This is a genomic window from Pseudomonas sp. RIT-PI-r, assembly GCF_001297015.1.
GTDB lineage: Bacteria > Pseudomonadota > Gammaproteobacteria > Pseudomonadales > Pseudomonadaceae > Aquipseudomonas.
This window is the reverse complement of the sequence record NZ_LIGE01000037.1, coordinates 1-57,671: the sequence shown is the minus strand read 5'-3', so window position 1 is coordinate 57,671 and position 57,671 is coordinate 1. Positions and strand designations below refer to the sequence as shown.

Annotated in this window: 48 protein-coding genes and 2 pseudogenes; 25 read left to right on the top strand and 25 right to left on the bottom strand. The window is 59.5% G+C overall.

The annotated features are described in order from the left end of the window. Positions 1 to 34 precede the first annotated feature (34 nt). The 9 genes from AK821_RS22430 to arcD (AK821_RS22390) all read right to left on the bottom strand — a co-directional run bounded on the left by AK821_RS22430 (position 35) and on the right by arcD (AK821_RS22390) (position 12,364). Complete coding sequence (locus AK821_RS22430; RefSeq protein ID WP_064391759.1) at positions 35 to 1,411, bottom strand: L-serine ammonia-lyase; 1,377 nt, start codon at positions 1,409 to 1,411, stop codon at positions 35 to 37. A 205-nt stretch (positions 1,412 to 1,616) separates the two neighbouring features. Then, entirely contained in the window at positions 1,617 to 4,469 is a 2,853-nt protein-coding gene (gene gcvP, locus AK821_RS22425; RefSeq protein ID WP_064391756.1) for an aminomethyl-transferring glycine dehydrogenase, read from the bottom strand. Positions 4,470 to 4,480: 11 nt separating this feature from the next. Further along, positions 4,481 to 4,864, bottom strand: a complete 384-nt coding sequence (gcvH, locus tag AK821_RS22420; protein WP_064391754.1) for a glycine cleavage system protein GcvH — start codon at positions 4,862 to 4,864, stop codon at positions 4,481 to 4,483. A 435-nt stretch (positions 4,865 to 5,299) separates the two neighbouring features. Continuing rightward, positions 5,300 to 6,808: a sigma-54-dependent transcriptional regulator gene (locus AK821_RS22415; RefSeq protein WP_064391753.1), complete on the bottom strand. Its 1,509-nt coding sequence runs from the start codon at positions 6,806 to 6,808 to the stop codon at positions 5,300 to 5,302. Between the two features lie 262 nt (positions 6,809 to 7,070). Next, entirely contained in the window at positions 7,071 to 7,433 is a 363-nt protein-coding gene (locus AK821_RS22410; protein ID WP_064391750.1) for a DUF5064 family protein, read from the bottom strand. Between the two features lie 62 nt (positions 7,434 to 7,495). After that, the gene (gene arcC, locus AK821_RS22405) at positions 7,496 to 8,425 is read right to left on the bottom strand and encodes a carbamate kinase (protein ID WP_034153407.1); all 930 of its coding nucleotides are present in this window, start codon (positions 8,423 to 8,425) and stop codon (positions 7,496 to 7,498) included. Between the two features lie 141 nt (positions 8,426 to 8,566). Continuing rightward, positions 8,567 to 9,577, bottom strand: a complete 1,011-nt coding sequence (locus AK821_RS22400) for an ornithine carbamoyltransferase (protein ID WP_008086805.1) — start codon at positions 9,575 to 9,577, stop codon at positions 8,567 to 8,569. A gap of 69 nt (positions 9,578 to 9,646) precedes the next feature. Beyond that, complete coding sequence (gene arcA / locus AK821_RS22395) at positions 9,647 to 10,903, bottom strand: arginine deiminase (protein WP_038366599.1); 1,257 nt, start codon at positions 10,901 to 10,903, stop codon at positions 9,647 to 9,649. Between the two features lie 33 nt (positions 10,904 to 10,936). Next, positions 10,937 to 12,364, bottom strand: a complete 1,428-nt coding sequence (gene arcD / locus AK821_RS22390) for an arginine-ornithine antiporter (protein ID WP_007908042.1) — start codon at positions 12,362 to 12,364, stop codon at positions 10,937 to 10,939. Between the two features lie 437 nt (positions 12,365 to 12,801). Between arcD (AK821_RS22390) and arcD (AK821_RS22385) the strand changes: the two genes are divergently transcribed. Both arcD (AK821_RS22385) and AK821_RS22380 read left to right on the top strand, forming a co-directional pair. Further along, positions 12,802 to 14,229 (top strand): arginine-ornithine antiporter, encoded by a 1,428-nt coding sequence (gene arcD / locus AK821_RS22385; protein WP_064391748.1) that lies wholly within the window; start codon positions 12,802 to 12,804, stop codon positions 14,227 to 14,229. After that, on the top strand, positions 14,226 to 14,669 hold the full coding sequence (locus tag AK821_RS22380) for an AlkA N-terminal domain-containing protein (RefSeq protein ID WP_064391746.1): 444 nt from the start codon (positions 14,226 to 14,228) through the stop codon (positions 14,667 to 14,669). Before arcD (AK821_RS22385) ends, AK821_RS22380 begins: the two co-directional genes overlap by 4 nt. A gap of 125 nt (positions 14,670 to 14,794) precedes the next feature. Here the strand turns inward: AK821_RS22380 and AK821_RS22375 are convergent, their stop codons facing one another. The 9 genes and pseudogenes from AK821_RS22375 to gap all read right to left on the bottom strand — a co-directional run bounded on the left by AK821_RS22375 (position 14,795) and on the right by gap (position 25,492). Further along, a complete protein-coding gene (locus AK821_RS22375) occupies positions 14,795 to 16,141 on the bottom strand; it encodes a CoA transferase (RefSeq protein WP_064391744.1) in 1,347 nt (448 codons plus the stop codon). A gap of 205 nt (positions 16,142 to 16,346) precedes the next feature. Then, positions 16,347 to 16,877: pseudogene (locus AK821_RS31450) on the bottom strand (methyl-accepting chemotaxis protein); the annotation flags it as partial. Positions 16,878 to 17,204: 327 nt separating this feature from the next. Continuing rightward, positions 17,205 to 18,212 (bottom strand): annotated as a pseudogene (locus AK821_RS31445) (PDC sensor domain-containing protein); the annotation flags it as partial. A gap of 515 nt (positions 18,213 to 18,727) precedes the next feature. Next, positions 18,728 to 19,123 carry a YbaN family protein gene (locus tag AK821_RS22365; protein WP_064391741.1) on the bottom strand — a complete coding sequence of 132 codons (396 nt, stop codon included), beginning with the start codon at positions 19,121 to 19,123 and terminating at the stop codon, positions 18,728 to 18,730. 167 nt (positions 19,124 to 19,290) lie between these two features. Next, entirely contained in the window at positions 19,291 to 19,887 is a 597-nt protein-coding gene (locus tag AK821_RS22360; RefSeq protein WP_064391739.1) for a biliverdin-producing heme oxygenase, read from the bottom strand. A gap of 111 nt (positions 19,888 to 19,998) precedes the next feature. Beyond that, positions 19,999 to 22,584: a TonB-dependent receptor gene (locus AK821_RS22355; protein ID WP_064391737.1), complete on the bottom strand. Its 2,586-nt coding sequence runs from the start codon at positions 22,582 to 22,584 to the stop codon at positions 19,999 to 20,001. A 122-nt stretch (positions 22,585 to 22,706) separates the two neighbouring features. Then, positions 22,707 to 23,672 carry a FecR family protein gene (locus tag AK821_RS22350; RefSeq protein ID WP_064391736.1) on the bottom strand — a complete coding sequence of 322 codons (966 nt, stop codon included), beginning with the start codon at positions 23,670 to 23,672 and terminating at the stop codon, positions 22,707 to 22,709. Positions 23,673 to 23,773: 101 nt separating this feature from the next. Continuing rightward, on the bottom strand, positions 23,774 to 24,301 hold the full coding sequence (locus tag AK821_RS22345; protein ID WP_064391734.1) for an RNA polymerase sigma factor: 528 nt from the start codon (positions 24,299 to 24,301) through the stop codon (positions 23,774 to 23,776). A 189-nt stretch (positions 24,302 to 24,490) separates the two neighbouring features. After that, entirely contained in the window at positions 24,491 to 25,492 is a 1,002-nt protein-coding gene (gene gap / locus AK821_RS22340) for a type I glyceraldehyde-3-phosphate dehydrogenase (protein ID WP_064391732.1), read from the bottom strand. A gap of 220 nt (positions 25,493 to 25,712) precedes the next feature. Between gap and edd the strand changes: the two genes are divergently transcribed. The 11 genes from edd (at position 25,713) to AK821_RS22285 (ending at position 39,411) form a co-directional block, all read left to right on the top strand. Next, on the top strand, positions 25,713 to 27,539 hold the full coding sequence (gene edd, locus AK821_RS22335; RefSeq protein WP_007917882.1) for a phosphogluconate dehydratase: 1,827 nt from the start codon (positions 25,713 to 25,715) through the stop codon (positions 27,537 to 27,539). Further along, positions 27,536 to 28,495 carry a glucokinase gene (locus tag AK821_RS22330; protein WP_064391730.1) on the top strand — a complete coding sequence of 320 codons (960 nt, stop codon included), beginning with the start codon at positions 27,536 to 27,538 and terminating at the stop codon, positions 28,493 to 28,495. Before edd ends, AK821_RS22330 begins: the two co-directional genes overlap by 4 nt. A gap of 179 nt (positions 28,496 to 28,674) precedes the next feature. Then, the gene (locus AK821_RS22325; protein ID WP_064391728.1) at positions 28,675 to 29,406 is read left to right on the top strand and encodes a response regulator; all 732 of its coding nucleotides are present in this window, start codon (positions 28,675 to 28,677) and stop codon (positions 29,404 to 29,406) included. Then, positions 29,396 to 30,865 (top strand): ATP-binding protein, encoded by a 1,470-nt coding sequence (locus tag AK821_RS22320; RefSeq protein WP_064391726.1) that lies wholly within the window; start codon positions 29,396 to 29,398, stop codon positions 30,863 to 30,865. The genes AK821_RS22325 and AK821_RS22320 overlap by 11 nt, the downstream gene beginning before the upstream one ends. A 295-nt stretch (positions 30,866 to 31,160) precedes the next feature. After that, positions 31,161 to 32,420, top strand: coding sequence for a D-mannose isomerase (locus AK821_RS22315; RefSeq protein WP_064391724.1), 1,260 nt, complete (start codon positions 31,161 to 31,163; stop codon positions 32,418 to 32,420). Positions 32,421 to 32,538: 118 nt separating this feature from the next. Next, positions 32,539 to 33,840: an ABC transporter substrate-binding protein gene (locus AK821_RS22310; RefSeq protein ID WP_064391723.1), complete on the top strand. Its 1,302-nt coding sequence runs from the start codon at positions 32,539 to 32,541 to the stop codon at positions 33,838 to 33,840. A 150-nt stretch (positions 33,841 to 33,990) separates the two neighbouring features. Further along, entirely contained in the window at positions 33,991 to 34,899 is a 909-nt protein-coding gene (locus AK821_RS22305) for a carbohydrate ABC transporter permease (protein WP_007917874.1), read from the top strand. Further along, positions 34,892 to 35,737 (top strand): carbohydrate ABC transporter permease, encoded by an 846-nt coding sequence (locus tag AK821_RS22300; protein WP_064391721.1) that lies wholly within the window; start codon positions 34,892 to 34,894, stop codon positions 35,735 to 35,737. Before AK821_RS22305 ends, AK821_RS22300 begins: the two co-directional genes overlap by 8 nt. 2 nt (positions 35,738 to 35,739) lie before the next feature. Beyond that, positions 35,740 to 36,900 (top strand): ABC transporter ATP-binding protein, encoded by a 1,161-nt coding sequence (locus AK821_RS22295; protein WP_064391719.1) that lies wholly within the window; start codon positions 35,740 to 35,742, stop codon positions 36,898 to 36,900. 193 nt (positions 36,901 to 37,093) lie between these two features. Further along, positions 37,094 to 38,443 (top strand): carbohydrate porin, encoded by a 1,350-nt coding sequence (locus AK821_RS22290; RefSeq protein ID WP_064391717.1) that lies wholly within the window; start codon positions 37,094 to 37,096, stop codon positions 38,441 to 38,443. Positions 38,444 to 38,556: 113 nt separating this feature from the next. Beyond that, on the top strand, positions 38,557 to 39,411 hold the full coding sequence (locus AK821_RS22285; protein ID WP_064391715.1) for a D-hexose-6-phosphate mutarotase: 855 nt from the start codon (positions 38,557 to 38,559) through the stop codon (positions 39,409 to 39,411). 339 nt (positions 39,412 to 39,750) lie between these two features. Here the strand turns inward: AK821_RS22285 and AK821_RS22280 are convergent, their stop codons facing one another. Further along, positions 39,751 to 40,611: a MurR/RpiR family transcriptional regulator gene (locus AK821_RS22280; protein WP_171057240.1), complete on the bottom strand. Its 861-nt coding sequence runs from the start codon at positions 40,609 to 40,611 to the stop codon at positions 39,751 to 39,753. A 226-nt stretch (positions 40,612 to 40,837) separates the two neighbouring features. Between AK821_RS22280 and zwf the strand changes: the two genes are divergently transcribed. The 4 genes from zwf (at position 40,838) to AK821_RS22260 (ending at position 44,620) form a co-directional block, all read left to right on the top strand. Then, entirely contained in the window at positions 40,838 to 42,304 is a 1,467-nt protein-coding gene (gene zwf, locus AK821_RS22275) for a glucose-6-phosphate dehydrogenase (protein ID WP_064391713.1), read from the top strand. Beyond that, entirely contained in the window at positions 42,291 to 43,004 is a 714-nt protein-coding gene (gene pgl, locus AK821_RS22270) for a 6-phosphogluconolactonase (protein ID WP_064391711.1), read from the top strand. The genes zwf and pgl overlap by 14 nt, the downstream gene beginning before the upstream one ends. Before the next feature lie 17 nt (positions 43,005 to 43,021). Continuing rightward, a complete protein-coding gene (locus tag AK821_RS22265) occupies positions 43,022 to 43,687 on the top strand; it encodes a bifunctional 4-hydroxy-2-oxoglutarate aldolase/2-dehydro-3-deoxy-phosphogluconate aldolase (RefSeq protein WP_008082815.1) in 666 nt (221 codons plus the stop codon). Between the two features lie 207 nt (positions 43,688 to 43,894). Beyond that, on the top strand, positions 43,895 to 44,620 hold the full coding sequence (locus AK821_RS22260) for an intradiol ring-cleavage dioxygenase (RefSeq protein ID WP_064391709.1): 726 nt from the start codon (positions 43,895 to 43,897) through the stop codon (positions 44,618 to 44,620). A 4-nt stretch (positions 44,621 to 44,624) separates the two neighbouring features. Here AK821_RS22260 and AK821_RS22255 read toward each other — a convergent pair whose 3' ends face one another. Together AK821_RS22255 and AK821_RS22250 are read right to left on the bottom strand one after the other, a co-directional pair. After that, positions 44,625 to 45,806, bottom strand: a complete 1,182-nt coding sequence (locus AK821_RS22255; protein WP_064391708.1) for an aminotransferase class V-fold PLP-dependent enzyme — start codon at positions 45,804 to 45,806, stop codon at positions 44,625 to 44,627. 28 nt (positions 45,807 to 45,834) lie between these two features. Beyond that, the gene (locus tag AK821_RS22250; protein ID WP_003227425.1) at positions 45,835 to 46,071 is read right to left on the bottom strand and encodes a DUF3820 family protein; all 237 of its coding nucleotides are present in this window, start codon (positions 46,069 to 46,071) and stop codon (positions 45,835 to 45,837) included. 205 nt (positions 46,072 to 46,276) lie between these two features. Between AK821_RS22250 and AK821_RS22245 the strand changes: the two genes are divergently transcribed. Next, positions 46,277 to 46,744, top strand: a complete 468-nt coding sequence (locus AK821_RS22245; protein ID WP_064391705.1) for a ferritin-like domain-containing protein — start codon at positions 46,277 to 46,279, stop codon at positions 46,742 to 46,744. A gap of 140 nt (positions 46,745 to 46,884) precedes the next feature. Here AK821_RS22245 and AK821_RS22240 read toward each other — a convergent pair whose 3' ends face one another. Both AK821_RS22240 and AK821_RS22235 read right to left on the bottom strand, forming a co-directional pair. Then, a complete protein-coding gene (locus AK821_RS22240; RefSeq protein ID WP_003227420.1) occupies positions 46,885 to 47,355 on the bottom strand; it encodes a MaoC family dehydratase in 471 nt (156 codons plus the stop codon). A gap of 42 nt (positions 47,356 to 47,397) precedes the next feature. Continuing rightward, entirely contained in the window at positions 47,398 to 48,342 is a 945-nt protein-coding gene (locus tag AK821_RS22235; RefSeq protein WP_064392138.1) for an alpha/beta hydrolase, read from the bottom strand. 201 nt (positions 48,343 to 48,543) lie between these two features. Here AK821_RS22235 and fadD2 point away from each other — a divergent pair, with 201 nt between their 5' ends. Together fadD2 and fadD1 are read left to right on the top strand one after the other, a co-directional pair. Then, the gene (gene fadD2 / locus AK821_RS22230; protein WP_064391704.1) at positions 48,544 to 50,232 is read left to right on the top strand and encodes a long-chain-fatty-acid--CoA ligase FadD2; all 1,689 of its coding nucleotides are present in this window, start codon (positions 48,544 to 48,546) and stop codon (positions 50,230 to 50,232) included. Between the two features lie 347 nt (positions 50,233 to 50,579). Continuing rightward, positions 50,580 to 52,277: a long-chain-fatty-acid--CoA ligase FadD1 gene (gene fadD1, locus AK821_RS22225; protein ID WP_064391702.1), complete on the top strand. Its 1,698-nt coding sequence runs from the start codon at positions 50,580 to 50,582 to the stop codon at positions 52,275 to 52,277. A 178-nt stretch (positions 52,278 to 52,455) separates the two neighbouring features. Here fadD1 and AK821_RS22220 read toward each other — a convergent pair whose 3' ends face one another. Then, positions 52,456 to 52,833: a hypothetical protein gene (locus AK821_RS22220; protein WP_064391701.1), complete on the bottom strand. Its 378-nt coding sequence runs from the start codon at positions 52,831 to 52,833 to the stop codon at positions 52,456 to 52,458. Positions 52,834 to 53,030: 197 nt separating this feature from the next. On the opposite strand from AK821_RS22220, the gene AK821_RS22215 reads away from it, so the two are divergent. The 3 genes from AK821_RS22215 (at position 53,031) to def (ending at position 54,879) form a co-directional block, all read left to right on the top strand. Continuing rightward, positions 53,031 to 53,222 carry a CsbD family protein gene (locus AK821_RS22215; RefSeq protein ID WP_007917841.1) on the top strand — a complete coding sequence of 64 codons (192 nt, stop codon included), beginning with the start codon at positions 53,031 to 53,033 and terminating at the stop codon, positions 53,220 to 53,222. Positions 53,223 to 53,386: 164 nt separating this feature from the next. Continuing rightward, positions 53,387 to 54,337: a YihY/virulence factor BrkB family protein gene (locus AK821_RS22210; protein WP_064391698.1), complete on the top strand. Its 951-nt coding sequence runs from the start codon at positions 53,387 to 53,389 to the stop codon at positions 54,335 to 54,337. A gap of 2 nt (positions 54,338 to 54,339) precedes the next feature. Next, positions 54,340 to 54,879, top strand: a complete 540-nt coding sequence (gene def / locus AK821_RS22205) for a peptide deformylase (RefSeq protein WP_016983685.1) — start codon at positions 54,340 to 54,342, stop codon at positions 54,877 to 54,879. Between the two features lie 124 nt (positions 54,880 to 55,003). Here def and AK821_RS22200 read toward each other — a convergent pair whose 3' ends face one another. Beyond that, positions 55,004 to 55,420 (bottom strand): GNAT family N-acetyltransferase, encoded by a 417-nt coding sequence (locus tag AK821_RS22200; RefSeq protein ID WP_064391697.1) that lies wholly within the window; start codon positions 55,418 to 55,420, stop codon positions 55,004 to 55,006. A 325-nt stretch (positions 55,421 to 55,745) separates the two neighbouring features. On the opposite strand from AK821_RS22200, the gene AK821_RS22195 reads away from it, so the two are divergent. Next, positions 55,746 to 56,687 carry a fatty acid desaturase gene (locus tag AK821_RS22195; protein WP_064391694.1) on the top strand — a complete coding sequence of 314 codons (942 nt, stop codon included), beginning with the start codon at positions 55,746 to 55,748 and terminating at the stop codon, positions 56,685 to 56,687. Between the two features lie 139 nt (positions 56,688 to 56,826). Further along, on the top strand, positions 56,827 to 57,618 hold the full coding sequence (locus AK821_RS22190; protein ID WP_064391693.1) for a phosphate/phosphite/phosphonate ABC transporter substrate-binding protein: 792 nt from the start codon (positions 56,827 to 56,829) through the stop codon (positions 57,616 to 57,618). Positions 57,619 to 57,671 lie beyond the last annotated feature (53 nt).

Genomic DNA, 57,671 nt, shown 5'->3' with positions numbered 1-57,671 from the left:
TTTCTCCCTGAGGAAGAGGTGGTCAATTTCGCGATCAGCATTCGATAATGTTGACCGCCAGACCGCCGCGGGCGGTCTCTTTGTATTTGCTTTTCATGTCGGCGCCGGTCTGGCGCATGGTGCGGATGACTTTGTCGAGGGAGACGAAATGCTGGCCGTCGCCGCGCATGGCCATGCGCACCGCGTTGATGGCTTTCACCGAACCCATCGCATTGCGCTCGATGCACGGCACCTGCACCAGCCCGCCAATCGGATCGCAGGTCAGGCCGAGGTTGTGTTCCATGCCGATTTCCGCCGCGTTCTCGACTTGCTGAACACTGCCGCCGAGCACCTCACATAACGCGCCGGCCGCCATCGAACAGGCAACGCCAACTTCACCCTGGCAGCCGACTTCGGCGCCTGAGATCGAGGCGTTCTCCTTGTAGAGAATGCCGATGGCCGCAGCGGTCAGCAGAAACCGCACGACGCCGTCGTCATTCGCGCCGGGGATAAAGCGCATGTAGTAATGCAGCACTGCCGGAATGATCCCGGCCGCGCCGTTGGTTGGCGCGGTGACCACGCGGCCACCGTTGGCGTTTTCTTCATTCACTGCCAAGGCGTACAGGTTGACCCAGTCGAGCACCGACAACGGATCGCGCAATGCTGATTCCGGGTTCTTGCACAACTGCCGGTGCAATGCCGCCGCGCGGCGTTTGACCTTCAAGCCACCGGGCAGAATGCCTTCGTTACGACAACCCGCAGCGACGCAATCCTGCATCACTTGCCAGATGTTCAGCAGGCCAGCGCGGGTTTCCGCCTCAGGGCGCCAGGCGCTTTCGTTGGTCAGCATCACTTGACTGATCGACAGGCCATAAGTGGCGCAGTGACCGAGCAAGTCCTTGGCACTTTTGAACGGGAAGGTCAGCGGTGTGGCGTCTTCGACGATGCGATCGGCACCGGCCGCGTCCTCGTCGACAACAAAGCCACCGCCGACCGAGTAGTACTCGCGGCTGCGGATTTGTATTCCCGCCGCATCAAAGGCGCGAAAGATCATGCCGTTGGGGTGATAGGCCAACGGCTTGCGGATCATTGCCAGATGTTCTTTCTCGTTGAACGCAATGCTGTGTTCACCGAGCAGGTTCAAGCGGCCGTTGCCGCGAATTTCTTGCAGGCGTGCAGCGACGGTTTCGGTATCGACGGTGTCCGGATGTTCGCCTTCGAGGCCGAGCAGCACGGCTTTGTCGCTGCCGTGACCTTTACCGGTGGCACCGAGGGAACCGTAGAGCTCGACGCGAACGCTGGCGGTGGCCGTTAGCAGATTTTCACGGCGTAAACCTTCGGCGAAACGCGCAGCAGCGCGCATCGGGCCGACGGTATGGGAACTGGAAGGGCCGATGCCAATCTTGAACAGGTCGAACACGCTTAACGACATGAGTGGTTCTCCGGTTTCTTGTTATGGGAATTGGCGGAAGTCCGAAATCGGTCGCAGATCCCTTGTGGGAGCGAGCCTGCTCGCGAAAGCGCTGGGTCAGACAACCTTTCATTAACTGACACTACGCTTTCGCGAGCAGGCTCGCTCCCACAGGGGGATCTGTGGTGTTGCAGAAATCGGGGCGATTAAAACGCCCCTCATTCGTTTAAGCGTAGCTTTCGATCGACGGGCAGGCGCACACCAGGTTGCGATCACCGAAGACGTTGTCGACGCGACCGACCGGTGGCCAGTATTTGCCTTCGATCAGCGACGCTACCGGGTAAACGGCCTGCTCGCGGCTGTACGGGTGAGTCCACTCGCCAACCAGTTCCGCCGCAGTATGCGGAGCGTTTTTCAGTGGGTTGTCGTCCTTGTCCAGCGTGCCGTTTTCCACCGCGCGGATTTCTTCGCGGATGCGGATCATGGCGTCGCAGAAGCGATCCAGTTCTTCTTTGGATTCACTTTCGGTCGGCTCGATCATCAGCGTGCCGGCGACCGGGAACGACATGGTCGGGGCGTGGAAGCCGAAGTCGATCAGGCGCTTGGCGACGTCATCAACGCTGATGCCGCTGCTGTCTTTCAACGGACGCAGATCGAGGATGCACTCGTGCGCCACCAGGCCGTTGCTGCCGGTGTACAGCACTGGGTAGTGCTCTTCGAGGCGACGGGAAATGTAGTTGGCATTGAGGATCGCCAGCTGCGAAGCGCGCTTCAAACCGGCGCCGCCCATCATGCGAATGTACATCCAGGTGATCGGCAGAATGCTCGCGCTGCCGAACGGTGCCGCGCAGACCGCGCCTTCCTTGCGTTGCATCTGGCCGTGGCCAGGCAGGAACGGCGTCAGGTGCGACTTGACGCCAATCGGGCCGACGCCCGGGCCGCCACCGCCGTGCGGGATGCAGAACGTTTTGTGCAGGTTCAGGTGGGAGACATCGCCGCCGAACTTGCCCGGTGCGCAGAGGCCGACCATCGCGTTCATGTTGGCGCCGTCGATGTACACCTGGCCGCCGTTGTCATGAATGATCCCGCAGATTTCGCGGATGCCTTCTTCGAACACGCCGTGGGTCGACGGATAAGTGATCATCAGCGCGGCGAGGTGTTCGCGGTGCTCGATGGCTTTGGCGCGCAGGTCTTCGATGTCGACGTTGCCGCGGGCATCGCACGCAGTCACGACAACGCGCATGCCAGCCATGTTGGCGGTGGCCGGGTTGGTGCCGTGGGCGGACGACGGGATCAGGCAGATGTCGCGGCGTTCATCGCCACGGCTCTGGTGATAAGCACGAATCGCCAGCAGGCCAGCGTATTCACCTTGCGAACCGGCGTTCGGTTGCAGCGAGATCGCGTCGTAACCGGTGGCGGCGCAGAGCATCGCTTCCAGTTCGTCGGTCAGTTGCTGATAACCGGCGCTCTGTGCGGCCGGGGCGAACGGGTGCAAAGCGCCGAATTCAGCCCAGGTCACCGGGATCATTTCGCTGGCGGCGTTGAGTTTCATGGTGCACGAGCCCAGCGGGATCATGGTGCGATCCAGCGCCAGATCCTTGTCGGCCAGTTTGCGCAGGTAGCGCATCAGCTCGGTTTCCGAGTGATAACGGTTGAACACCGGGTGGCTGAGGATTGGCGACTGGCGTACCAGCGAAGCAGGGATAGTGCTTTGAACCGAAGCGGCGAGGGCGGCGAAGTCCGGCAGGGTCTTGCCGTCGGCGAACAGGCCCCACAGGGTTTCGATGTCCGCCTGGGTGGTGGTTTCATCGACCGACAGGCCCAGGCGCTGAGCGTCGATCACGCGCAGGTTGATCTGCGCAGCGTGCGCCTTGTCGTGCAGCGCGGCAGTTTGCGCGCCGGTGGCCACGGTCAGGGTGTCGAAGAAGCTGGCTTGTTCGACGCTAGCGCCCAGCGCGGTCAGGCCCTTGGCCAGAATCGCGGTCAGGTGATGCACGCGGTTGGCGATCTGCGTCAGGCCTTTCGGGCCGTGGTAGACGGCGTACATGCTGGCGATGTTGGCCAGCAGCACCTGCGCGGTGCAGATGTTCGACGTGGCCTTCTCGCGGCGGATGTGTTGCTCGCGGGTCTGCATCGCCAGACGCAGGGCCGGCTTGCCGAAACGGTCAACCGACACGCCGACCAGACGGCCCGGCATGTCGCGCTTGAACGCATCTTTGGTGGAGAAGTAAGCGGCGTGCGGGCCACCGAAGCCCAGCGGCACGCCGAAGCGTTGTGCCGAACCGATGGCGACGTCCGCACCGAACTCGCCCGGCGCGGTCAGCAAGGTCAGGGCCAGCAGGTCAGCGGCGACGGCGACCAAGGCGTTGGCGGCGTGGAAGCGTTCGGTCAGTTCGCGGTAGTCGAACACGTCACCGTTCGCTGCCGGGTATTGCAGCAGCGCGCCGAAGAACGGCGTCACGTCGGTAAGTTCACGCTCGTCGCCGACGACCACGTCAATGCCCAGCGGCTCGGCACGGGTGCGCAGCACGTCGAGGGTTTGCGGGTGGCTGTGGATCGAGGCGAAGAATTGGTGGCTGCCCTTGTTCTTGCTCAGGCGTTTGCAGAAGGTCATGGCTTCGGCAGCGGCGGTGGCTTCGTCGAGCAAGGATGCGTTGGCGATCGGCAGGCCGGTGAGGTCGCTGATCAGGGTCTGGAAGTTCAGCAGCGCTTCGAGACGGCCCTGGGAAATTTCTGGCTGATACGGGGTGTAAGCGGTGTACCAGGCCGGGTTTTCCAGCAGGTTGCGCAGGATCGGCGACGGCGTGTGGCAGTTGTAGTAGCCCTGGCCGATGTAGGTCTTGAACAGCTGATTTTTGCCGGCGATGGATTTGATCATCGCCAGGGCATCGGCTTCGCTGAGGCCGTCATCCAGGCCGAGCACGCTGGTGCCCTTGATGCTTTCCGGGATGACGCTGGCGCTCAGGGCTTCGAGGGAATCGAAGCCGAGGCTGTTGAGCATGGCTTGCTCGTCACCGGCGCGCGGGCCGATGTGACGGGCGATGAATTCGTTGGCGGTGCCGAGGTTGATTTGGCTCATGTCGGTATTCCTCAGGCTTCGGCTTGGGCTTTGATCAGACGGTCGTACGCGTCCTGATCGAGCAATTTGCCGACAGCGGCGGCGTCGCTTGGCTGGAAGCGGAAGAACCAGCCTTCGCCCAGCGGATCTTCGTTGACCAGTTCCGGGGCATCTTCCAGCGCCGGGTTGACGGCCAGCACTTCGCCGTCGAGGGGCATGTACACGCCGCTGGCGGCTTTTACCGATTCCACGGTGGCGGCTTCTGCGCCTTTTTCGTAAGCCTGCAGCTCAGGCAGTTGCACGAACACCACGTCGCCCAGGGCGTTCTGCGCGAAAGCGGTGATGCCGACAGTAACGCTGCCGTCAGCTTCGGTGCGCAGCCATTCGTGATCTTCAGTAAAACGCAACTCGCTCATGGAAACTCCTCAGGGGGCCAGACTCGTCTGGTGGACGCGGTGGAAGGCTTGGGCAGGGAAGCCCTTCTTTTATGAGGGGTTGATTAGCAAGAACGCGGCCAAGGTTAATTTATCTTTATAAATCAATAGCTTGGATATTTATGAAGTCGAGAAGGCAGGCATCTCTGTAGCGAAATCGCTACAGCATGGAGCGAGGATAAAAGCTGAACGGGATCAAAGCCTTGCACAGCGGTGACCGGAGGAGGGTGTAGCGGTATCGTTCCGCTGTAGCGCTTTCAGTACAGGTGGAGGTCGTTTTCGAGCAGATTTTGAATCCGCCACAAATAAATGTAGGAGTGAGCCTGCTCGCGATAGCGGTGTGTCAGACGTCGCAAATGTTGAATGTCAGACCGCTATCGCGAGCAGGCTCACTCCTACAGGGGATTTGCGGTGTGTTCAGGGTTTGTTGGGAATGCCGTACTTGCGCAGGCGATGGGCGATCGCGGTGTGCGAAGTCTGCAGGCGGCTGGCCAGTTGGCGGGTCGAGGGGTAGCTGACGTAGAGTTTTTCCAGCAGCGATCGCTCGAAGGCTTCGACCGCTTGTTCGAGGCTGTCGACGTCGCTGTCGGTCTGCCGTGCGACGGAGGTGCCGGCAATATCGAGATCGCCGATATCGACCAGACTGCTCTCGCAAATCGCCGCCGCGCGGAAGATCACGTTCTGCAATTGCCGTACGTTGCCCGGCCAGCGGTTGCCGAGCAGCGCCGGATAAGTCCCCGGTGCGAGGCGGCAGACCGGGCGCTGAATCTGCGCGCAAGCCTGCTGCATGAAATAGCGTGCCAACAGCAGAATGTCCTGCCCGCGTTCACGCAGTGGCGGAACTTCAACGTTGAGCACGTTGAGGCGATAGAACAGGTCTTCGCGGAACAAGCCTTCGCTGACCATTTTTTCCAGATCGCGGTGGGTCGCGCTGAGGATGCGCACGTTGACCTTCACTTCGCGATCACCGCCGACGCGGCGGAAGCTGCCGTCGTTCAAGAAACGCAGCAACTTGGCCTGCAAATACGGCGACATCTCGCCGATCTCATCGAGAAACACCGTGCCCTGGTTGGCCAGTTCCATCAGCCCCGGTTTGCCGCCGCGCGCTGCTCCCGTGAAGGCGCCGGGGGCGTAGCCGAACAGTTCGCTTTCGGCGAGGTTCTCCGGCAGCGCGGCGCAGTTCAGGGCGAGAAACGGTGCACTGTGCCGAGTGCTGATCGCGTGGCAGGCACGGGCAACCAGTTCTTTACCGGTGCCGGTTTCGCCTTGAATCAGCAGCGGTGCATCGAGGGCTGCTACACGCTGCGCGCGGGCCTTGAGGGTGCGGATCGCCGGGGATTCGCCAAGCAGTGCATCGAAGCCTTCGGCATGGTCGTGGTGCAGTGCCGAGAGTTGTTCGCCGATGCGGTTCGGTTGATACAAGGTCAATAGCGCGCCAGCGTCGGTGATCGGCGTGGCGTCGAGCAACAAGGTCTGACCGTTGACGGTGATTTCGCGCAGCGGCAAACGGAAGCCGTGTTCGAGCAAGGTGTCGAGCAGGGCCGGATCGTTGAACAGTTCAGCGACGCTTTCACCCGCCGGCTCGCGACCGTAAAGCGCGATCAACGCCGGGTTGGCCAGCAACACTTTGCCGGCGCTGTCGAGGGCCAACACCGGGTCGGTCATCGCCGCCAGTAACGCGTCGAGCTGCAAGTGCCGACGCTGGCCGGGGAGGATGTCGACCACCGTCACTGCTACAACGCCGAGCACACGGAACAGGGCATCTTTCAGTTCTTCGAGCACTTGCGGGCTCAGGGTCGGCGCGTCGATGTAGACGTTCGGCGGGATCATCTCCACCGCATCCAGATTGAGGTTGCGCCCACCGAGGATAGCCAGGACTTCCTGGGTGATGCCGACGCGGTCGATGAAGCTGACGTGGATACGCATGGGGCGATTCAGTGATCTGCAGAGCGGAGGGTGGCAAGTATGCCTTGGGCTTGGAGAGAGGTGAAAGCAAAAGCACCCTCACCCCAGCCCTCTCCCGGAGGGAGAGGGGGCCGAGCGAGGTGTCTGGCGCTACACGTCGACCTGAAAAATCGAGGCGATTATGGATTCAGTGATGCAGGATCAAGTCGGCGTAACTCTGAAGCATCCCCCGATCAGTCCCCTCTCCCTCCGGGAGAGGGCTAGGGTGAGGGGCTTTTGCGGTTTACTCGAAATGCTCGGGATTGACCGGATCCCCGGATTGCATATTCAACTTCTGCCGAATGTCTTCAAACATCAAATCGTAATGCTTGTGCACCGAACCGATCTGGCTGTGAGCCTTGGGAATCCCGTACTTCTCGGCGATGCGGGTCACGTCGCGGGCGAAGTTGTAAGCCTCTTCCTTGGGCAGGAAAAACACTTCCTTCATGTCCTTGCCCTGCATGCTGCCATGCAGCGTGAACTGTATCCCTTTGCCTTTCTGCGGATCGGTGAACACTTCATAGTCGAGATGCACGTTGTAATTGACGTCATCGTCGGTCAACGCATGTCGCTCGATGTGCAAATGACCGGGTTCAAACTGGGCCATGGTTTTCTCCTTTCAAGGCATGGGAGAAGGGCAGACCCTCGGTCTGCCCCCGGAGTTTCTAATTATCGGTAAGTGATGCCCGGCTTCGCGGTGGTCACACGCGTACCGGCAGTGCCCTGGACGATGGCTTCAATGTCCGCCAGCGAACCGATCACCGCAACCTTGCCAGTATGGCGGGCGAATTCGCAGGCGGCCTGCACCTTCGGCCCCATGGAACCGGCGGCGAAGCCGAGGCGTTCGAGTTCATCCGGGTGCGCTTCGGCAATGGCTTTCTGCGTCGGTTTGCCGTAATCGATGAACGCCGCGTTGACGTCCGTGGCGATCACCAGCAGGTCGGCTTCCAGTTGCTCGGCGAGCAGCGACGAGCACAGGTCCTTGTCGATCACCGCCTCGATACCCTTGAGATTACGGTTCTCGTCGTACATGGTCGGAATCCCGCCGCCACCGGCGCAAATCACGATGCTGCCCTTGTCCAGCAGCCACTTGATCGGGCGGATTTCGAAGATGCGTTTTGGTCGTGGGCTGGCGACCACGCGGCGGAACTTGTCGCCGTCCGGGGCAATCGCCCAGCCTTTTTCAGCGGCGAGTTTTTCTGCTTCGGCCTTGTCGTAGACCGGGCCGATGGGTTTGGTCGGGTTTTGGAAGGCCGGATCTTTGGCGTCTACTTCGACCTGAGTGAGCAGGGTGGCGAACGGCACTTCGAAGTCGAGCAGGTTGCCCAATTCCTGTTCGATGATGTAACCGATCATGCCTTCGGTTTCGGCACCGAGCACGTCCAGCGGGTAAGGGGTGACGGACGTGTAGGCCGCCGCTTGCAGCGACAGCAGGCCGACTTGCGGGCCATTGCCGTGGGCGATGACCAGTTGGTTGCCGGGATGGATCTTGGCGATTTGCTCGGTGGCGATGCGGATGTTGGCGCGCTGATTGTCAGCGGTCATCGGTTCACCACGGCGGAGCAGGGCGTTACCGCCCAGAGCTACGACGATACGCATGGTGCATGTCCTTTTCGTAGTGATCGTTCCCACGCTCTGCGTGGGAATGCCGCCACGGACGCTCCGCGTCCGCTGTGACGCAGAGCGTCACGGGATGCATTCCCACGCGGGAGCGTGGGAACGATCATGGATAAGCAGTGGTTACAGATCAGCCAGGGTCGAGACCAGAATCGCCTTGATCGTGTGCATGCGGTTTTCCGCTTGCTCGAAGGCGATGCAGGCTGGGGACTCGAACACGTCGTCGGTCACTTCGATGCCGTTTTTCAGGTGCGGATACTGTTCGGCGATTTGCTTGCCGACTTTGGTATCGCTGTTGTGGAACGCCGGCAGGCAGTGCATGAACTTGGTGCGCGGGTTGCCGGAGGCTTTCATCAGCTCGGCGTTGACCTGGTACGGCAGCAGTTGCTGGATACGCTCGGCCCACGCTTCAACCGGCTCGCCCATCGACACCCAAACGTCGGTGTGGATGAAGTCGACGCCTTTGACCGCCGCTTTCGGGTCTTCGGTCAGGGTGATGCGTGCGCCGCTTTCTTCGGCATATTTGTGGCAACGCTCGACCAGATCATCCAGTGGCCACAGCGCTTTCGGCGCGCAGATGCGCACGTCCATGCCGAGTTTGGCGCCGACCAGCAGCAACGAGTTGCCCATGTTGTTGCGCGCATCGCCGAGGTAGGCGTAGCTGATTTCATGGATCGGCTTGTCGGCGTGTTCACGCATGGTCAGCACGTCGGCGATCATTTGCGTCGGGTGATATTCATCGGTCAGACCGTTGAACACTGGTACGCCGGCGAACTTGGCCAGCTCTTCGACAATTTCCTGTTTGAAGCCACGGTACTCGATAGCGTCGTACATGCGACCGAGCACGCGGGCGGTGTCTTTCATGCTTTCTTTGTGGCCGATCTGCGACGAGTTCGGGTCGATGTAGGTGACGTTGGCGCCTTGGTCATACGCCGCCACTTCGAACGCGCAACGGGTGCGGGTCGAGGTTTTTTCGAAGATCAGGGCGATGTTGTTGCCCTTCAGGTGTTGCTGCTCGGTGCCAGTGTATTTGGCGCGTTTGAGGTCGCGGGACAGGTCGAGCAGGTAACGCAGCTCACGTGGGGTGTGGTGTTCCAGGCTGAGCAGGTTACGGTTGTGAATGTTAAAAGCCATGATGGATCTCCTTCGGTGTCGGTTATCCCCCTGGCCGCACGTTGTAAGTGCCGGCCAGGGCTCAGAGGTTTAGTAATCGATAGGGTCGCGGATGATCGGGCAGGTCATGCAGTGGCCACCGCCACGGCCTCGGCCCAGTTCACCGGCGCTAATGGTGATGACTTCCACTCCTGCTTTGCGCAGCAGGGTGTTGGTGTAGGTGTTGCGGTCGTAGCCGATGACCACACCCGGTTCCACGGCCACCACGTTGTTGCCGTCGTCCCATTGCTCGCGTTCGGCGGCGAAGCTGTTGCCGCCGGTTTCCACCACTCGCAGTTTCGGCAGGTTGAGGGCTTTGGCCACGGTGTCGAGGAAGGTGCCTTCTTCGCGGCGGATGTCGATGCCGCCCTGTTTGCTTTCGTCAGGGCGCAGGGTGAAGGCGACGATCTGGTTGACCACTTCCGGGAAAATCGTCACCAGGTCGCGGTCGCAGAAGCTGAACACGGTGTCGAGGTGCATCGCCGCGCGGGATTTCGGCAGGCCGGCAACGATGACTTTTTCCACGGCTTTGTTCTTGAACAGGTTCAACGCCAGTTGGCCGATGGCCTGACGCGATGAGCGTTCGCCCATGCCGATCAACACCACGCCGTTGCCGATTGGCATGACGTCGCCGCCCTCAAGGGTGGAGCTGCCGTGATCCTTGTCCGGGTCGCCGTACCAGATTTCAAATTCGGCGTTGGTGAACTGCGGGTGGAATTTGTAGATAGCGGTGGTCAGCAGAGTTTCCTGACGACGCGCTGGCCAGTACATCGGGTTCAGCGTCACGCCACCGTAGATCCAGCAGGTGGTGTCACGGGTGAACTGAGTGTTCGGCAGCGGCGGCAGAATGAAGCTGGAGTGGCCGAGGAAGTCGCGGAACATCTGGATGGTCTTGCCACCGAAGCTGTCCGGCAGATCATCGGCGGAGACGCCGCCAATCAGGAATTCGGCGATGTGCCGTGGCTCAAGGCTTTTCAGCCAGGATTTGACTTCGTTGATCAGGCCCAGGCCCACCGAGTCGGCGGTGACCTTGCGCTCGAGAATCCAGTCCAGCGCCTCAGGGATGGCGACGATGTCGGTCAGCAGGTTGTGCATTTCCAGCACATCGATGCCGCGCTCGCGCATCTTGGTGACGAAGTCGAAGTGGTCGCGCTTGGCCTGGGCCACCCAGAGCACGTCATCGAACAGCAGCTCGTCGCAGTTGTTCGGGGTCAGCCGCTGATGGGCCAGACCTGGGGAGCACACCATGACTTTGCGCAGTTTGCCGGCTTCGGAATGTACGCCGTACTTAACTTTTTCCGTGGTCATTTCAGATCCTCCAGATAACAAATCAATCAGGGATTACAGAGTCAGGAAGCCGTCGTAGAGACCGTAGGCAGCCACCAGGGCGCCCACGACCACTGCGGCGAAAATCAGCTTCTCGACGTTAGTGAAAATCGGTTGTTTGAGTTCCAGCTTGGCTTTGGCGAACAGGATCGCGCCAGGTGCGTAGAGCAGGGCCGAGAGCAGCAGATACTTGACCCCGCCGGCATACAGCAGCCACACCGCGTAGATCAGCGCGATGCCGCCGATAATCAGATCCTTGCGCCGTTCGGCCGCAAAGCCTTCGTAGCTTTCGCCGCGCACCGCCAGCAGCAGGGCGTAGGCCGCCGACCACAGGTACGGCACCAGAATCATCGAGGTGGCGAGGTAGATCAGCGACAGGTAAGTACTGGCCGAGAACAGCGTGATGATCAGGAAAATCTGCACCATCGCGTTGGTCAGCCACAGGGCGTTGACCGGTACGTGGTTGGCGTTTTCCTTGCGCAGAAACTCCGGCATGGTGTGGTCTTTGGCGGCGGCGAACATGATCTCCGCACACAGCAGCACCCACGACAGCAGCGCACCCAACAACGAGATGATCAGACCGACACTGATCAGCACCGCGCCCCAGTGACCGACCACATGCTCAAGCACGGCGGCCATCGACGGGTTCTGCAGTTTCGCCAGTTCCGGCTGAGTCATGATGCCCAGCGACAGCACGTTGACCAGCACCAGGAACAGCAGCACGGTGATGAAACCGATCACGGTGGCTTTACCAACGTCCGAGCGTTTTTCCGCGCGGGCCGAGAAGATGCTCGCGCCCTCGATGCCGATGAACACCCAGACGGTGACCAGCATCATGTTGCGCACCTGGTTCATCACACTGCCCAGATCCGGATTTTTGATGCCCCAGATGTCGGCGGTGAAGATGTCCAGTTTGAAAGCGAACACCGCGATCAGCACAAACAGCAGCAGCGGCACGACCTTGGCGACCGTGGTCACCAGGTTGATGAACGCCGCTTCCTTGATCCCGCGCAGCACCAGAAAGTGCACGGCCCACAGCAGCACCGAGGCGCCAATCACGGCCGCGACAGTATTGCCCTCACCGAAAATCGGGAAGAAGTAGCCGAGGGTACTGAACAGCAGAACGAAGTAACCGACGTTGCCCAGCCAGGCACTGATCCAGTAACCCCAGGCGGACGAGAAACCCATGTAATCGCCAAAACCGGCCTTGGCATAGGCGTAGACACCGCCGTCCAGGTCAGGCTTTCGATTGGCCAGGGTTTGAAAGACAAAAGCGAGGGTGAGCATGCCGACAGCGGTGATGGCCCAACCGATCAGTACCGCGCCGACGTCGGCGCTGGCGGCCATGTTTTGTGGCAAAGAGAATATCCCGCCACCGATCATTGAACCGACTACCAACGCAACCAGTGCACCGAGTCGTAGTTTTCCGGGAGCTTCAGACATTGCATGACTCCATTGCAGGAGAGAAGAGATCACAGCGTAGTTCTGTTGTCTGTTCAAACAGCTGACTTAGATCAGTGCATGGTCACATTCCATTGTTAATGAATGACTTAGGCTTCGGCTGAAGGCATAAATATCCTGCCCGCAAGGCCCGTCCTAGAGGCGTTGTGGCTACATCTTTGGGAATGGCTATTATTACTTTTGAATTATCACGCTAGTTCTTTTTCAGCGTTTGGCAAATTTTCAGCCTCTGTTTTCAGTACAGAATTGATTTATCAGGATCAGCGCACAAAACTGTCTGAGCGTGCTAGGCGTTAGCGTCATCCGCTATATATAAACAGGCGTTAATTGGCGTTACCTGATAAACGTCATCTACCTTTATCCGTTTAGTTAATAGTTGTTACAAATGCATGCTCACCACACTTCAAAGGGAAACTGAAATGTCGCAACCGACGCAAAAGCTGCGATTAGGCGCCTTGATCGCCCTGGTGGTGGGTTCGATGATTGGCGGAGGGATTTTTTCGCTGCCGCAGAACATGGCGGCGCGCGCCGATGCCGGGGCGATTCTGATCGGATGGGGGATCACTGCGATTGGCATGCTGACCCTGGCGTTCGTGTTTCAGACGCTGGCCAACCGCAAGCCGGAGCTGGACTCGGGTGTCTACGCTTACGCCAAGGCCGGGTTTGGCGACTACATGGGTTTCTCGTCCGCCTGGGGTTACTGGATCAGTGCCTGGCTGGGCAATGTCGGCTATTTCGTGCTGCTGTTCAGCACCCTCGGTTACTTCTTTCCGGTGTTCGGGCAAGGCAATACGCCAATCGCCATCGGCTGCGCGTCGGTGCTGCTGTGGGCCGTGCATTTTCTGGTGATGCGCGGGATCAAGGAAGCGGCGCTGATCAATCAACTGACCACGGTGGCCAAAGTGGTGCCGCTGATCATGTTCATCGTCATCGCTGCCGTCGCCTTCAAGGCTGACATTTTTACCCGCGATATCTGGGGCACCAGCAACCCGAATTTCGGCGGGGTGATGGATCAGGTGCGCAACATGATGCTGGTTACGGTGTTCGTGTTCATCGGCATCGAAGGCGCCAGCGTGTACTCGGCGCGGGCGGAAAAGCGCAGCGACGTCGGTCGCGCCACGGTGATTGGTTTTATCGGCGTGCTGGCGCTGCTGGTGCTGGTCAATGTGTTGTCGTTGGGGATCATGAGCCAGCCGGAACTGGCGAATTTGCAGAACCCGTCGCTGGCGGCGGTACTCGAACACATTGTCGGGCCGTGGGGCGCGCTTTTGATCAGCATCGGTCTGGCGATTTCACTGCTCGGTGCGTTGTTGTCGTGGGCATTGCTCTGCGCGGAAATTCTCTTCGCCACGGCGAAGGACAAAACCATGCCGGCGTTCCTGAAAAAGGAAAACAAGAACCATGTGCCGGTCAACGCCCTGTGGCTGACCAACGCGATGATCCAGATTTTCCTGTTGATCACGCTGTTTTCGGCGGGCACTTACACCAGCCTGATTTACCTGGCGTCGTCGATGATTCTGGTGCCGTACCTGTGGTCGGCGGCGTATGCGGTGCTGCTCAGCGGGCGCGGCGAAACCTATGAACACGCCTCGGCCGAACGCACCAAGGATCTGCTGATCGGCGGCATTGCCCTCGGTTACGCGGTGTGGTTGTTGTATGCCGGCGGGGTGAAGTATCTGCTGCTGTCGGCGTTGCTCTATGCGCCGGGGGTGATCCTGTTTGCCAAGGCTAAACATGAACAGGGTGAGCCGTTGTTTACCCATGTCGAGAAAGGCATTTTCACCTGCGTGGTCATCGGTGCGGGGCTGGCGGCGTATGGCTTGTACAGTGGTGTGCTGTCGTTGTGAGGTTGTCGCTTGCGTATGCGCCGCCGTATGACTGGGAGGCGATGTTGGGGTTTCTCGCGGCGCGGGCGGTGGTCGGGATGGAGACCGTGGTGGATGGCGTGTACTCGCGCAGCATCGGGTTGAAAGGGTTGCATGGATCGGTTTCGATCTGGAACGGCGCGGGAGATGCGCTAGAGGTGGAGCTGGATTTTCCTGATCCGGCGGCGCGGTTGTTGGCGTTGCACGGGGTTGGCGAGTGGACGGCGCAGTACATTGCGTTGCGGCAGTTGCGCGATCTGGATGGCTTTCCGAGCGGGGATGTCGGGTTGATGCGGGCGTTGGAGGTGCTGGAAGGTGAGCGGCCGACAGCGCCGGAATTGTCGTTGCGGACCGAGGCCTGGCGACCTTTTCGAGGGTATGCGGCGCAGCTTTTGTGGACATCTTTGAGCAGAGCAGACTGATCCGATGTTGCTTGGTCAATTGAGGCCTCATCGCGAGCAGGCTCACTCCTACAGTTGACCGCATTTCTACTGATGGAACACGGTTGAATGTAGGAGTGAGCCTGCTCGCGATAGCGATTCTGGATTCACCACCGGGGGTGATGTGAACCCAGTTCTGTAGCCGGCAACGCCCACTGGATCGGTGTGCCGCTGATCTTCACCGGCACCTGCAAGCGATGCGCCGGGCCCCATGGGGTCTGCTCCACCAGCAAACCTTGATCCTGTTCATCCTCGGCGCGCAGCGCTTCAGTTATCCCGGATCCATGCTCGATCAACAGTTTCGCCGTGCGTGCCAGTGACAACCGCGCCGATCCACCGCGACGCGTGTTCAAACGCTCGGTCAACAGTCGGAGCGCACTCGCCGCCATCAAATACCCGGTCGCATGATCCAGCGCCTGCACCGGCAACGGCGTCGGCTTATCGGTCTGCTTCCCGCGCATCCCGGCCTCGGCGATGCCGCTGCTCATCTGCACCAGACTGTCGAAACCCCGGCGGTTCTGCCATGGACCGCTCCACCCGTAGGCGTTGAGGGCCGCATCAATCAGGCCGGGTGCGAGCTGACGACGGCGCTCAACGCCGAAACCGAGATTCTCCAGTGCATCGGCGCGGTAACCGTGCAGCAGAATGTCGGCGTCTTTCAGCAAACCTTCAAACACCGAGCGATCCGCCGGGTCATGCAGATCAAGACGTGCGCAGCGTTTGCCGAGGGTCATTTCCGGGACGACACCGGGCTCGTTCCAGGTCGGTGAGTCGATGCGCAATACATCGGCGCCAAGGCCGGCGAGAAAACGGCTGGCGGTGGGGCCTGCGAGCACGCGCGTCAAATCCAATACCTTGATCCCGGCCAACGGTTGCGCCACCGAGCCTTGCCAGGTTTGGTTGCGTTCATCTTGCGAATCGAGGAAATGCACCAGCGGTTCGGCATTCACTGCCTGCCCCTGCGGATGCTTCTGCCACTGCGCCCAGTTGCGCATCTCTGCGGCGCAACCCTTGGCTTCGACCACCGCTTGCTCCAGATCTGTACTCGCCCATCGCGCGACTTTTGCCGCCATCGCGGCCCGGTCGGCGCAGGCACCGAGCACGCGTTCAGCGGCGGCGCGGTGATGCGGGGCGTTGGTGTGCAGGCGGATCCAGCCGTCGCGGGTCTGATAATCGCCAGCGACTGGATCCCACAGTGGCGGGACTTGCCAGCCAATCGGTCGGATCGACGTGGCGAACCAGGACGAGGCCAATCGACGATCGACTTCAACGGCAGGTCGCTGGCCGGTTTGCTGCCGGAGCAATTCGCTGACGGCCTGACCGGCAGCGGCGATGCTGGCGCAGGCAAGCTCGGTGACGGCGAACGCCGAGGGCAGGGCGCCACGGTCGGTGAACGGGATCGGCGTATGCGGCAAGCCGAGTGCGGCTTGAATGGACGTGAGTAAATCAGTCATCGAAGGCCCTCCGGAGCGAGAGGGCGATGATAGTGCAAAACAATCCCGAGTCAGATGAAATCCCCGATTGCAGGGTTGCAACTTGACCCTGTGGGAGCTGGCTTGCCAGCGATAGCGGAGTGTCAGTCAACAATGTACTAACTGATGTGCCGCCATCGCTGGCAAGCCAGCTCCCACACGTTTTTGTGGTGGATTGAATGACGCGTCAGACCCGGAACTGATCCATCAATTTCATCTGCTGACTGGCCAAAGCATTGAGCTGGCTGCTGATCGCCGCTGATTCGGTGGCTTGCCCGGTCAGCGTCTCGGTGACGGTACGGATCGCCGACACGTTGCGATTCACTTCTTCAGCCACCGCACTTTGCTGTTCGGCTGCGCTGGCAATCTGCAAGTTCATGTCGCTGATCACCGTCACCGCATCGCTGATCTTGCCCAGTGCATCGACGGCCTGACGAATCTGCCCGGCGTTGTTGTGCGCCTGGGTCTGGCTCGAATGCATGGTCGCGACCACGCCACGGGTGCCGGTCTGAATCCGTTCGATCACCACGCGAATTTCTTCCACCGAATCCTGCGTGCGCTTGGCGAGGTTGCGTACTTCGTCGGCGACCACGGCAAAACCACGGCCGCTCTCACCGGCGCGGGCCGCTTCGATGGCGGCGTTGAGGGCCAGCAGGTTGGTTTGTTCGGCGATGCTGCGGATCACTTCCAGCACCGAGCCGATCTGCTCGCTGTTGACTGCCAGCGCTTCAACCTCGGTCACCGCTTTGCTGACTTCCTCGGCCAGTTGATTGATATCGCGGGTGCTGCGTTCAATGATCGACATGCCGTCCTTGGCTGACTGGTCGGCACCTTTCGCGGCATTGGCAGCGTTCGATGCGCTGTTGGCGACGTCGTGTGCGGTGGCGCTCATTTCGTTGGAGGCGGTGGCGACCTGGTCGATTTCGCGGAACTGCACCTGCATGCCTTCGCTGGTCTGGCGGGCGATTTCCGAAGACTGGTCAGCAGTGCCGCGTGCTTCGGTGATGCTCTGCTTGATCTGCGCGATAGTCGGTTGCAGCTTGTCGAGGAAGCGGTTGAACCAGTTCACCAGTTCGCCCAGTTCATCCTTTTTGCTGTAGTTCAGGCGCTGGGTCAGATCGCCTTCGCCGCTGGCAATATTTTTCAGCATCTCGGCGACGCTATTGATCGGGCGAGTAACGCCGGACGCGGTCAGCCAGATCAGCAGCAGGCCAACCAGACCGGCAACCACGGCGACCAGCAGCGCGGTGATCACACCGGTTTCCTGCGCATCGTCGAGTACCGCTTGCAGCTTGACCGAGTCGGCCAGCAGCACTTGTTTCGGCAGATCGATGACCACGCCCCAGGCACGCGAATTGCCAATCGGGTCAACCGGGTACACCGCACGAATCAGCTCGCCCTGTTCGAGAATCTTCGGGGTGCCGGAGGTCAGCAGTTGCAGCACATCCTGGCCATCGGCACCGAGGGTGTCGCCGATCTTCTTGCCGACCTTGCTCGCGTCAGAACTGTCGGCAGCGAGCACACCGCTGCCGGAGACGATCAGCATGTGCCCGGCGTTGTTGAACAGGCTGCGCTGGGAGTCCACGGCGGCTGCTTGCAGGGCGTCGAGGGCGATGTCGACACCGACCACGCCGATAGCTTTGCCGTCGACGATCAACGGCACGGAAATGGTCGTCATGAGCATTTCCTTGCCACCGACGGTGTCGGCATACGGGTCGAGCAGGCAGGTGCGCTTGGCATCGCGAGGGCAGGTGTACCAACTGTTGTAGGGCGTGCCGCTGACGCTGAGGGTGGTTTTGGTCAGGTCGTCTTCGACCATGATCGTGTTCAGTGAGGCGCCGGCTGCGCGGCTCCAATAGGTGGCGAAGCGCCCGGCTTCGTTGGACTGGCGGGCGGCGTCGTTGGCGAACTCGCTGTCCTTGCCGTCGAGAGCGTTCGGTTCGAAGGCGAGCCAGATGCCGAGCACTTTGTCGTTACGCTCGAATGCGGTTTTCAGGCTCAGGTTCAACTCTTCACGCAAGGCGCCAGCATCCAGCGAACGCTTGGCGGCCATGACGCGCAGGTCCTTGATCTGGTCAGCCACGGCCGTGATCACCGTCAGGCTTTCGCCGAAGGTTTTCTGCACCCGCACGGCTTGCTCGGCGGCTTTGGCTTGCAACAGGTTCTGCACGCTGGCGGTGAGCAGCTTGTTGCTGGAGTTGCTGACCAGTTCGTCGTTCTGGTTGGTCTGGTAGATGTTCATGCCGACGATCAGCGCGACCACACCGAGCAGGCACAGGCCGGAGAGCAGGACGATTTTCAGGCGAATGGACAGAGAGTCGAACATGGGGCGATCTCGCGAATGAATAAACGGGTGGCAGGCGGACATGAACTATCCGGTTCGCCAAATCCATTCAGCGCCATTCAATGCTCATCGGCGTGGAACGAGAGCGCATGAGGCGGCTGCCGACGAACGGTCAGCGCTAAACGTTTGCGCAGGGGAAAGTGCTGAAAAAGGGGAAAATTACAGGGATGTTTCAAGACTGTGAACGGTGCGTGACCGGTCATCGGCAAACTTTCGGTGGCTGATCAAAGAGGTTTTGGCAGGGATTCAGGACGCGACCAGATCCACAGATTGCCCAGGCTCATCCCGGCAATCGCCAGATAGATCGGCCAGCCGTGATCGAGCATCACCAGCATCAACGTGGCGCAGAGCAACATGCTCACCGTGGCGCTGACCTTGGCCTTACGCGCGATGATCTTGCCGTTGCGCCAGTTGCTGAGGATCGGCCCGAACAGGCGATGGTTTTCCAGCCAGGCACTCAGGCGCGGCGAGCTGCGGGTCGCGGCCCAGGCGGCGAGGAGGATGAACTCGGTGGTCGGCAGGCCGGGCACGACAATGGCGATCAGGCCGATGCCGAGGCTGACGTAGGCCAAGAGGCCGAACAGCACGCGGGCGAGTTTCGAGGAGGCGGGTTGCGGCATGGGCTCGGGATTGCTTTGAGGCGAGATGGGGATTCTACAGACTTGCGAAGATCCCTGTGGGAGCTGGCTTGCCAGCGATAGCGGTGTATCAGTCGACATATATGTTGTCTGAACCGCCGCCATCGCTGGCAAGCCAGCTCCCACAGGGTTTTGTGGTGTGTCGGGAATCAGGCCGGTTCGGCTTCTGTGGCGTAAGCCTGTTCCAGCAACACGGTGAAGCGGTTGAACGCATCGATCGCGCCTTGCTCCACCTCAGCCTCTTCTTCAGCGCTGAACTGCAGCGAATCGAGAGTGCGCACGAAGCTTTTCCAGCCTTCGGCACGGCCACCTTCAGGCTCGCCGAGGTGACGGGCACCGAAGGTTTCGCTCAGCTCCAGCGCCACCGCGCGTTTGATCAGGAACGCCGCACCGAGCTTGGAACCTTCGGAAACAAAGATCCAGCCCAGGGCACGGGCCTTGCTCGGGTTTGTCACGGCGCCTGCGACCGGTGCCGGCACTTCGGTGTGCAGATCAGCCAGGTCAGCTTTGGCCGCTTCGGCGCGGCAACGCGCTGGCAGGTCAGGGACAATGGCGGTCAGTTCGGCGTCGTTGTACAGGTCGACCAGTTCCGACTGGAACAGGTACTGCGCGACGACGAAACGGGCGAAGTTGGCGCGGGTCTCGAACGGCGCGTGCGCCTTCACCAGTGCATCGAGTTTGCTGTGCGGCTCGTGGGTGATCTGGTTCAGACGTTGTGAACGCAGGGCTTTTTCCGAAGTGGTCATGACATGTCCTTGATAAAAGAGGCGCTTGATAACGAGACGAACAAAGCGACGTGCAAGCGTAAAAAAACCTCACGGCGCGGTGCCTGAACACGCGCGGTGAGGTTGGCCGGATCAGATGTCCCAGATCAGGTTGATCGCGAAGTTGCGGCCCGGTTGGGTCAGGCGATCGAGGTTGGCCGGTTGCGTCACCGAAGCCTCGCCGACGCTGTCGTAACCGCGCACGTCATCCCACAGCCAGTATTTCTTGTCGGTCAGGTTGTAGATGCCGCCGCTGACGGTGACGTCGTCGGTGACTTTGTAATAGCCGGCCAGATCAAGAATGCCGAAGCCCGGGGTTTTGAACTGGCTGCTGACGCCGTCCGGCGACTTGAAGTTGCTGTCGTCGACGCGATCTTTTTTCTTTACCACGGTCCAGCTCAGCAGGCCGCCGTAGTTGTCCTGGTCGTAACCCAGACCGAACACGCCGGTCAGCGGGTTGACGCTGTTGAGTGGCTCGCCGGTGTCATTGTTGCGACCGTAGGCGTAGGCAATCGAGCCTTGGGTGTAGAGGCCTTGCGGCGCGCCGAACGCATCCAGATTCAGACGACCTTTGACTTCCGCCCCCTTGATGGTGGCGTGTTTGATGTTGCTCGACTGGAAGGTCAGCTCGTCGTAGCCAGGGGTAACGGCGTCTTCGTTGATGAAGTCGCGGTACTTGTTATAGAACACCGCCACGTCGAACGAACCTTGTTCGAAGTTGCCGCGCAGACCGGTCTCATAACTTTTGCTTTTTTCCGGTTCCAGGTCCGGATTGGGCGCGACGTTGTAGCCGGTGGTGGTGTTTTCGAAACGGCCGTACAGGGCTTTCGCGGTCGGGGTGCGGAAGCCTTCGGCGTACTGACCGTACCAGGTGTAGTTCTCGGTCAGGGCGTAGGTCAGGCCGAATTTTGGCGAGACTTTATGCCAGGTCTTGTTCTCGTCGCTGACGGTGCCTTGGCCATCGGCGGCGACGGTGTTGAGAAATTCCTGAGTGATGTGCGGCTTGAGCTGGGTGTAGTCGTAGCGCAGGCCCGGCAGGAAGGTCCAGTTGTTCCAGCTGATCTGATCCTGAGCGAACAGGCTGTAGGTGTTGATGGTCGGGTCCGGAAAGTCCGTAGCCTTTTTCAGTACGTCAGCGGCACTGGTCGCGCCAATGGCCGTGCAGCCGCGACCGACCGCCAGGCATTTGCCGTCGCCGCTGCGCGAGCCGGTGACTTTTTGTTGCTTGAGGGTGGTGCCGTAGGTCAGCACATGATCGGTGTCGCCGATGGCAAACGCCTTGTCCAGTTGTGCGTCGAACACCCACTGCTTTTCTTCGTAAATCGTGTCGCGAGTACGCAGCACTTTACGGGTGATCGGGTAGTAGAACTCTTCGGTACTCTGGTCAGTCTTGGCGATCTGGTGGTTGAGGCTCCACTTCACGTTGTCGACCAGCAGGCTGTCGAGGGCGAACGAGTGTTCGAGGCCGAAACGCTCACGGGTGATGGTGTCGTTGCCGGTGCGCCACTGGTACATGCCGCCGGGCAGTACGCTGTTGGGAATCGTTGGGGCGCCGGCAAAGTACGGGCCGCCGTAAGCGCTTTTCTGATCGGTATCGCGATCATCCTTGTACTTTTCGTAGGTCAGGCCCAGACGCGAATCGTCGTTGTAGTTCCAGCCGACCTTGGCCAGCACGTTGTAGGCGTTGACGTCTTCCGGGTTGGCGGCAGTGCGCTCGAGACCCGTGCCGTTGTTGCTGCCGTAGGAATCGGTTTCGTGGCCGTCGCGCTGGCTGTAATGCAGCAACCCGTCGAACTGGTCGGCACGACCGGCGACGGTGGCGGACTTCAGCCAGCTCTCGTCGGCCGAGCTGTAACCGGTTTTCAGGCGTGCGCCGACGTCTTTGCCGGGTTTGATGATGTCGTCGGCATCGAGGGTGTAGTAGCTGACGGCGCCGCCGATGGCGTTGCTGCCGTACAGCACCGAGGCCGGGCCACGGAGGATTTCCACGCGTTTGACGATTTCCGGGTCGACGTAATTGCGCTGGGTCTTGGCGTACGGACCGTTGAAGAAACCGTCCGGCACTTCCACACCGTCGACTTGCGTGAGGATGCGGTCGCCGTCGATGCCACGGATGTTGTAACCGCTGATGCCGCCACGTGTACCGGCGCCGCCGACGGACACGCCCGGCTCGTAGCGCACCAGATCCTTGATGGTGTTGACGTTGTTGCGGTCCAGATCCTGACGGGTCTGCACGGTGACAGTGGCCGGAACGCTATTGACCGACTGCTCCTGACGGGTGGCGCTGATGGTCACCTGATCCAGATTGAGCGTGCCGCTGGCGTTGCGCTTTTCCAGCACGACGTTGTTGTTGCTGATTTTGCGGAAGCTCAGGTTGGTCCCCACCAACAGACGCTCGAGGGCTTTTTCCGGGGGCAACGAGCCGCGCACGCCCGGCGACGACACGCCCTGACCCAGTTCTGCCGGCAAACCGACTTGCCAGCCGGTTACGGCGGTGAAGGCATTGAGGGCGGACACCAGCGGTTGCTGACTGATGGCGAACGAGTAATCCCCCATGTTGCGCGCAGGCGTCTCGGTGGCAGCCATCAGCGGTGCGGTGCCGGCCATGAGGATGGCAGCGGTCAGCAGCGACAATACGCGGGAAGGGGAGGAAGTCTGGCGGGTAAGGCGAGAGGACATCGATAGCGCTCCGTGTCGCACGAATCTTTATAGGGGCTGATTGGCTTCGCGTGATGCGAATCAATTGCATTGGCTATAACGAGACGTACTGACGTTGGCTATCGAGTAAAAATAATTCTCATTTAGTTCAGGATGACCACGGCGGGGAATTCTTTCAGTTGCGCCGAGGTGATGTGAGCGAGGGAGCGAACCACGTCGAGCGGCTGATCGAGCCGGTAGTTGCCAGTGACGTTGACGTCGGCCAACTGCTCGTTGGTATTGATGATCCAGCCGGGATAGTAGCGGCGCAATTCGGCCAGCACCTGATTCAACGGGCAGTTCTCGAACACCAGTCGGCCCTGGACCCAGGCCAGGTCCGTGTTGGCGTCGAGTTTGGCTGGGCGGTCGAAGCCGTTGGGGCCGATGCGAATGCTTTCGCCGGCAGTCAGGCGCACACGAGCATCGTTATGCGTGGCGCGCAAATCGACGTCGCCACGCTGCACATTGACCTGCGCGACACCATCGAGATAGCGCACGGCGAACGCGGTATCGCGCACGCTGGCAGTGACCGGCCCGGCATCGATTTCCAGCGGTTGACTGCGGCCGCTGGCGATTTCGAAAAACGCCTCGCCTTGAAACAATCGGGCAACGCGCTGTTGATCATTGATGGTGCTGGAAAACGCTGAATTGGTATTGAGCAGGACTTTCGAGCCGTCCTCCAGTTGCAGACGCTGGCGCTCGCCGACGACGGTCAGATGATCGGCTTGAATGCGCATCGGCAAATTACTGAAACTGAACAAACCGAGGATCAGCACCGCAGCAGTGGCCAGCGGTTTCCAGTGCGGACGCAGACGCTTGAGGACGGTGACTTTCGCAGGTTTCGCCGCCAGGCTTTGCGCGCACAAGGCGACTTGCGGGCCGTCCCAGATCGCCTGAGCCTTGGCAAACGCCTCGGCATTCAACGGATCGGCCGCCAGCCAAGCGTGAAATTGCCGGGTCTGCTCATCGTCCGGGCTGCCGAGCACGATGAGCCAGTCCAGTGCCTGGTCCATTGCGTTTGCAGCGTCCTGCACCGAATCCGGCGAAGGCGAGCGGTGGGTGTCCGTCACGGTGTTTCCTCGGGCTTCTGGCGAAGCAGTTTCTAGCGTCAAGCTGCAAGCTGCAAGCCAGATGCGTGTACTGCTTTTCGTTTTTACTTGGAGCTTGAAGCTTACAGCTTGCCGCTGCTGTCGTGTCGTTCAGCGACGCCGATGCAAATGCTCATGATCAGCTTAAGTTCTTTCTGCACGGTGCTGAGGGATACGTTCAGTTCATCAGCGATTTCCTGATAACTGTTCCCGTGCAAACGGCTGAGGATGAAAATCTGCTGCTGGCGGGGGCTGAGTTGACTGAGGCTCACGTTCAGGCGCTCCAGCATCTGTTCGGCGTGGGCGGCATCTTCGGCGCTGCTGGCAGGGGCGGCGATGCTGTGCACGACATCCTGCGGCACGTCATCAACCATGGTTCGCGAATGGATCTTGCGCGCGCGCAAATGATCCAGCGCCAGATTGCGCGCGGTCTGGAAGACAAAAGGTTCGAGGTGATCGATGGCGCGCTCGCTCAACGCCCGCGTCACGCGCAGGTAGGTCTCCTGCAACAGGTCTTCAGCGGTGCTGTGATTGTTGACCATCCGTTCCAGCGTACGCAGCAGCGAGGTGCGCTGGGTGAGGAAGACATGGTTGAAGCGCGATTGACTCACGGGAGGACCTGATCGATTTCAAGCGAATGATAATGCTTATCATCTAGTCGAGTGGTCAAGCCCTGATTTCAAATACAACACAAAACCTTGTAGGAGTGAGCCTGCTCGCGATAGCGGTTGATCAGCCACAACATCTGTGACTGACTGATCGCAATCGCGAGCAGGCTCACTCCTACAAAAGGCAATCGGTTACTCGGCGTTACACAACGCCAGGCAGTTATCCAGCATGCGATTCGAGAAACCCCACTCGTTGTCATACCAGGCCAGCACTTTCAGCAGTTTGCCGCTGGATTTGGTGTGGTTGGCGTCGAAGATCGACGACAGCGGGTTGTGGTTGAAGTCGCTGGAAACCAGCGGCAATGTGTTGTAACCCAAAATTTTCGAGTGCTGGCTCGCAGACTTCATCAGCGCGTTGACCTCTTCGGCGCTGGCTTCTTTTTTCAGCTGCACGGTCAAATCCACCAGCGACACATTGATCACCGGCACCCGCACGGCCATGCCGGTCAGTTTGCCCGCCAGTTCCGGCAGCACCAGGCCCACCGCTTCTGCGGCACCGGTCTTGCTCGGGATCATGTTCTGCGTGGCCGAACGCGCGCGGTACGGGTCGGTGTGATAGACATCAGTCAGGTTCTGATCGTTGGTGTAGGCATGGATCGTGGTCATCAGACCGCTTTCAATGCCCAGCTCACGGTGCAGCACCTGCGCCACTGGCGCCAGGCAGTTGGTGGTGCACGAAGCATTGGAGATGATCTGGTGCGACTGGCGCAGAATGTCGTGGTTCACACCATAGACAACAGTGGCGTCGGCACCTTTGGCCGGCGCTGAAATAATGACTTTGCGTGCGCCGGCAGTAATATGCGCGGCCGCTTTGGCGCGATCGGTAAAGAGACCGGTGCATTCGAACACCACATCAATCTTTTCCGCCGCCCATGGCAGTTCGGCCGGGTTGCGAATCGCGCTGACCGCAATGCGGTCGCCGTTGACGGTCAGACTTTCATTGTCATGTTCGACTTGCGCGTCAAACGTGCCGTGAACGGTGTCGTATTTGAGCAGATGAGCATTGATCGAGCTGTCGCCCAGATCGTTGATGGCGACGATCTGCAAATCCTGTCGATAGCCTTGGGTATACAGTGCGCGCAGGACATTACGGCCGATGCGGCCAAAACCATTGATTGCGATTCGAAGAGTCATGGAACAGCGCCGCCGTCGTTTTGTTGTTGGAATTACAAGATTATTCGCATAAAAATAGAAAACAAGCCTTTTTAATGGCAATATTTTGTTTTATCTACAACGAGTGACCTGAATCAACTGGTCCGAATGGTCAAAAAAGCCGTCTGTCATTCCAACAACAACGGCGTTTGATCAGCATAGACAATCAGGTCGCCACATCCGTTAGCCTGGAGTTCTACACATGCATCCCCGCGTTCTTGAGGTCACCGAACGGCTTATCGCCCGCAGCCGCGCCACGCGTCAGGCTTACCTTGCACTGATTCGCGGCGCCGCCACTGACGGGCCGATGCGCGGCAAGCTGCAATGCGCCAACTTCGCCCATGGCGTGGCCGGTTGCGGCAGTGAAGACAAACACAGCCTGCGGATGATGAACTCGGCGAACATCGCCATTGTTTCTTCGTATAACGACATGCTCTCGGCGCACCAGCCGTATGAAGTGTTCCCGGAACAGATCAAGAACGCCCTGCGCGAAATCGGCTCGGTCGGCCAGTTCGCTGGCGGCACTCCGGCGATGTGCGACGGTGTGACCCAAGGTGAGCCGGGCATGGAACTGAGTCTGCCGAGCCGCGAAGTGATCGCCATGTCCACCGCTGTAGCGCTGTCACACAACATGTTCGACGGCGCGCTGATGCTTGGCATCTGCGACAAGATCGTCCCGGGCCTGATGATGGGTTCGCTGCGCTTCGGTCACCTGCCGACGATTTTCGTCCCGGGCGGGCCGATGGTCTCGGGGATTTCCAACAAGGAAAAAGCCGACGTGCGCCAGAAGTACGCCGAAGGCAAAGCCACCCGCGAAGAGCTGCTGGAATCGGAGATGAAGTCCTACCACAGCCCGGGCACCTGCACGTTCTACGGCACCGCCAACACCAACCAGTTGCTGATGGAAGTCATGGGCCTGCACTTGCCGGGCGCCTCTTTCGTCAACCCGAACACGCCGCTGCGTGACGCGCTGACCCGCGAAGCCGCGCATCAAGTCACGCGTCTGACCAAGCAGAACGGCAACTTCATGCCGATCGGCGAAATCGTCGACGAGAAGTCGCTGGTCAACTCGATCGTCGCGCTGCACGCCACCGGCGGTTCGACCAATCACACCCTGCACATGCCGGCCATCGCCATGGCCGCTGGCATTCAACTGACCTGGCAGGACATGGCCGACCTCTCCGAAGTCGTGCCGACCCTGAGCCACGTTTACCCGAACGGCAAAGCCGACATCAACCACTTCCAGGCTGCTGGCGGCATGTCGTTCCTGATCCGCGAACTGCTCGGCGCCGGCCTGCTGCACGAAGACGTCAACACCGTGCTCGGCCACGGCTTGAGCAAGTACACCAAAGAACCGTTCCTCGATAACGGCGAACTGGTCTGGCGCGAAGGTCCGGTCGACAGCCTCGACGAAAACATCCTGCGCCCGGTCGCCCGTGCGTTCTCGGCGGAGGGTGGTCTGCGTGTGATGGAAGGCAACCTCGGCCGCGGTGTGATGAAGGTGTCCGCTGTGGCGCTGGAAAACCAGATCGTCGAAGCACCGGCGATGGTGTTCCAGGATCAGCAGGACCTGGCCGATGCGTTCAAGGCCGGTCTGCTGGAAAAGGATTTCGTCGCGGTGATGCGCTTCCAGGGCCCGCGTTCCAACGGCATGCCGGAACTGCACAAGATGACGCCGTTCCTCGGCGTGCTGCAGGATCGCGGCTTCAAAGTGGCATTGGTGACTGACGGGCGCATGTCCGGCGCCTCGGGGAAAATCCCCGCAGCGATTCACGTCAGCCCGGAAGCTTATGTCGGTGGCGCTTTGGCACGCGTGCAAGAGGGCGATATCATCCGCGTCGATGGCGTCAAAGGCACTTTGGAACTTAAAGTCGACGCCGCAGAATTTGCAGCGCGCGAACCCGCCAAAGGCCTGTTGGGCAACAACATCGGCAGCGGTCGCGAACTGTTTGGCTTTATGCGTTTGGCCTTCAGCTCGGCGGAGCAGGGCGCCAGCGCCTTCACTTCTGCCCTGGAGACGCTTAATTGAAACTGGCTTTGGTCGGTGACATCGGAGGCACCAACGCACGGTTCGCGTTGTGGAAAAACCAGCAGCTAGAATCCGTTCAAGTGCTGGCCACGGCCGACCATGCCAGCCCGGAAGAGGCGATCAGCCTCTATCTGAGCGGGCTTGGCCTGGCGCCGGGTTCGATCGGTTCGGTGTGCCTGTCGGTGGCCGGCCCGGTCAGCGGCGATGAGTTCAAGTTCACCAATAACCACTGGCGGCTGAGCCGCACGGCGTTCTGCAAAACCTTGCAGGTCGAACAGTTGTTGCTGGTCAACGATTTCTCGGCGATGGCGCTGGGCATGACCCGTTTGCAGCCGGGCGAATTCCGCGTGGTCTGCGCGGGCACGCCGGAGCCGTTGCGCCCAGCGGTGGTGATCGGGCCGGGCACTGGTCTTGGCGTCGGCACCTTGCTCGATCTCGGTGAAGGTCGTTTCGCGGCGTTGCCGGGCGAGGGCGGTCACGTTGATCTGCCGCTGAGCAGCCCGCGTGAAACCCAGTTGTGGCAGCACATCCACAATGAGATCGGTCATGTCAGCGCCGAGACCGCGTTGAGCGGCGGCGGCTTGCCACGGGTTTACCGGGCGATCTGTGCAGTGGACGGCCATGAACCGACGCTGGATACGCCGGAAGCGATAACGGCAGCTGGTTTGGCCGGTGATCCGATTGCCCTGGAAGTGCTCGAGCAGTTCTGCTGCTGGCTCGGCCGTGTGGCCGGCAACAACGTGCTGACCACGGGCGGGCGTGGCGGGGTGTATATCGTTGGCGGGGTGATTCCACGCTTTGCCGATTTCTTCCTCGAAAGCGGTTTCGCCCGCAGCTTCGCCGACAAAGGTTGTATGAGCGATTATTTCAAAGGCATTCCGGTGTGGCTGGTGACAGCGCCGTATTCCGGGCTTGTCGGTGCCGGTGTGGCCCTGGACCAATCAATCCCGACCTGAAATGCAATCAAACTGTAGGAGTGAGCCTGCTCGCGATAGCGGTACGTCAGTCAACGAATGTGTTGAATGTAAGACCGCTATCGCGAGCAGGCTCACTCCTACAGTTGTTTTGTGGTGTTTGTAAAATCGATGCTTAAGGCATAATCCGCCCCAATTCCAACAACAAGGATGCCTTCGAAGTGAGCTCAGTCAACAAGTCGATATTGTTGGTCGATGACGACCAGGAAATACGCGAGTTGCTGGAAACCTACCTGACCCGCGCCGGGTTTCAGGTGCGGGCCACCGCCGATGGCGCCAGTTTCCGTCAGGCACTCAACGAGGCGCCGAGCGATCTGGTGATCCTCGATGTCATGCTGCCCGACGAAGACGGCTTCAGTCTGTGCCGTTGGGTGCGTCAGCATCCGCGTCAGGCGCAGGTGCCGATCATCATGCTCACCGCCAGTTCCGACGAAGCCGACCGCGTGATCGGCCTGGAGCTGGGCGCCGACGACTATCTCGGCAAACCCTTCAGCCCGCGCGAACTGCAAGCCCGGATCAAAGCCCTGCTGCGCCGCGCGCAATTCGGCCAGGAGCGCAGCGGCAGTGAAGTGCTGGCGTTCGATGAATGGCGGCTGGACATGGTCAGCCATCGGCTGTTCCACACCGACGGCGAGGAAGTGATTCTCTCCGGCGCCGACTTCGCCCTGCTGAAACTGTTTCTTGATCACCCGCAGGAAATCCTCGACCGAGACACCATCGGCAACGCTACCCGGGGCCGCGACCTGATGCCGCTCGACCGCATCGTCGACATGGCCGTCAGCCGTTTGCGTCAGCGTCTGCGCGACACCGAGAAACCGCCACGACTGATCCGCACCGTGCGCGGCAGCGGCTACCAACTGGCAGCCAACGTGGTTGCCGGCAATGCTCACTGAGTCGCTGCGCAAGCTCGCCGCCAAGGTGCCGGTGCCGCGCTCGCTGCTCGGGCGGATGTTGCTGCTGACCTTGCTCGCCGTGCTGTTTGCGCAGACATTGTCCAGCGTGATCTGGGTCTCGCAACTGCGCGCCACCCAGCTCGAAGGCCTGGTCACCAGCGCCCGCAGCCTCGCCCATTCGATGACCGCCAGCGTCAGTTACTTCCGCTCGTTGCCGGTGGCTTATCGTCCGTTGGTACTCGATCAGTTGCGCAGCATGGGCGGCACCCGCTTCGTGGTGACGCTCAACGACAAACCGCTGGGCATGGACGTGCTACCGGTCACACCGCGCAAAGCGGCGGTGATGAAAGCGGTCGACGAAGTGCTGCGCCAGACCCTCGGGCATGACACCGACATTTCGGTGACCTTCGTCAGTCCAGAGGATCTGCGGATTTTCAATGCCGGACTGAAACTCGATGAGTTGCCACGCTCGTGGGCGCATTACGCGCTGACTCTGGAGCCGGTGAATCCGCCGGTGCTGGTCACGCAGATTCAAATGGCCCCGGGCGAGTGGCTGTACATCGCGTCATTGTTGCCCGAGCCGTACACCAGTCTTGAAGAGCAAGGCCTGCCGTCGCAACAGGTGTGGTTCATCGTTCTCACCAGCGGATTCTTGCTGCTGTTCATCGGCCTGCTGGTGCACTGGCAGAGCCGGCCGCTCAAGCGTCTGGCGCGTTCGGCGCGGGATCTGTCGTTGGGTGCCGACGTCGAGCCGGTGGCCGAGGGCGGTGGCAGCGAAGTGGTCGAAGTGGGCCGCGCGTTCAACACCATGCGCGAACGCATCAGCCGTTACCTGACTGAGCGCAGCCAGTTGTTCAGCGCGATTTCCCATGACCTGCGTACGCCGATTACCCGTTTGCGTTTGCGTGTCGAATTGCTCGAAGACGAGAAGCTGCAGGCCAAATTCGGCCGTGATCTGGATGAGCTGGAACTGCTGGTCAAAGGCGCGCTGCAATGCGTGAAAGACACCGACATCCACGAGAACATCGAGCCGGTCGACCTCAACCATGTGCTGGATTGTCTGGTCGAACCGTACCTGGCGCCGAACGGCAACGGTCGCGTGACTCAGCATGGCCGCGCGTTGGCGGCGTATCCGGGCAAGCCTCTGGCGTTGAAGCGTTGTATCGGCAACCTGATCGACAACGCGTTGAAGTACGGGCAGAACGCACATTTGCACATCGATGATGATGACAGCGCGTTTGTCTTGCACGTTGATGATGAAGGGCCGGGCGTGCCGGAGCAGCGGCTGGAGCAGGTGTTCGAGCCGCACTTCAGGTTGGCGGGGCAGCAGCAGGGTTATGGGCTGGGGTTGGGCATCGCGCGCAATATTGCCCATAGCCATGGCGGGGAAGTGACGTTGCAGAATTTGCGTGAGGGTGGGTTGCGGGTGACCCTGCAGTTGCCGCGTTCGGCGGATTGAGTCAAAAGCATTCCCTCACCCTAGCCCTCTCCCGGGGGGAGAGGGGACTGATCGGGGGATGCTGCAGAGATACGCCGACCTGGTAGTCCGGTAGCGAATCCATAATCGACTCGATGTGTCAGGTCGGTGGATAACTCAGCACCACTCGGTCGGCCCCCTCTACCTCTGGGAGAGGGCTGGGGTGAGGGCCGCTGTTTTGTCACGGCCTGGTGACAAACCCCGCCCCCTTCGTTACAAGCCCGCCCCGGTCCGTTGTTTAGACTCCCCGCAGTCATAACAACAAAAAAGGCCACCCATGGATCTCTTCCAACCCGGCTTCAGCAGTTGGCTGAACGCCCCTGCCCACCAGCAATGGCTCGCCGCCGAAGGCCTGCGCCTGCTGGATTTCGCCAAGGCAGCAAAACTCCCGCAAGGCTTCGGTAATCTCGACGAACGCGGCCGTCTGCCAGCGAACGCGCAAGCCGAAACCATGAACACCGCACGCATGACCCACAGCTTCGCCATGGCCCATATTCAGGGCTTGCCGGGCTTTGCCGAACTGGTCGATCACGGCATTGCCGCTCTGCGTGGGCCGTTGCGTGATGTTCTGCACGGCGGCTGGTTTGCGGTCGCCGAACACCGTGATGGCAATACCGGCAAGAATGCCTATCTGCATGCCTTTGTCGCTCTTGCGGCGAGCTCTGCCGTGGTCGCACAGCGTCCCGGCGCTCAAGCGCTGCTGGATGATGCGATCGACATCATCGACACGTATTTCTGGAGTGAAGAAGAGGGCGCCATGCGCGAATTCTTCAACCGTGACTGGAGCGAAGAAGAAGCCTATCGCGGCGCCAACAGCAACATGCACGCCACCGAAGCGTTCCTCGCACTGGCGGATGTCACCGAAGACCCACGCTGGCTGGTGCGCGCGCAGCGCATCGTCGAGCGGGTGATCCACGGTCATGCTGCCGCCAACGGTTACATGGTCATCGAACATTTCGACCGCGACTGGCAACCGTTGCGCGATTACAACCACGACAATCCCGCCGATGGTTTCCGCCCTTACGGCACCACACCGGGCCATGGTTTCGAGTGGGCGCGGCTGTTGCTGCACCTCGAAGCGGCGCGAGTCCAGGCTGGCATGCTCACCCCGGGTTGGCTGGCCAGCGACGCGCAGAAACTCTTCGAGCACAACTGTCGCAACGGCTGGAGCGTCGATGGCGCGCCGGGCATCGTCTACACCCTCGACTGGGACAACAAAGCCGTCGTCCGCCATCGTCTGCACTGGACGCACGCCGAGGCCAGCGCGGCTGCCAGTACCTTGCTCAAACGCACCGGTGATGCGCAATACGAAACCTGGTACCGGCTGTTCTGGGAATTCTGTGAAGTGAATTTCATCGACCGTTGCGATGGCAGCTGGCACCACGAACTCAACCCGCAAAACATCCCGAGCGCCGATATCTGGCCGGGCAAACCCGATCTGTATCATGCCTGGCAAGCCGTGCTGATCCCTCGTCTACCCTTGTCACCCAGTATGGCGACTGCTTTAGCGCAGTTGTCTCAGGGTTCTCCTGTGTAACCATGTGGTGACATTCGCGCGTCCCTTCGTTACCTGCGAGGGGAAACGTCCTGTTTAAACTCCTGTGCAGCGCAAGCACCAGACTTGCATGCATAACAACAAGAAAGGTACATCTCAGATGAATGCGATTTCTCGCCTCGCTACTGTCATTTCTGTCGCCTCCCTGTTCCCGCTCGCAATTCTGCCTCTCAGTGTTTCCGCTGCCGAATCCAAAGGTTCGGTCGAAGTCGTGCACTGGTGGACGTCCGGTGGCGAAAAAGCCGCCGTTGATGTGCTCAAGGCGCAAGTCGAAAAAGACGGTTTCACCTGGAAAGACGGCGCTGTCGCCGGTGGTGGCGGTGCCACTGCCATGACCGTGCTGAAAAGCCGTGCCGTTGCCGGCAACCCGCCTGGCGTTGCTCAGATCAAAGGCCCGGACATCCAGGAATGGGCGTCGACCGGCCTGCTCGACACCGACGTGCTGAAAGACGTCGCCAAGTCGGAAAAGTGGGACAGTCTGCTCGACAAGAAAGTCTCCGATACCGTGAAGTACGACGGTGATTACGTAGCCGTACCGGTGAACATTCACCGTGTGAACTGGCTGTGGATCAACCCGGAAGTGTTCAAGAAAGCCGGCATCGAAAAAGCCCCGACCACCCTCGAAGAATTCTACGCCGCTGGCGACAAGCTCAAGGCTGCGGGTTTCATTCCGCTGGCCCACGGTGGTCAGCCTTGGCAGGACAGCACCGTGTTCGAAGCCGTGGTGCTCTCGGTCATGGGCGTTGATGGCTATAAGAAAGCCCTGGTCGATCTGGACAACGATGCGCTGACCGGTCCGCAGATGGTCAAGGCGCTGACCGAACTGAAAAAAGTCGCGACCTACATGGACGCCGACGGCAAAGGTCAGGACTGGAACCTGGAAGCGGCCAAAGTCATCAACGGCAAGGCCGGCATGCAGATCATGGGCGACTGGGCCAAGTCCGAATGGACTGCCGCGAAGAAAATCGCCGGCAAGGATTACCAGTGTGTCGCTTTCCCAGGCACCGACAAGGCGTTCACTTACAACATCGACTCCTTGGCTGTTTTCAAGCAGAAGGACGCAGGCACTGCGGCCGGTCAGCAGGACATCGCCAAGGTCGTGCTGGGTGAAAACTTCCAGAAAGTCTTCAGCATCAACAAAGGCTCGATTCCGGTTCGCAACGACATGTTGAACAACATGGACAAGCTCGGTTTCGACTCCTGCGCACAGACCGCTGCCAAGGACTTCCTGGCTGACGCCAAATCCGGCGGCCTGCAACCAAGCATGGCGCACAACATGGCGACCACGCTGGCGGTGCAAGGCGCGTTCTTTGATGTCGTGACTAACTACATCAACGACCCGAAAGCCGACCCGGCCGACACCGCCAAGAAACTGGGCGCAGCGATCAAGTCCGCCAAGTAATGCTTGGCCCCTGTAGGAGTGAGCCTGCTCGCGATAGCAGTTTGTCAGGTAACAGATTCATCAGCTGACACACCGCAATCGCGAGCAGGCTCACTCCTACAAGGGGACAAGTTGCCCAAGTAGTCCTTTTCTTTCGTACTGGATTTCCCCATGAGTTCTGTTGCTGTGTTCAGCAAGGCCTCGCCGTTCGATGCATTGCAACGCTGGCTGCCAAAACTGGTGCTGGCGCCGAGCATGTTCATCGTGCTGGTGGGCTTCTATGGCTACATCCTGTGGACGTTCGTACTGTCGTTCACTACCTCGACGTTCCTGCCCAACTACAAGTGGGCCGGTCTGGCGCAATACGCACGGTTGTTCGACAACGATCGCTGGTGGGTCGCGAGCAAAAACCTCGCGGTGTTCGGCGGTATGTTCATCGGCATCACTCTGGTGATCGGCGTGTTGCTGGCGGTGTTCCTCGACCAGCGCATTCGTCGCGAAGGCTTTATCCGCACCATTTACCTGTACCCGATGGCGCTCTCGATGATCGTCACCGGTACCGCGTGGAAATGGCTGCTCAACCCGGGCATGGGCCTGGACAAATTGTTGCGTGACTGGGGCTGGGAAGGCTTCCGTCTCGACTGGTTGATCGACCCGGATCGCGTGGTCTACTGCCTGGTGATCGCTGCTGTGTGGCAAGCCTCGGGCTTCATCATGGCGATGTTCCTCGCCGGCCTGCGTGGCGTTGATCAATCGATCATCCGTGCCGCGCAGATCGATGGCGCGAGCATGCCGACGATCTACTGGAAAGTGGTGCTGCCAAGCCTGCGTCCGGTGTTCTTCAGTGCGGTGATGATCCTCGCGCACATCGCGATCAAGAGCTTCGACCTGGTCGCGGCGATGACCGCCGGTGGTCCGGGTTATTCCTCCGACCTGCCCGCGATGTTCATGTACTCCTTCACCTTCAGTCGCGGCCAGATGGGCATGGGCTCGGCCAGTGCGATTCTGATGCTCGGTGCGATCCTCGCGATCATCGTGCCTTACCTGTATTCCGAGCTGAGGACCAAGCGCAATGACTAGTCTCGCTGCCAAACCTGCTATCAGCCTGAGTCGCATCGCGATCTACGCAGTGCTGATCCTCGCTGTACTGCTTTATCTGGTACCGCTGGTGGTGATGTTGCTGACCAGCTTCAAGACCCCGGAAGACATCAGCAGCGGCAACCTGCTGAGCTGGCCGACCGTGGTCAGTGGCATCGGCTGGGTCAAGGCCTGGGCCACGGTTGACGGTTACTTCTGGAACTCGATCAAGATCACCGTTCCGGCCGTGATCATCTCCACCGCCATCGGCGCGTTGAACGGTTATGTGCTGTCGTTCTGGCGCTTCCGTGGTTCGCAGTTGTTCTTCGGTCTGCTGTTGTTCGGCTGCTTCCTGCCGTTCCAGACCGTGCTCCTGCCGGCCTCGTTCACCCTCGGCAAAATGGGTCTGGCGAGCACCACCACCGGTCTGGTGTTTATCCACGTGGTTTACGGTCTGGCGTTCACCACGCTGTTCTTCCGTAACTACTACGTGAGCATTCCGGATGCGCTGGTGAAAGCCGCACGTCTGGATGGCGCGGGGTTCTTCACGATTTTCCGGCGCATCATTCTGCCGATGTCGACGCCGATCATCATGGTCTGCCTGATCTGGCAATTCACCCAGATCTGGAACGACTTCCTGTTCGGTGTGGTGTTCTCCAGCGGTGATTCGCAACCGATCACGGTAGCGCTGAACAACCTGGTCAACACCAGCACCGGCGCCAAGGAATACAACGTTGATATGGCAGCGGCGATGATCGCCGGCCTGCCGACCCTGCTGGTCTATGTGGTCGCAGGCAAGTATTTCGTGCGCGGGCTGACGGCCGGCGCAGTCAAGGGGTAATCATGGCAACGCTCGAACTTCGCAACGTAAACAAGACCTACGGTGCCGGCCTGCCGGACACCCTGAAGAACATCGAACTGTCGATCAAGGACGGTGAATTCCTGATCCTGGTCGGCCCGTCGGGTTGTGGCAAATCGACCTTGATGAACTGCATCGCCGGTCTGGAAACCATCACCGGCGGCGCGATCATGATCGGCGATCAAGACGTCAGCGGCATGAGCCCGAAGGATCGCGACATCGCCATGGTGTTCCAGTCCTACGCGCTGTACCCGACCATGAGCGTGCGCGAGAACATTGAGTTCGGTCTGAAGATTCGCAAGATGCCTCAGGCGGCGATCGACGAAGAAGTCGCGCGCGTGGCCAAGCTGCTGCAGATCGAACACCTGCTCAATCGCAAACCGGGCCAGCTTTCCGGCGGTCAGCAACAGCGTGTGGCGATGGGGCGCGCACTGGCGCGTCGGCCGAAGATCTATCTGTTCGACGAACCGCTGTCCAACCTCGACGCCAAGCTGCGCGTCGAGATGCGTACCGAAATGAAGTTGATGCACCAGCGCCTGAAAACCACCACGGTCTACGTGACCCACGACCAGATCGAAGCGATGACCCTGGGCGACAAGGTTGCGGTGATGAAGGACGGCATCATTCAGCAGTTCGGCACGCCGAAAGACATCTACAACAACCCGGCCAACCTGTTCGTGGCGAGCTTCATCGGTTCGCCGCCGATGAACTTCATCCCGCTGCGTCTGCAACGCAAGGACGGTCGTTTGTTGGCGCTGCTCGACAGCGGCCAGGCCCGTTGTGAATTGCCGATGAGCATGCAGGACGCCGGTCTCGAAGATCGCGAAGTGATCCTCGGCCTGCGCCCGGAACAAATCGTGTTGGCGAACGGCGATGGCAATGGTCTGCCGAGCATTCGTGCTGAAGTGCAGGTCACCGAGCCGACCGGTCCGGACACCCTGGTGTTCGTCAACCTCAATGAAACCAAGGTCTGCTGCCGTCTGGCGCCGGACGTGGCACCGCAGGTGGGCGAGAGCCTGACGCTGCAGTTCGATCCGTCGAAAGTGTTGTTGTTCGATGCCAACACCGGTGAGCGCCTCGGCACTGCCGGTCAACCGCAGACCGATGCGCGGTCTGCGAACGTGGCGCAATTCAAAGGCCGCTGAAGATCGATGTAGGAGTGAGCCTGCTCGCGATGACGGTGTATCAGTCGACAGAGATGTTGAATGTAAAACCGCTATCGCGAGCAGGCTCACTCCTACAAAAGGAGCACGCGGTGGATTGCCTGTAATCCATCGCAATTTATGTAAACCGCGTTAGATAAAAACAGTTAATAACAATAAAGACGAGGATGTAGGGATGAAAAAGAAACACGTCAATGCCCGGTTGATCTGCCAAATGTCAGCTGCGGCGGCCTTGGTGCTGGCCGGTAACGCCATGGCGGCGGACGCCTTCAGCTCCGACTCGAAATGGATGACCGGCGACTGGGGTGGCGAGCGTACCAAGCTGATCGAGCAGGGTATCGACATCAAGGCTGACTACGTTGGGGAAGTCGGTGGCAACCTGAACGGTGGCTACAACGACGACAAGACCGCGCGTTACGCTGACCAGTTCGGTCTGGGCGTGGCTCTCGATCTGCAAAAGCTGTGGGGCTGGGATAACACTCAGGCAAAAATCCAGCTGACCAACCGTAACGGCTACAACATCTCCAACGACCGCGTTGGCGATCCGCGTGCCGGCACCTTGAGTTCTTCGCAAGAAGTCTACGGTCGTGGCCACATGGTGCGTCTGACCCAGTTGTGGATTCAGCACCAGTTCTTCGACAACAAACTCGACGTCAAGGCCGGTTACTTCGGTGAAGGCGAAGACTTCAACACCTTCCCGTGCGACTTCCAGAACCTCGCGTTCTGCGGCTCCCAAGTGGGTAACTGGGCGACCAACATCTGGTACAACTGGCCAGTCAGCCAGGCCGCGATCCGTGTGAAGTACAACATCAACGACGAGCTCTACGCGCAAATCGGCGCGTACAACCAGAACCCGTCGCAGCTGGAACACGGCAACGGCTTCAAACTCAGCGGCAGCGGCACCAAAGGTACTGTGTTGCCGGTGGAGTTGGTCTGGTCGCCGAAGGTCAACAGCCTGCCGGGCGAATACCGCGTCGGTTACTACAAGAGCACGGCGGATGCCGACGACGTTCGCGAAGACGTCAATGGTTTCGACGCAGCCACCACTGGCGACGCTTACAAGTCCCACAGCAGCAAAAGCGGCTACTGGTTCGTGGCGCAACAGCAACTCACCAGCCACAACGGTGATGCCTCGCGCGGTCTGAACATCGCCGCCAACGCGACCTTCCACGACAAAGACACCAACTTCATCGATAACTACCAGTCGGTGATGTTCGTCTACAAGGGCCCGTTCGACGCGCGTCCGAAAGATGACGTCGGTATCGGTGCGGCGCGTATCCACGTCAACGACGACGTGAAGAAAAACGCCGAGTTGCTGAACGTTTCCAACGGTGTTTCGGATTACGACAACCCGGTGTTCTCGCCGATTCGTGAAACCGAATACAACTACGAGATCAACTACGGCTTCCACGTCACCAACTGGCTGACCGTACGTCCTAACCTGCAATACATCACTCACCCGGGTGGTGTGGATGAAGTGGACAACGCTTTGGTCGCTGGCCTGAAAATTCAGTCTACGTTCTAACGCGTCTGCGATAAGCTCCTCTCTATGTGCGCATATTTGCGGACAGCCAAGGCTGTCCGCTTTTTTTTGGGGCTGGCGCCGCCCGGTGAAAGTCGATTTCAGGATCGTGGCAAATGCATGAGCATCCGCTACAACGCTTCTTCAAATCCCTGCGTGAGCAACCGGTGTTCGCCTGGGAGCGCTATCAGATGCGCGACGTGTTGGTGATCGATCATCCGCTGTGTCAGGCGGTGTTCAGTCGTCAGGGTGCGCAGTTGCTGCACTTTCAGCCGCGCGGGCAAAAACCGTGGTTGTGGTGTGCTGCGAAGTGGCCGCATGTCGGCGCGATCCGTGGTGGTGTGCCGGTGTGCTGGCCGTGGTATGGCCGTCATCCGAGCGAAAACGCATGGCCGTCCCATGGCTGGGCAAGGTTGCTCGACTGGAAGTTGCTCGACAGCAGCAGCGCCGAAGACGGCGTGCGCCTGCATTGGCAATTGCAGTTGTGCGACTGGCAGGTTGACCTGCACGCACACCTTGGCGAACGCATGGAGTTACGCCTGAGCACTGAGCATCAGGACGACATGCCGTGCCAGTTGAGCCAGGCTTTGCACGCTTACTGGCGTATTGGCGATGTCGGTGAGATAGCGCTGTCTGGGCTCGAAGGGGCGCAGGGTTATGACCAGTTGAACCGCCAGGTTTGCCAGCAGGAAGGCGAGTTGCGGGTGGATGGCGGTTGCCAGCGGGTGTTCCAGCATGACGGCGAATTGCAGCTGAAAGATCACGCCTGGCAGCGTGAGTTGTGCATCGATACCGGGGACAGCGCCGACACGGTGGTGTGGCATCCGGGCGCGCGGCCGCTGTTGGGCGTGTCGTGGGATGAGATTTCCGAGTTTGTCTGCGTGGAAGCGGCGGCGGGCGGGACGGACAGTCTGCACCTGGCGCCGGGGGAGAAGGCGCATTTGAGTTTGCAGGCGTGGGCGGCGGCTTGAGAGTGTCAAGTACACCGATACCCTCACCCTAGCCCTCTCCCGAGGGGAGAGGGGAGCGAATGGGGGATGCTCAAGAGTTACGCCGACGTGAAAGTGCATCGCTGAATCCATAATCGACTGGATATTTCAGGTCGATGTACAGCGCAAGACACCTCGGTCGGCCCCCTCTCCCTCAGGGAGAGGGGGCCGAATGGGGGATATTCGAGAGATGCACCGACCTGAACGAATGTCGGTGAATCCATAATCGACTCGGTGTTTCAGGTCGATGTATAGCGCTAGACACCTCGGTCGGCCCCCTCTCCCTCCGGGAGAGGGCTGGGGTGAGGGTGCTTTTGATCTTTAGTTGAATTCATCCCCAACCGGATACCGGCTCGCATTCAAGCTCTCTTTGATCTTGCGCAAATGCGGCTGGAAATCCACCCCGCGACGCAAGGTCATCCCCGTCGCCAACACATCCAGCACCGTCAACTGAATGATCCGCGACGTCATCGGCATATAAATGTCGGTGTCTTCCGGCAACGGAATATTCAGGCTCAAGGTACTCGCCTTGGCCAGCGGCGAATTCTCCGCCGTCAGTCCCAACACCGAAGCCCCGTTCTCGCGAGCGATACGCGCAACTTCCACCAGTTCGCGAGTGCGGCCGGTGTAGGAAATGATCACGAACAACTCGCCAGTGTGCGCCACCGAAGCAATCATCCGCTGCATCAGCACATCGGCATGCGCGGTGACCGCGAGGTTGAAGCGGAAGAACTTGTGCTGCGCATCCAGCGCCACCGGTGCCGAAGCGCCGAGGCCGAAGAAGTGGATCTGCCGCGCCTGAATCAACAGGTCGACGGCGCGGCTGATCAGGTTCGGATCGAGCGCCTGGCAAGCGCTGTCCAGCGACGCAATGGCGCTGCCGAAAATCTTCTGCGTGTACGCCTCGGGATTGTCATCAGCCTCGACCGCGCGGCTGACATACGCCGCGCCACTGGCCAGGCTCTGCGCCAGTTGCAGCTTGAGTTCCGGGTAGCCGCTGACACCGAACGAACGGCAGAAACGGTTGACCGTCGGTTCGCTCACCGAGGCTGCCTGGGCGAGGGCGGCGATGCTGAAGCGGGTGGCCTGCTGCGGGTTGAGCAGGATCACCTCGGCGACTTTGCGTTCGGCCTTGTTCAGGTCTTCAAGGCGACTCTGGATCTGTTCCAGTAAATTTCGCACGCGGTCCATATGGAATTCCTAATTCACCTGCGCAAAGGTGCGCCGGGCTATGCAAATTGGGCCTTTGATATGGCCCGTAACGGTGGCCTATCCTACTGATGCGTCCGAGCGACCACCACTCGGAATCTGTATTTTGCGAAAATGTTGTGGTTATTACTACATTTTCCCTTGAGTGATGCCTTGAAAAAAGGTATTTGTAGCTTAACTTGATAAAAGAACAAACATCATGCCTTCGATTACGGTTGAACCGTGCACCTTCGCCTTGTTCGGCGCGCTTGGCGATCTGGCCCTGCGCAAGCTGTTTCCTGCCCTTTATCACCTCGATGGCGCCGACTTGTTGCACGAGGACACGCGCATCATCGCGCTGGCCCGTGAAGAAGGTTCCGAGCAGCAGCACCTGGCATTCATCGCCGCCGAACTGCGCCGTTATGTAGGCAAAGAGCTGGACGAGGCCGTCGCCGAGCGCTTTCTCGCACGGCTGACCTACCTGCACGTCGACTTCCTCAGATCTGAAGATTATGTGGCGCTGGCCGAACTGGCCGGCAGCACGCAACGCATGATTGCCTACTTCGCCACTCCGGCGGCGGTGTACGGGGCGATCTGCGAGAACCTGGCGAAAGTCGGTCTGGCTGAAAACACTCGCGTGGTGCTGGAAAAACCGATTGGTTCCGACCTCGAATCGTCGCGCAAAGTGAACGACGCCGTGGCGCAGTTCTTCCCGGAGAACCGCACCTACCGCATCGACCATTACCTGGGCAAAGAAACCGTTCAGAACCTGATCGCCCTGCGTTTCGCCAACAGCCTGTTCGAAACCCAGTGGAACCAGAATTACATCTCCCACGTGGAAATCACCGTCGCCGAGAAGGTCGGCATCGAAGGCCGTTGGGGCTACTTCGACAAGGCCGGCCAACTGCGCGACATGATCCAGAATCACCTGCTGCAGCTGCTCTGCCTGATTGCCATGGATCCGCCGGCCGACCTGTCCGCCGACAGCATCCGTGACGAGAAAGTAAAAGTGCTCAAGGCGCTGGCGCCGATCAGTCCCGAAGGCCTGACCACTCAGGTCGTGCGCGGCCAGTACATCGCCGGCCACAGCGAAGGCAAATCGGTACCGGGTTACCTCGAAGAACCGAATTCCAACACCCAGAGCGACACCGAAACCTTCGTCGCCCTGCGTGCCGACATCCGCAACTGGCGCTGGGCCGGCGTGCCGTTCTACCTGCGCACCGGCAAGCGCATGCCGCAAAAGCTTTCGCAGATTGTTATCCACTTCAAGGAACCGTCGCACTACATCTTCGCCCCTGAGCAGCGCTTGCAGATCAGCAACAAACTGATCATCCGCCTGCAGCCGGACGAAGGCATTTCCTTGCGCGTGATGACCAAAGAGCAGGGCCTGGACAAAGGCATGCAACTGCGCAGCGGGCCGCTGCAACTGAATTTCTCCGACACCTGGCGTAGCGCGCGGATCCCCGATGCCTACGAGCGGTTGTTGCTGGAAGTGATGAACGGCAATCAGAACCTGTTTGTCCGTAAAGATGAAATCGAAGCCGCGTGGAAATGGTGTGACCAGCTGATCGCCGGATGGAAAAAATCCGGTGACGCGCCCAAGCCGTATGCGGCCGGGTCGTGGGGGCCGATGAGCTCCATTGCATTGATCACGCGGGACGGGAGGTCGTGGTATGGCGATATCTGATGTGCAACTGCCTGCGGGCGTGAACGCTCACGAATTCAAGAGTCCGGTGCTGTTGGCCGAAGGTCTGGCGCTGAACGTTGCCAAGCAATTGAGCGAGGCCATTGCTGCACGCGGCAACGCGGTGCTGGTGGTGTCGGGCGGTCGTAGCCCGGTGGCGTTTTTCCAGCATTTGGCCAAGCAGGACCTGGACTGGTCGAAGGTCGTCGTGACCCTTGCCGATGAGCGCTGGGTACCGGTTGAACACGCCGACAGCAATGCCGGCCTGCTCAAGCAATACCTGCTCAAAGGCCCGGCTGCGAAAGCGCAATTCCTCAGCCTTTACAGCGCTGCGGCCAGCGTCGAGCAGGCCGCCGAACAGGCTGACCGCTTGCTCGCCGAACTGCCGCCGATTGACGTGCTGGTGCTGGGCATGGGCGATGACGGCCACACCGCGTCGCTGTTCCCCGACAGCCCGAACCTCGCCGAAGCCTTGCAAGTCGATGGCGCACGCCGTTGCTGGCCGATGCTGGCGCCGAGCGTGCCGCGTCAGCGCCTGACCATGAGCCGTGCGCTGCTGGCCTCGGCCAAGCACAAGATTCTGTCGATTTCCGGTCAGTCGAAACTGACCACCCTGAATGCCGCGCTGGCATCCGATGACGTCGCCGCCATGCCGGTGCGCGCGTTTCTGCAACCTACGTTAGAGATTTACTGGTGCCCATGAGCCAAGGAACAGCCGCTATGACAACCCCATCCCCGACCGTTTCCATGGCGGACAAAGTTGCCCTGATCGACAGCCTCTGCGCCAAGGCGCGGATCCTGCCGGTGATCACCATCGCTCGCGAACAGGACGTGCTGCCATTGGCCGACGCCCTGGCTGCCGGTGGTCTGACCGCGCTGGAAGTGACCCTGCGTTCGCAGTTCGGCCTCAAGGCCATTCAGATCCTGCGCGACCAGCGTCCGGAACTGATGACCGGTGCCGGCACCGTGCTCGATCGCAACATGCTCGCGGCTGCCGAAGCTGCCGGCTCGCAATTCATCGTCACCCCGGGCATCACCCGTGATTTGCTCGAAGCCAGTGTCGACAGCCCGATTCCGCTGTTGCCGGGCATCAGCAACGCCTCCGGCATCATGGAAGGCTATGGCCTGGGTTATCGCCGCTTCAAGTTGTTCCCGGCGGAAGTCAGCGGTGGCGTGGCGGCAATCAAAGCCCTCGGCGGCCCTTTCGGTGAAGTGAAATTCTGCCCGACTGGCGGCGTCGGCCCGGCCAATATCAAGAGCTACATGGCGCTGAAAAACGTCATGTGCGTGGGCGGTAGCTGGATGCTTGATCCAGAGTGGATCAAGAACGGCGACTGGGCCCGTATTCAGGAATGCACCGCCGAGGCACTGGCGCTGCTGGACTGATTGTCACCAGACACTTCGTTGTGTGTTCTACGGCTTTACGGTGCGCTTGGTCGGTGCACCGTTTTTTTTTGCCCGCGCAAAAGCCAACGGCAAAAGATCGCTGCCTTCGGCAACTCCTGCAAAAGTTACGACGCGATACATAGTTACCGCACACAGGCTTCTGCCCGGCGCTAATCTGCGTTCATCTTATGGAAGAGAGAACGCGTCATGGCCCAAGACTCTGCAGCATCCTCAACGAACCAAGTGTATCAACTGGCCCCCGAGCAAATCGCCGGACCGTACTTTCGCAACCCGAAATTGCTGCGCCGCAACATCAGCGAGGGTGCAGAAGGCTTGCCGCTGCTGCTGCGCCTGACCATCGTTGATGCAATGACCGGTGAGCCGGTCAGTGGCGCGCTGGTGGATATCTGGCATTGCAATGCGCGCGGCGCGTATTCGGGCTGGAGCCGGATCAATCCGGATCTTGAAGTCGATGCCGAGGCCATCGGTTCAATCCCGCGTACCGATGATGACACCTACCTGCGCGGCAGCCAGTTTTGTGATCCCAAGGGCCGCGTGCGCTTCACGACGATTTATCCGGGGTTTTACGCCGGTCGCGCACTGCATATTCATATGGCGGTGCGCATCGTTGCCGGCAGCGAATTTCTCGAAGCACGCAATGTGGCCTGGGTTGGCCAGTTGTATTTCCCCGAGGTCGTTTCGCGCTCGGTACTCAATGCCAAAGCCTATCGCGGACGCTCGGCGAAGGTACTGAACAATGCCGAGGACAGCTATTACGCCGACATGCAGGGCGAAGCCTCGACGCTGACAGTGTGGCCGATCGGTCGCGATACTCATGAGGATGGTTTTTTCGGCCAACTGACGATCGGTATCGATACCTTCGCTGTGTCGTCGCAGATCAAACCCGAGGACTTCGACAAATTCACCGTTTAAGCCATCAACGTAACTCGTTCAGCGCGCGGGTCAGCAGTTGCATGTCGCCAGCGGTGGTGGTCAGCCCCGGTGTAATGCGGATGCAAGGCCCGCACGCCGCGCCATTGCGAACCACCGTGAACAGATTGAAGTCATTGAGCAAATGCTCCGCCATGGCCTGTTGGTCGTCGTGACGAGTGAAGCGCAACGCCGTGATCCCGCAATACAATCGCGGATCGTCGGGCGTCATCACTTCAATGCCCGGTAAATGCCGCACGGCGCTGACCCACAGGTTGCGCAGGTAGTTCAGGCGGGCACCTTTTGCCGCTGCGCCGCCGAGTGAACGATGCTCCTCGAATACCAGCGGCAGTGTCATCAATGCCGGAATGTTGGGAGTGCTGTAGGACGTGCGCGCTCGGATGTCATTGACCGGATAGTGCATCTCGCCCATGTCCGGATCGATGTCAGCCAGACGCTGTGGGGCAATATAGATGAAGCCAAGCGTCAGCGGCGCACCGATCCATTTGTGCAGGTTGTAACCGGCGAAGGCGATACCGAGGGCATCGAAGTCGAACTCGATCTGACCGAGGGCGTGGGCACCATCAAGAATGATGTCGACCCCATGCTCCCTGGCCAGCGCGGCAATGGCTTGTACCGGCATCACCAGGCCGGTGCGATGGGTGACGTGTGTCAGGGCCATCAGTTTCAGTTTCGGATGGCGAATAAAGGTTTCGCGGTAAGTTTCCAACAGGCTGTCGAAGCTCGCCGGGTGTGCATGCGAAATCTCGATGATCTCGACGCCGCGATGTCTGGCCAGCCAGCGCATGGCGCCCTTGACCGTGTCGTACTCAAGGTCGCAGATCAGCAACTGGTCGCCCGGTTGCAGGCGGTTGTAATTGCGGGTCAGCGATTGCAGGCCTTCGGTGGCATTGCGGGGGAAGGCCACGCTCTGTGCGCGTACGCCCATCTGCTCTGCCAACTGCGCGCGGATGTCTAGATTGTCGTGCTGCTCAAAGCGCTGGCGCACGTACACCGAGTTGCTGGTATTGATCAGCTCGATATTGCGCTGATACTCCTCGATCACCGTACGCGACATACGCCCGAAGTAACCGTTTTCCAGATTCACAGGTCCGGGTTGAACATCGTAACGGTCGGCGAACGTCTGCCAGAAGGCTTCGTCACGGGCGCGGCGGGTGTTATCGGGCATGGCGGCTGGCTCTATAGAGGAGGGCGCTTCAGTGGCGCGGGGCAGGTTTGCCATGTTTGGCGCGTAGCGGTTCGAGCAAGTCAGACAAGCCGTTGTGGTCGATCTCCTGCATCAGCGCCAGCAGGCCGCCGAGTTCGCCATGGGGAAAACCTTCGCGGGCAAACCAGTTGAGGTAAGGCCCCGGCAGGTCGGCAATGATCCGGCCCTTGTATTTGCCGAAGGGCATTTCGCGGGTGATCAGCAGTTCGAGTTTTTCGGGATTCATTGCGGTTTTCGTCTGGCTTCAAATCAAACTGGAAAATACAGGCATTCTGCATGCAGGCCAAATGACAGATCATGCAAATAACCGCGATACAGATAGTTCATTTATATTTAACTTGTTGATTTATAACGATATTTATCTTACAAAAAAACTGGCACGCACACTGCAATATCTCTTGCATCTTCCACCGATCGCAAGGAATTGAAAAATGACCGACATGAATAAAGAAGCCATCTCTGTACTCAATGACCTGATTGAAACCTGCAAGGACGGTCAGGAAGGGTTCAAGACTTGCGCCGAAGACATCAAGCACCCAGAACTGAAAACCCTGTTTGTCACTCGCTCTGCCGACTGCGCCACTGCTGCAGCTGAGCTGCAAGCCGAAGTTCGCAAACTGGGCGGCGATCCGGAAACCTCTACCAGCGTCAGCGGTGATCTGCACCGTCGTTGGGTCGACGTCAAAGCCATGTTCACTGGCAAGGATGAGGAGGCTGTGCTGAACGAAGCCGAGCGCGGTGAAGACCATGCGCTGAAGGCTTATCGTGAAGCCATCGAAAAAATCAACAAGCACAACCTGGTGGGCATTCGTGACCTGGTTGAGCGCCAATACCATGGCGTGCAACGCAACCATGACCAAGTGAAAGCCCTGCGTAACCAGGCTCGCGCACGCTCGTAAGCGTACGCCGGTTACAAAAAACGCCAGCTAGTCTGGCGTTTTTTTATGAGTGTTTTGAAAGCAAAAGATCGCAGCCTGCGGCAGCTCCTACAGTGAAGGCATTCCCCTGTAGGAGCTGCCGAAGGCTGCGATCTTTTCAATCAGCCAATGCTGATGGCCGGCAACGTCGGCAACGTCACAGTCTGCTGCTTACGCGGCGCCAGAATCTCCGCCTCACCGTCCACCACCAACTCATCACGCTGGTTGAACACGCGAGTTGCAATGCGCACGCGAAACTTCGGCAGTTTCTCGAGAATTTCCAGGCGCACTGTCAGCGTGTCACCGATCTTCACCGGTTTCTGAAAGCTCATCTGCTGGCCGATGTAAATTGTGCCCGGCCCAGGCAGTTCACAGGCCACCGCGGCGCTGATCAAGGCGCCACTGAACATGCCGTGAGCGATACGCTCCTTGAACATGCTGGCTGCCGCGAACTCTGCGTCCAGGTGCACCGGGTTGTGGTCGCCGGACATCGCGGCGAACAGCTGAATGTCGCGCTCTTCGACAGTCTTGCTGTAGCTCGCAGTCTGGCCGACTTCGAGGGCTTCGTAAGGGATGTTGGTAACCTGGGTCATCGATTTCGGTTCCTGTGACGGATTAAATAAATCCACAAAAAATCATTCACTGCGCTGAGGTCGCGGATGGCTCAGCGCTTGGGCGATCCAGGCCAGCACATCGGCGATCACTTCATCGCGATTGGTTTCGTTGAACAATTCGTGCCGGGCCTGCGGGTAGATTTTCAATTGCAGGTTCTGGCTGCCGGCTGTGCGTAAGGCATTGGCCAGATCTGTCAGACGCTTGCCGTCACTCACCGGATCACATTCACCGCCGATCACCAGCAATGGCAGGCCCGGGTCGATCTGCGCGAGATTGGACGCTTTGCTGATTTGCTGCAAGCCACCGAGCAGGTCGATCCATAGCTGATTGGTACAGCGAAAGCCGCAGAGCGGGTCAGCGGCGTATTTGTCGACTTCGGTCGGATCGCGGCTCAGCCAGTCGAACGGCGTGCGCACCGGTTTGAATTGTTTGTTGAACGAGCCGAACGACAGCCACTCGATCAGTGCACTGCGGCCCTTGCCGCCTTGACGCAGTTTTTCCAGGCGGGCGATCTGCCGCGCGGCACCATACAAGGCCACCGGCTGGAAATTCGAGCCACTGAGAATCGCCCCGGTCAGGCTGGCGCTGTGGTGCAGTAAATAGCCTTGGGCAAGATAGCTGCCCATGCTGTGGCCGAGCAGGATGATCGGCACGCCGGGGTGTTGCTGGCCAATGTATTGATTGAGGCTGGCCAGATCGCCAAGGACTTTGCACCAACCGTCATCATCGGCGAAATGGCCGACGGTGCCCTGATCGGCAGTTCTGCCATGTCCCCGCAGATCCGGGGCATATACGCCATATCCTTTGTCGCAAAACGTGTCGGCCAGACGGGCATAACGACCGCTGTGTTCGGCCATGCCATGGGCCAGCAGGATCACCGCTTTCAACGGCGCGGCGGGCAGCCATTGGTTGACGAACAGGCGGCTGCGGTCACTCGCGTCCAGCCACAGGGTGTCGTGGGTCATGGCGATTCCTTTGCTCAAGAGTCGGATCATTGTATAGCGCGTCTGATCAGCCCACGCCACGGCAGGAAGATTCACACGATCAATGACGGCTTTGCTCATATTTGCCTGAATGGCCATAACTGCTAGTGTCCGTGAAGCTCCGCTTTTTCAGAAATGACAGAAAGCGGCCCCGGATCGGCTCAGGTAAAGAGGACAAGAACAATGCAACCTGATTTCTGGAACGACAAGCGCCCGGCCGGCGTGCCGCTGGACATCGACATGGGTGAGTTCAAGTCGGTGATCGAGGTGTTCGAGCGTTCCTGCAAGAAGTTCGCGGATCGCCCGGCGTTCAGCAACATGGGCGTGACCCTGACCTACGCTGAACTTGAGCGCCAGAGCGCAGCCTTTGCCGGTTACCTGCAAGCGCATACCGATCTGGTGCCGGGCGATCGCATCGCCGTGCAGATGCCCAACGTCCTGCATTACCCGATCGCCGTGTTCGGCGCGTTGCGTGCCGGGCTGATCGTGGTCAACACCAACCCGCTGTATACCGCGCGGGAGATGCGCCATCAGTTCAAGGATTCCGGCGCACGGGCGTTGGTGTACCTGAACATGTTTGGCCAGAAAGTCCAGGAAGTGCTGGCCGACACCGACATCCAGTACCTGATCGAAGCGAAGATGGGCGACCTGATGCCCACCGCCAAGGGCTGGCTGGTCAACACCGTGGTCAGCAAAGTGAAGAAAATGGTCCCGGACTATTCGCTGCCGCACGCCATCTCCTTCAAGAGTGCGCTGCGCATGGGGCGGGGTCTGGGCATCAAGCCGTTGAAGGTCAGCCTCGACGACATCGCCGTGCTGCAATACACCGGCGGCACTACCGGCCTGGCCAAGGGCGCGATGCTGACCCACGGCAATCTGGTAGCGAACATGCAGCAAGTGCGTGCCTGTCTGGCACAGCTCGGCCCGGACGGTCAGCCTTTGTTGCGCGAAGGTCAGGAAGTGATGGTCGCGCCGCTGCCGCTGTACCACATCTATGCCTTCACCGCGAATTGCATGTGCATGATGGTCTCCGGCAACCACAACGTGCTGATCACCAACCCGCGCGACATTGCCGGTTTCATCAAGGAACTGAAGAACTGGCGCTTCTCGGCTCTGTTGGGTTTGAACACCTTGTTCGTCGCATTGATGGAACACCCGGATTTCAAGACCCTGGATTTCTCCAGCCTGAAACTCACCAACTCCGGCGGCACCGCGCTGGTCAAAGCCACCGCCGAGCGTTGGGAGCAGATGACCGGTTGCCGCATTACCGAAGGTTACGGTCTGACCGAAACCTCGCCAGTGGCCTGCACCAACCCGTATGGCGATCAATCGCGCCTCGGTACCGTCGGCCTGCCAGTGCCGGGCACGTTGCTCAAAGTCATCAACGATGACGGCGTCGAGCAGCCGATGGGCGAGCGGGGCGAGTTGTGCATCAAAGGCCCGCAGATCATGAAGGGCTACTGGAACAAACCTGAAGCCACCGCTGAAGTGCTGGATGGCGAAGGCTGGTTCAAATCGGGCGACATCGCGGTGATCGATCCGGACGGGTTTGTACGCATCGTCGATCGCAAGAAGGATATGATCATCGTCTCCGGTTTCAATGTGTACCCGAACGAAATTGAAGACGTGGTCATGGCTCACCCGAAGGTCGCCAACTGCGCGGTGATCGGCGTGCCGGACGAGCGCTCCGGCGAGGCAGTGAAGCTGTTTGTGGTAGCGCGGGAAACCGGTGTCAGCCTTGAAGAGCTCAAGGCCTACTGCAAAGAAAATTTCACCGCGTACAAAGTGCCGAAACACATTGTGTTGCGTGAGTCGTTGCCGATGACGCCGGTCGGCAAGATTCTGCGGAGGGAGTTACGCGATATCGCTTAACCGACAGCAGCGAAAAGATCGCAGCCTGCGGCAGCTCCTACCTTGGAATGCATTTCCTGTAGGCGCTGCCGAAGGCTGCGATCTTTTGCTTTAAGTCCACGAAAACCGGGGCTTTCAAGGTGATATAGGATTTTTGCTCTAAAATGACTGCTGGCAAGTCTTGAGTCATAAATATGACTGTATGGGCCGCTTTTGGCTCTGGTCGACCCTCGGCAAAGCTGCTACTCTCGGCGCGCTTTGTGACTTCTCGGCCTATCTGAAAGCCAGATTCACCAATACAAAACACACACCAATAATAATCGCATCAAATGCGGTGAAGAATTCGCGTTGCTGAGGAGTGGGCTTCCATGATCGAAGACTTTTGGAAGGATAAATACCCGGCTGGAATTGCTGCCGACATCAATCCAGACGAGTATCCGAACATTCAGGCAGTGTTGAAGCAATCCTGCCAACGCTTCGCCAACAAACCGGCTTTCAGCAACCTGGGCAAGACAATCACCTACGGTGAGCTGTACGAATTGTCCGGTGCGTTTGCCGCGTATCTGCAACAGCATACCGACTTGCAGCCCGGTGATCGAATCGCCGTGCAATTGCCCAACGTTCTGCAGTACCCGGTGGCCGTCTTCGGCGCGATCCGCGCGGGGCTGATCGTGGTCAATACCAACCCGCTCTATACCGCGCGGGAAATGGAGCACCAATTCAACGATTCCGGTGCCAAGGCCCTGGTTTGCCTGGCAAACATGGCGCATCTGGCTGAGGCCGTGGTGCCGAAAACCGGCGTCAAACACGTCATCGTCACCGAAGTCGCCGACCTGCTGCCGCCGATCAAGCGCCTGCTGATCAACAGCGTCATCAAATACGTGAAGAAAATGGTCCCGGCCTATCACCTGCCGAACGCCATCAAGTTCAACGACGTATTGAGCAAAGGCCAGGGCCAGCCTGTAGCTGAAGCCAACCCGGACAGCGGCGATGTCGCGGTGCTGCAATACACCGGCGGCACCACTGGCGTGGCCAAGGGCGCGATGCTGACCCACCGCAACCTCGTCGCCAACATGCTGCAATGCAAGGCGCTGATGGGCTCCAACCTCAACGAAGGCTGCGAGATCCTGATCACGCCGCTGCCGCTGTACCACATCTATGCGTTCACTTTTCATTGCATGGCGATGATGCTGATCGGCAACCACAACATCCTGATCAGCAACCCGCGTGACCTGCCGGCGATGGTCAAGGAACTGTCGAAGTGGAAGTTCAGCGGTTTCGTAGGGCTGAACACGCTGTTCGTGGCGCTGTGCAACAACGAAGCTTTCCGCAAGCTGGATTTCTCCGCACTGAAAGTCACCTTGTCCGGCGGCATGGCCCTGCAACTGGCCGCTGCCGAGCGCTGGAAAGCCGTGACCGGTTGTGCAATCTGCGAAGGTTACGGCATGACCGAAACCAGTCCGGTGGCCACGGTCAACCCGATCCAGCATATCCAGATCGGCACCATCGGCATTCCAGTGCCGTCGACCCTGTGCAAAGTCATCGACGATGCCGGTGTCGAGCAGCCGCTGGGCGAAATCGGCGAACTGTGCGTCAAGGGCCCGCAAGTAATGAAGGGTTACTGGCAGCGTCAGGAAGCCACCGATGAAATGCTCGACAGCGATGGCTGGCTGAAGACCGGCGACATCGCGTTGATCCAGCCGGACGGCTACATGCGCATTGTCGATCGCAAGAAAGACATGATTCTGGTCTCCGGTTTCAACGTCTATCCGAACGAACTGGAAGACGTGCTGGCAACCCTGCCAGGCGTGTTGCAGTGCGCGGCCATTGGCGTGCCGGACGAGAAGTCGGGCGAGGCGATCAAGATTTTCATCGTTGCCAAACCAGGCGTGACCCTGACCAAAGAGCAGGTAATGGATCACATGCGTGCCAACGTCACTGGTTACAAGGTGCCGCGCTCGGTGGAGTTCCGTGATGCGCTGCCGACCACCAACGTCGGCAAGATCCTGCGCCGCGAGTTGCGGGATGAAGAGCTGAAGAAGATCAAGGCCAAGTCCGCCGCCTGAACCAAAAAGCCCCGCATCAGCGGGGCTTTTTGTTGGTGCGAGGCAGGGTTTCAGGTGATCGTTCCCACGCTCCGCGTGGGAATGCCGCCCCGGACGCTCCGCGTCCAGCATTGCAGGGACGCAGAGCGTCCCGAGATGCATTCCCACGCGGAGCGTGGGAACGATCAGCGTAGAAGGGCTATTGACGGAACGGCGCGAAATTCACATTGGTCCCCGACGGACGCATGTCCTGCAGATACGAATCCTTGTCCGCACTCAATTCCAGGCTCAATGCCGCCTTGCGCTTGCCCTCGTTGCGAATCACCAGCCCTTCGAGCTTTTCACGCAAAAACACCGTCGGCACTTTCAGGTGCAGCAGTTCGTCGGTCGCCGGCGTGTGCATCAGCAGGTGAATCCACTCGTACTGGCCGACCGCCAGGCGCGATACCGGCAGATCGAACCACCAGATGTTGCGGTTACGGTTCAGTTCGGCGAAGTGGCAGTTGTTGGTGCCGAGCACAGCGCCGCCCAGTTCCTGGTTGCGACGGGCGATGGCCTGCTTTTTATCGAGTTTCATAACATTCCTGCGGGATCGGTCTCAGGCGCATGGCGCCCCTATGCTGCGCATTCTCGGGGCATTGTCTGCAAACATAAAGCCCAACCTGCTCGCCGCGACGAAATGAGCCGCTGAAAATAAATGAAACTTGGCGCAAACCCGGCCAGTCAATCATTACGTACTGACTTTTCCCCCTTCATGCATCGCGGAGAAATACCATGAGTAGCACAGGCGATAAAGTAAAAGGCATGGCCAACGAAGCCGTCGGCAACGTCAAGCAAGGCGTCGGTAAAGCTACCGACAACAGCAAGCTGCAAGCCGAGGGCAAGATTCAAGAGAAAAAAGGTGAAGCCCAGCAGGCTGTAGGCAAAGCCAAAGACGCTGTCAAAAAAGGCGTCGACAAGGCGTAATTCAGCCTTGAACGAAATACATGAGCGGCCATCCAAGGATGGCCGTTTTTGTGTCGAAATCCTGCTGACACCCATCAAGGTTCGCCAAACAAGCTACCGTGATGTAAAAAACGGCCCCTGAGTCGCCACGACTTCAACCTGTTCTGCGGCGAAAGGAGACGCGAATGATATTTCCAGACATGAAAGGTCTGCCCCTGCACCGGGTGATGGTGCGTACGGTCACTGAGTTCGTCGACGACGAGATGTCGACCTACGCCTCGGCACTGGCCTACCAGATGCTGTTCTCGCTGTTCCCGTTCATTCTGTTCCTGATCGCGCTGATCGGTTTTCTGCACCTGCCGGACTTCTTCTCCTGGCTGCGCCTGCAGTCGGAACTGGTCTTGCCGCCGCAGGCGCTGGAGCAGGTCAACCCGGTAATCGACCAGTTGCAGCAGTCCAAGGGCGGCCTGCTCTCGGTCGGTATCGTGATTGCCCTCTATACCGCGTCCGCGGGTGTGCGGTTGATGATGAGCGCGATGAACGCCGCGTACGATGTGGTCGAAGGGCGGCCGATCTGGAAACGTTTCCCGCTGTCGATTTTCTACACCGTTGGCATCGCCGGCATGCTGCTGGTGGCTGCCGCACTGATGGTGCTCGGGCCGCAGGTGATGGGCTGGATCGCCGCGCAGGTTGGGCTGGAAGACTTCATCGTCACCGTGTGGACCATCGCGCGCTGGCCAGTAATCGTGATTCTGATGATGGTTGCGGTGGCATTGATCTACTACGTCATGCCCGACGTCAAACAGGAGTTCCGCTTCATCACCCCGGGCTCGGTACTGGCCGTGGTGGTGTGGATCATCGCTTCGTTGGGTTTCGCGTTTTATGTGAAAACCTTCGCCAACTACAACGCGATGTATGGCAGCATCGGCGCCATCATCGTGCTGTTGCTGTATTTCTACATTTCCGCTGCGGTGTTGCTGCTCGGCGCGGAGATGAATGCGGTGATCGAGCACATGTCCAGCGAGGGCAAGGACGCGGGTGAAAAAGTCCCCGGCGAACTCGATGAGCATCCCAAACAACACGTCTCTGGCCTGGGTCGCGATCACTCGCTCAAGCCGGACACTGACGAAGTCTGATCATGATCCGTGAAATTCTGAAAATGGGCGACGAGCGCCTGCTGCGCATAGCGCCGCCGGTGCCGGCCGAGATGTTCGACAGCCCCGAGCTGTGGCAATTGATCGACGATATGTTCCAGACCATGGAAAGCGTCGGTGGCGTTGGCCTGGCTGCGCCGCAGATCGGTGTCGATCTGCAACTGGTGATCTTTGGTTTCGAACACAGCGAACGTTACCCGGACGCTGAAGCGGTGCCGCAGACAATCCTGATCAATCCGCTGATCACGCCGTTGAGTCCGTTGACGGAAGAAGGCTTTGAGGGCTGTTTGTCGGTGCCGGGTTTGCGTGGCGCGGTGGATCGTTATCAGCAGATTCGCTATGAAGGATTTGATCCGAAGGGCGAGCCGATTGTGCGTGTGGCTTCGGGTTTTCACGCGCGGGTGGTGCAGCATGAATGCGATCACTTGATCGGCCGGTTGTATCCGTCGCGCATCACCGATTTCAGCAAGTTCGGTTTTACCGAAGTGATGTTCCCGGATCTCGATCCCACCGCTGACGATTGATCCCCGAGAACACCACCCCCCCCCCTGTAGGAGTGAGCCTGCTCGCGATAGCGGTCTGTCAGTGACATTTTCGGTGACTGACACACCGCTATCGTGAGCAGGCTCACTCCTACAAGGATTCGCGTCAGATTGAAGGCTTGCGTTCCATCGCAATCATCGGCTTGCTCCGCGCATACCGGCTCAAGCGCTCCGCCATCGCCTGGGGCAGCGCCGGGTCGAACGTGAACCCGCATCGTTCATAAAACTCCCGCAGATCCGGATGACAGAACAGCCACACCGGCTCGCTGACACCCTTCACCGCAGCCGACATCAAATGCGCCGCAATCCCCTGATCCCGGCACCCCGGATCAACGAATAACCCGGTCAACCAATGCCCGCCCGCAACCGGCCGCAAGCACAGCGCGGCGACAATCTCTCCCCGCCGAGCGACCCACAATTGTGCCTCGCGAACAGCTTTCATCGACGATTGATGGCTGCGGTAAAACTTGTTCATCAACGGCCAAAGCGACTCGTCGAGCAGGCTGTATTGGGTGTCGGGCATGGGATCGGACTGTCGGTGGGCAAAGCGCCGATTATAAAAGAACGCACGGCTCTGGATAGGTGTATACCTGACCTCACATCCCCTGTGAGTGGAGTACGCATCATGTCCAAAGGTATGGATTCAAAGAAAGCCGCGAAGAAGAAACCGGCCAAGACCGCGATTGAAAAGCGCGCGGAGAAGAAAGCCAAGAAAGTCGACATCTTCGGCCATTGATCACGCCTTTCCGGAGCCCGGCTCTCGGGCTCCTGCCTGCACCCGAAAATAATCTGCAAGATTGCATAGCGTCGTTGCACAGAAGGGGACGATCCCCGTTCCGAGCAACGCCATGCCCCATTACTTCGACGCCGCCCATCGTCAACAGATCGAGACCCTGCGCCAACGCTTTACCGCCCGCACTGAATGGCCAACCTGGCTGTTGCTGATCGGCGTCTATGGCGGCTGGTTCGCCATTGTTCTCAATAGTCAGTGGCTCGGTCGTGGCTTGAGCACATTGCTGCTGATCCCGCTGCTGGTGCTGTGGTTGTCGGTACAGCACGAACTGCTTCACGGACATCCGACGCGCTGGACCTTGTTCAACAAAATCCTTGGCTATGCGCCGTTCGCGGTCTGGTATCCGTACACGTTGTATCGCGACAGTCATTTGCTGCATCACCGCGATGAGGATCTGACCGTGCCCGGCGTCGATCCGGAAAGCCGTTACCTGACGGCAGCAGGCTGGCAGGGCAGTTCGCTGTTCGAACGCAGTTTGCATTGGCTGAACAAAACCGTCCTTGGCCGCTTCGTGATCGGAGCGCCGTTGGCATTGATGGCGCTGGTCAAAGAAGAATTGATGCGACTGAAGAATGGCGAGCGCCAGGCTTGGTTGATGTGGCTGACGCATGCTGCGTTCACATTATTGATGCTGTGGTTCATTGCCCGTTTCAGTGTGCTGCCGGTCTGGTATTACCTGCTGCTGATCAGCGTGCCGGCGCTGTCGATTGCGATGATCCGTTCCTATCATGAACATCGCCCGCATGCGCAACCGGAACAGCGCACGGTGTTGAACGAAGCGGCTTGGCCGTGGCGCTGGTTGTTTCTGAATCTGAATTTTCACCTGGTGCATCACGATTTGCCCAAGCTTGCGTGGTACGACTTGCCCAAGGTCTACCGGACGCATCGCGAGCAGTGGATCGCGCGCAGTGGCGGGGTTCTGGCGCAAGGGCATGGCGAGCTCTGGCGACGCAATGGCTTCAAGCCGATCGACAGTCCGCAACATCCCTTCCACTGACCCAAGAACACCACAACCCCCTGTACGAGTGAGCCTGCTCGCGATAGCGGTGTCTCAGGCACTGAAGATGTCACTGATGCACCGCTATCGCGAGCAGGCTCACTCCTACATTGGATTTGTGTTTACCGGGAAAAAATGTATGACCCAACACCACACCGAACTCCTGATGTACATCGCCCCCGAGCCCATCCGCGCGGCCAATGAACGCTGGATTGCGCGCATTCTCAAGCAACTTGGCCACACTCGTCTGAGCGCTGAGGGCCTGTCACTGCCAGAACTCTGGTTATCCCCCGATCTACTGCTCACACAAACCTGCGGCTATCCGCTGATGACTGCATTGCGCGGACAAGTGCGCATCGTCGGCCGCCCACGCTACGAACTCCCCGACGCCAGCGCCGGCAATCATTGCAGCCTGATCCTCGGTCGCGCTGACGACCCACGCAAAACCCTGGCGGAGTTGCGCGACAGTCGCGGGGTAATCAACAGTGAGGACTCCAACAGTGGCATGAACCTGCTGCGTCAGCGTCTGGCGCCGTTGCAGCAAAGTGGCCGGTTCTTCGCCACAGTCGAGGTCAGCGGCGGTCATCGGGAAAGTCTGCGCTTGCTGCGGGAATACCGCGCCGATCTGGCGGCTATCGACAGCGTAACCTATGCCTATCTCGCGCAATATGCGCCGGAAGAGGTCAACGCCTTGCGAGTGATCGCGCGCAGTGCGTTGAGCCCGACCTTACCGTTCATTACGATCGGTAGCGCTACGGATGAGCAGATCGAGCAGCTCCGACAGGTAATGAATGAAGCCTTGCGCGAACTCCCTGATGTCGTGCAGACATTGGGATTGCCTGAGGTGCTTGCGGCTAGCGAGAGCGATTATCAGATCCTGCTCGATTATCAGCGCGAGGCTGAAGAACTCGGTTATAGCCGCTTGCGCTAAAAGATCGCAGCCTTCGGCAGCTCCTACGGGGATCGGTGTAGGAGCTGCCGAAG

Coding starts and splice junctions, on each gene's coding strand:
- AK821_RS22240 (WP_003227420.1), bottom strand. CDS start 47,355: ATGACCCAGGTTACCAACATCCCTTACGAAGCCCTCGAAGTCGGCCAG.
- zwf (WP_064391713.1), top strand. CDS start 40,838: ATGCCTTCGATTACGGTTGAACCGTGCACCTTCGCCTTGTTCGGCGCG.
- AK821_RS22215 (WP_007917841.1), top strand. CDS start 53,031: ATGAGTAGCACAGGCGATAAAGTAAAAGGCATGGCCAACGAAGCCGTC.
- AK821_RS22200 (WP_064391697.1), bottom strand. CDS start 55,420: ATGCCCGACACCCAATACAGCCTGCTCGACGAGTCGCTTTGGCCGTTG.
- AK821_RS22415 (WP_064391753.1), bottom strand. CDS start 6,808: ATGCGTATCCACGTCAGCTTCATCGACCGCGTCGGCATCACCCAGGAA.
- AK821_RS22285 (WP_064391715.1), top strand. CDS start 38,557: ATGCATGAGCATCCGCTACAACGCTTCTTCAAATCCCTGCGTGAGCAA.
- gcvP (WP_064391756.1), bottom strand. CDS start 4,469: ATGAGCCAAATCAACCTCGGCACCGCCAACGAATTCATCGCCCGTCAC.
- AK821_RS22245 (WP_064391705.1), top strand. CDS start 46,277: ATGACCGACATGAATAAAGAAGCCATCTCTGTACTCAATGACCTGATT.
- arcA (WP_038366599.1), bottom strand. CDS start 10,903: ATGACCACGGAAAAAGTTAAGTACGGCGTACATTCCGAAGCCGGCAAA.
- fadD2 (WP_064391704.1), top strand. CDS start 48,544: ATGCAACCTGATTTCTGGAACGACAAGCGCCCGGCCGGCGTGCCGCTG.
- AK821_RS22295 (WP_064391719.1), top strand. CDS start 35,740: ATGGCAACGCTCGAACTTCGCAACGTAAACAAGACCTACGGTGCCGGC.
- pgl (WP_064391711.1), top strand. CDS start 42,291: ATGGCGATATCTGATGTGCAACTGCCTGCGGGCGTGAACGCTCACGAA.
- arcC (WP_034153407.1), bottom strand. CDS start 8,425: ATGCGTATCGTCGTAGCTCTGGGCGGTAACGCCCTGCTCCGCCGTGGT.
- edd (WP_007917882.1), top strand. CDS start 25,713: ATGCATCCCCGCGTTCTTGAGGTCACCGAACGGCTTATCGCCCGCAGC.
- AK821_RS22250 (WP_003227425.1), bottom strand. CDS start 46,071: ATGAATCCCGAAAAACTCGAACTGCTGATCACCCGCGAAATGCCCTTC.
- AK821_RS22190 (WP_064391693.1), top strand. CDS start 56,827: ATGACCCAACACCACACCGAACTCCTGATGTACATCGCCCCCGAGCCC.
- AK821_RS22375 (WP_064391744.1), bottom strand. CDS start 16,141: ATGACTGATTTACTCACGTCCATTCAAGCCGCACTCGGCTTGCCGCAT.
- AK821_RS22255 (WP_064391708.1), bottom strand. CDS start 45,806: ATGCCCGATAACACCCGCCGCGCCCGTGACGAAGCCTTCTGGCAGACG.
- AK821_RS22300 (WP_064391721.1), top strand. CDS start 34,892: ATGACTAGTCTCGCTGCCAAACCTGCTATCAGCCTGAGTCGCATCGCG.
- AK821_RS22260 (WP_064391709.1), top strand. CDS start 43,895: ATGGCCCAAGACTCTGCAGCATCCTCAACGAACCAAGTGTATCAACTG.
- AK821_RS22235 (WP_064392138.1), bottom strand. CDS start 48,342: ATGACCCACGACACCCTGTGGCTGGACGCGAGTGACCGCAGCCGCCTG.
- AK821_RS22195 (WP_064391694.1), top strand. CDS start 55,746: ATGCCCCATTACTTCGACGCCGCCCATCGTCAACAGATCGAGACCCTG.
- AK821_RS22365 (WP_064391741.1), bottom strand. CDS start 19,123: ATGCCGCAACCCGCCTCCTCGAAACTCGCCCGCGTGCTGTTCGGCCTC.
- AK821_RS22210 (WP_064391698.1), top strand. CDS start 53,387: ATGATATTTCCAGACATGAAAGGTCTGCCCCTGCACCGGGTGATGGTG.
- AK821_RS22360 (WP_064391739.1), bottom strand. CDS start 19,887: ATGACCACTTCGGAAAAAGCCCTGCGTTCACAACGTCTGAACCAGATC.
- AK821_RS22220 (WP_064391701.1), bottom strand. CDS start 52,833: ATGAAACTCGATAAAAAGCAGGCCATCGCCCGTCGCAACCAGGAACTG.
- gap (WP_064391732.1), bottom strand. CDS start 25,492: ATGACTCTTCGAATCGCAATCAATGGTTTTGGCCGCATCGGCCGTAAT.
- AK821_RS22355 (WP_064391737.1), bottom strand. CDS start 22,584: ATGTCCTCTCGCCTTACCCGCCAGACTTCCTCCCCTTCCCGCGTATTG.
- fadD1 (WP_064391702.1), top strand. CDS start 50,580: ATGATCGAAGACTTTTGGAAGGATAAATACCCGGCTGGAATTGCTGCC.
- AK821_RS22290 (WP_064391717.1), top strand. CDS start 37,094: ATGAAAAAGAAACACGTCAATGCCCGGTTGATCTGCCAAATGTCAGCT.
- AK821_RS22265 (WP_008082815.1), top strand. CDS start 43,022: ATGACAACCCCATCCCCGACCGTTTCCATGGCGGACAAAGTTGCCCTG.
- arcD (WP_007908042.1), bottom strand. CDS start 12,364: ATGTCTGAAGCTCCCGGAAAACTACGACTCGGTGCACTGGTTGCGTTG.
- AK821_RS22400 (WP_008086805.1), bottom strand. CDS start 9,577: ATGGCTTTTAACATTCACAACCGTAACCTGCTCAGCCTGGAACACCAC.
- AK821_RS22305 (WP_007917874.1), top strand. CDS start 33,991: ATGAGTTCTGTTGCTGTGTTCAGCAAGGCCTCGCCGTTCGATGCATTG.
- arcD (WP_064391748.1), top strand. CDS start 12,802: ATGTCGCAACCGACGCAAAAGCTGCGATTAGGCGCCTTGATCGCCCTG.
- def (WP_016983685.1), top strand. CDS start 54,340: ATGATCCGTGAAATTCTGAAAATGGGCGACGAGCGCCTGCTGCGCATA.
- AK821_RS22430 (WP_064391759.1), bottom strand. CDS start 1,411: ATGTCGTTAAGCGTGTTCGACCTGTTCAAGATTGGCATCGGCCCTTCC.
- AK821_RS22310 (WP_064391723.1), top strand. CDS start 32,539: ATGAATGCGATTTCTCGCCTCGCTACTGTCATTTCTGTCGCCTCCCTG.
- AK821_RS22315 (WP_064391724.1), top strand. CDS start 31,161: ATGGATCTCTTCCAACCCGGCTTCAGCAGTTGGCTGAACGCCCCTGCC.
- gcvH (WP_064391754.1), bottom strand. CDS start 4,864: ATGAGCGAGTTGCGTTTTACTGAAGATCACGAATGGCTGCGCACCGAA.
- AK821_RS22320 (WP_064391726.1), top strand. CDS start 29,396: ATGCTCACTGAGTCGCTGCGCAAGCTCGCCGCCAAGGTGCCGGTGCCG.
- AK821_RS22410 (WP_064391750.1), bottom strand. CDS start 7,433: ATGGCCCAGTTTGAACCCGGTCATTTGCACATCGAGCGACATGCGTTG.